The organism is Pseudoalteromonas sp. PS5 (assembly GCF_004103255.1).
GTDB lineage: Bacteria > Pseudomonadota > Gammaproteobacteria > Enterobacterales > Alteromonadaceae > Pseudoalteromonas > Pseudoalteromonas peptidolytica.
Genome location: NZ_RCSQ01000035.1, coordinates 1 through 42871, shown reverse-complemented (window position 1 = coordinate 42871; position 42871 = coordinate 1). Strand labels below are relative to the sequence as shown.

The following is a 42871-nucleotide window of genomic DNA, read 5'->3' as shown; positions in this document are numbered from 1 at the left end:
ACGCTGTTAGCGTCAGATTTATTCTTTCAAATTGTGCAAGTATTAAGTCTAATTGGCATTAGTAGTAAAAAAGACGTTTGATGAGTGAGAAACCAATTTATAGCGCTTGAAGCAAATTTTATAGTAATTCTATTTCAATATTTATGCTCGAAATGCGTAACAGCAGATAAAATATAAGAGAAGCTAGTTTGTTATTTTTTAGATGGCAATTATTTAACATCGTCCCAACTAGCACTTGTATCTGAACAATAATAGTGGATACAGCTAACCGCACTTTAAGTTTTAAAAACTAAATTCAGGGAAAATCTGAAGAATAACGAATCTACTATTCTTCAGATTTTTTATTTGTTCCAAATACTATTATTTTGAAGCAGATTACTGTTAAGTAAATATGATTAGTTAAAAGTTTTCTATCGTGTAGCCGTTGGAAAACAGAGATCAGCAGAGGCGTTTATTAAATGTTTATATGGCATTCTTCGAACAAATACCACTTTGTATGACATTACTTTTTCACTATTTCTTCTAATGTATCTTCATCTATTACTTCTGCATTTTCAACGATACGCTTACCACCCTGAATCTCAATGCGCTTGTGGTGTTTGTTAAGCGCTAAAATTTCATCACAAAATTGTGCTGAAGGGTGCATTTCATAAACATAATCGATGATTTTTCCAGACTTTTCATCTTTAACATTTGAAATGTTGTACTCAGATATAGCCCCTTTTTCAATCAAATCCTTCATTGTTGTAGTCATATCACGACGTAGGGCTTTTAGTTTATTTTCTGTAATTTCATCATCAGAATAGATAGAGCCATACTTTTCCATGATTGAAATCAAACGAAAATGATATGTTTTACCAGGAGCTGCATATCGCCAAAGGTGATAGAGACGCAACATCATCCAACGCGATAAACCGCGTTTTAACTCTTGCGCACTATTAAAGTAATAACCTTTATACTCCAGATTATCAATCATGTTGTGTACAAAAGCATTAAGACAAGCTACACATTTTATGTTTCCACCCTGTCCTTTTTTGCCACTAAAATGAAGTGAAGACAAAAAGTTCATGTTCGATTCGTAGAAAGAATCATCAATACTTGGATTCTTAGTATCTGTTGCGGTGTATTTAAAAGAAAGTTTTGAACCTTGAAGTGCTTCTAGTGACTCCTTAATTTGAGGGTACGGCATCGACTGTCCAACAGCCTTGAGTTCTTGGGCTAGTTCATTCATAGAAAAGATAACAGCATATTGAATACCGGACTTAAAATTAATCTTTACTATTTTCCCTTTTGAAGCAAGACGAATAAGTGCACGCTCAACTTTTTCTTCACGATCAGAAGGCCAGACCAAAAACTCCTCGTCATCGCCATCTTTTTTCGTACTCACAACAGCAGGCGTAATTTTTATCTCACCCTCATACAAAATCCCATCAACTTTCTCTGAAATTTTTCTAGTAACGATCGTTTTTTTTGGCGCTTCTTCTAATGGTAGTTTTTTATGACCAGAGCGAACAAAACGACCCCATAAGTCATAATGATTAAAGGTATTTGAGTAGGCTCTCAAACCATGAGCTGCATGCTCTATTGATACCCGAACATCTTTATTATCAGTGAACAATGCCAAACTTTCATTATCGATAGCACTTTCTACACCATGGATCTGTCCACGAAGTGAATCGGGCAAATTGTCAACAGAGATGTTCACCTTCCGGCTCATTGTTTTACTTCCAAATTTTCATGACGTCTAATAACAACATATTCAGCAGGAAAAGTTAATGATTAAAGTTAGTATAAAAGTGATCTGAGGTCATTTTTTTTGTTTGGATCATTTTTTTACTAACTGGTTCAATTTTCAGATCAACATTTTACTAAGCTAGCACTTAAAAGCCCATAAAAACCCTCTCAATAATCTAGTTTTTTGCTGATTTTGACCCACTACACCACGCCCCTGTGGAAAACTACAACCTAAATTAGTATAGATCTGATCTCTACTTAGAAGAGATCAGATCTATACTTACATTTTATGATCGGATCTTACCGCTACTGTGAATAACCAACTGATTTTACTTAGTAATAAATTGATCTCATTAATAAAAAAATAGCATATACCTGTGGGTAAGATGTGAATAACTATAAAAATAAAATACTAGTTAGTAAAAATCAGATCTGTTAGTTGTAAGAGATCTGATCTTAACCAAGTAATATTGTGATCTAAAAAAAACAATAAAATTTATATAAAACATATAGATACATACTAAAATTTAAACCTTAGCCTTTAATACCTATATATTTAGCCATATCTAACCTTTCTTATTTATTCTTAGATGTAAACATAAATTACAAATGTCTTTGTTTTTTTGTGTTTACAGCAAATTGAATGGACATTATAATTATTAGCATCAAATGAAGGATAATGTGTATGTCTATAAATAACAATGCGCTCTCAACGTACAGACTGTTAAAAGCAACAGCTGAAGTCGCCGAACAATCTCTTGCTGGTCGGATACAACACTATCGCGCTCATTTAAAAACCGAAGAAAAAGAACTTCGAACTTATACGCAAAAAGCAGCTGCTGATCTTTTAGGTGTCAATAACAGAACACTCAAACGACGTCATGACCAAGGTGACTTTGACAATATAAACATTAAGAAAGGTGCTAACGGCCATTATGCTTATACATTATCAAATATCTTCGCTATGGCCGAAGTATTAGGTGTAAGTGCAGACCAACGTAAAGAAAAAGACAAACTTCAAGTTATCGTGATTAATAGCTTAAAGGGTGGATGTGGAAAAACAACGAGTTTGGTAAATATTGCAGCAGCCTTAGCCACTACAAATATTAAACGCTATCGCATAGGGATCATCGATCTCGATCCTCAAGGATCTTCGTCCAGCTTTTTTCCATCAAACGATCATGAGCCGATCACAGTCGGTGATTTAATGAGAGATTGTATTGATTTAGATGAAGGTGAAACATGGGAAGATCTAGTTTCAAGTGCATTTCAGACAACCCACATACCAAATATTAGAGTACTACCATCAGGTATGGATGACTTTTACTTTGAACATGAAACTGCTACCGAATTGAAAGAAAGCTCAAGCTATGAATCAACAAGACACTATCATAAGCTCAAAGAAAAGGTTATAGAGCCTGTACAAGACGAGTTTGACATAATTCTTGTAGATACTGCACCATCACTTAATTTCATGTTCTACAATGCACTGATGGCTTCTACTTCAATGTTGATCCCTGTTCATCCAGAAGCGGTTGACTTCGATGCAAACAATAAATATCTAAAACGCCTCGGTGAAATTTATCACACTGTTGCAGCATTAGGTCACGAGGGGTGGGATTTTATGCAATTTTTGGTAACGAATTACGTAAAAGGAAACCATTCACAACGGGATATTGTTAAGGATGTGCGTAGTGCATTTGGTAGGCAAGTAATGAGTTACCCGATCAACCATAGTTCTGCTATCACCGCAAGCTCCTCGTCGTTTAATACGATATTCGATCAAAAGACTTCTGATAGCCTTGCAAGTAGAGAGTCTTTACTTAAAGCACAAGAAAATATCAAAGACGTGGTCGATGAACTTGAAATGCTTATTCGCTCAAATTGGCCTTCAACACAATCCTCGCTAGCAGAATAAAAAAGGTATCTACAAATGGCTAGAAAACGCAAAAATGACACAAGAATAGACCCTTTTGCAACCGCTGTTGAGGGTAGTAGTTTGGATGATCTATTGGATCAGGCAAAAGTAGGTGATGTGGTTACAATGCCTGCTCCAAGCGATCCTAATCGCACGATTGTATTGACCTGTGAGATCATTCCATTTTCAGATATTGAGAATAAAACAACAGTATTTGGACAAAATCGCCGCGAGCAATCTTTGTTAAGCGAAAAAGCAGTTGCTGATATTTTACCTGCAATCAAAAAAGACAAGCGTAATTTGCATCCAGCTCTATGCTGGAGGCACGATGGCAAGTTACACGTATTATCAGGGTCAAGACGCCGCAAGGCCTGTTTATTAGCTGAAGCTGATTACGTTGTTCTGAGTTCCAAAGATTTTAACGAGGAAGATGCTAAAACACTGGCGGTTTCTTCTGATCAGTATATTGCGCCTAGTTTATGGGAGTTAGGTAAAGCATATAGCGATACTAAGCATGCTTTGATCCAACAAGGTAAAAAAGGATCTTATCGAGAAATAGCAGCAATTGAGGGAGTTTCTCATACCGCTGTAGCTGACGCACTAAAGGCATTTGAAAGCATTCCAGTAGAAGTACTAAAGTATTATCCAACCGCAAACCATTTAGGCAGAGAGGCGGCAAAAAAATTGATTGCAGCGAAGCAAGAACAGCCTCAGTTTTTCGCTGAACAATTGGCAGGATTATCAAACCAAGAGTTTATGACCGATGAAATGTCAGATGAAAAAAGAGCACTACAGATAACTAAATTTTTGACAACATTTGGCAATAGCGATTCGGCTAGAGTCGAATCTATGCTCGAAAGCGATTATATTAGGATCCAGCGTAACTTAAAAAGCGGCGATGTTACCGTAAAAATTGATAATCGTGTTCTTACCGATAAACGTTTGGAACAATTACAAAAACTACTGAGTAGCTACAATTAAACGTTACCGATACCGAGTTGGACAAATTTACTTCAACTCGGTGCTTTTTATGGTCACTTGACCTCCAACCAGTCGTTTTTTACCTATTTTCTCGCATTTGGCTCTTTAGCTCATATCACTAATTTCATATACTGGCTTTTTACTTTGATTTTGACGTGCACTTAATGTCTTCGCAGTTATCTAAAGAGCAACTTTTCGCCTTATTTGAAGAAATCAAGCAGGAGCAAGCGAGTCAGTTTCCGCTATCTGAGCGATTTCTTCGTCAATATTTTAATTCCGGCTTATTAGCAAAAGCAAAGGAATATCTTAACGATGAACAGGTTTGCTTTTTGCAGCATAGCGATAACTTCGCTCAGATTGATGCGCAAGTATTGGGCAATTACGGTAATACGTTTACCCAGCATATCAAAATCAATCAGGAGCAGGGGGCTGTCTCTGTCGAAGCAAATTGCTCTTGTTCTAATAATCCTAAGTGTCGACATATCGCAGCTGTATTGCTGAAACTAAAAATCGAACACTCCGGTGGATTTGGCGAAGCTTTTTTAGTCAACGATTGGTTCAATGAATTAGCGCAGCTACAGCAAGCAGATAAAGCTGACGCTGATAATGTGTTGTTGTTTGTATTAGAGCCTCGGGCAAATGAAGTATTAGTAAGTCCTAAAGTATCACCAAACCGTCCAGATGGCCTGTATCCTCTTGGCCGTGCACTGACAGAGCAACAACTCAACAGCCAAGTTGCTCCCGCCGGATTATTAGAAAGTGATTTTCGCTTATTCAGTTGGATCCGCTCCCAAAATACGCCTGGCCACTTTGAGTTGTTTGGTGCGTGGGGCTTTAATGCTCTGACTCAGCTTATACATACACACCGCTGTTTTTATCGTAATCATCGTCAGCCATTGGTGTTGGGTCACAAGCAAACATTAGACTTTTATTGGCATCAAGAGAATGACGAATATCAGCTAAAGAGCCGTTTAGCTGGTGTTGAGCATTGGCGATTAGTTAAAACCGAGCCACCAGTTTATTTGGATACTGAAAATCTACTCATTGGTAGGATTGAATCTGAATTAACCGCATCTGAAATTGCCCACCTCCATACGATGCCACCGATCACAGGTGAAAAACTTGAGCAAGTGATGTCGCGCTTTCAAGATATTTTTACTGACGATATTATTGCACCGCCATCTGGTTTTTCTCAACTCGTAAACCCGCAATCAACAGTCGCCAAACTGATCAAATCAGAGCGTGCAAACAAAATTAGGTTTACCATTGAGCCACTAGGAAAAGGTGGGTCGAAAAAACAATTATCGCGTCTTGAACAAGTGCTTACAGGACTGGGCTTTGTACACGAAGGTGAAGACTTTTTGCTGCCCACCGAGGACGGTGTTGAAATACACTGGTTCAACAAAGAAGTTAGACCTTACCTGCAAGGTAAACGTTGGGTTGTGGATGAGCTGCCAGGCAATGGTCATGTTGTTACTCCGAAAGTGATCTTATCTCTTAAACGTGACAAACAACACCATGTTTTGGGTAAAGTGATGCTGGATGATAAACCTATTACGTTAAACTGGGATAAACATCCGGTTCACGAGCTAAACAATTTAGCCCATGAGTATCGTTATGTGGAGATCGGAGAGCAGTTTTATGCAATCAGTCGCAGCGTATTTGATGAATTGCTGACATTAAAATCTCGCTTTAGTTATTACCTATCCAGCTCTCAGTTTAAGTTCCCACTTTCGTACGCTAAAAAGCTATTTGAGCTGGCGCATATTGAAACCAAGTCAAGCGATCAAAAGCTACTTGAATATTTAGCGGAATTAGAAAAGCCGATTGAACAAAATGAAGTTATTCCGGCTAGTGAAGGACAGTGTTTTACTTTACGCGATTATCAGGCTCAGGGAGTTAATTGGCTTAAGTTCCTAAATCGTCATCAACTAGGTGGTATTCTCGCTGACGATATGGGTCTTGGTAAGACGTTACAAGTAATAGCATACTTTATTGCGCAACATAACACCCTCGTGACACAACCAAGTTTAATTGTCTGCCCTACTAGCTTAGTTGGAAATTGGAGAGATGAATTTAAGCGCTTTGCTCCTCACCTACCCTTGACGATTATTCATGGTGCTAACAGAGAGGAAGCACTAACTAACTTATCGGGTGCTCGTTTTATACTGACCACTTATCCATTGTTAAAACGAGATGTTGCTTATTACAAAGGGTTGGATTTCGACTCTATCGTGTTAGATGAAGCGCAGTATATCAAAAATGAAACTGCACAAATTTCCAAATGCGTGAAGGGACTTTCTGCGCGTTTCAAACTCTGTTTGAGTGGCACACCGGTTGAAAACAATTTACTTGAGCTAAAGTCGTTACTGGACTTTGTAATGCCGGATGTATTGGGGACCAAACAACAGTTTAAACAACACTTTCAGATCCCTATCGAGAAAGAGCAAGATCGTGCTCGTGCGAGCGAACTGAGATCTTTAATTGCACCGTTCATTCTAAGAAGAACAAAGTCAGAAGTAGTAAAAGAGCTACCTAATAAAACAGAACTTATTAAAGAGTTAGAGTTCTCAGAGTCGCAGCATAGGCTGTATCAAGGTGTGCAGCATCAAGTAGAGAGTAAATTACAGAACTTATTCCAAGAGCATGGCGTTGAAAGGAGTAAGTTGGCGTTTCTTGATGCACTGCTTAAGCTGCGTCAGATCTGCTGTCACCCTCAACTCGTGGATAAGGATTTGGCAGAGCATAGCAGTGCAAAGTTTGAATGGCTTGCACAGCACCTGCCGACACTATTAAGTGAAGGTCGTAAGATCATCATCTTTAGTCAGTTCACCAGTGTGCTTGATCTCATTGCGGAGCAGTGCCAACAACAACAGCTGAAGTATACAATGTTAACCGGTCAAACCAGACAAAGGGATAAGGCAATAGAAGCATTTACTTCAGGTAAGTGCAGCATCTTTTTAATAAGCCTTAAAGCCGGTGGGACAGGCTTGAATCTTACTCAAGCTGATACCGTGATCCACTTTGATCCTTGGTGGAATCCAGCTGTTGAAAATCAAGCTACTGATCGCGCGTATCGTATTGGCCAAGACAAGCCGGTCTTTGTTTACAAATTAATTATGGCTAATTCCATCGAAGAAAAGGTATTTAAGATGCAAAGAGACAAACAGGCGCTAGTTGACGCTTTGTTTGCAGACTCTGGAGTTAACCTGAGCCAATTTGATGAGTCACAAATGCTCGCATTGATAAAAAGTTAAAAATAAAATTGAACTAAATGAAAACCTCGTAGGTCTATGATTATGCTTATTGCGAACATGTTGGTGTAATAGGCGTATGTTGATTTCCCCCTTTGTTACTGATTGTAATAAGCCAGCTTAACTAAGCTGGCTTTTCTTTTTCTGATGAAAAAAACATCATCACACTCCATTTTTGTTCCATAATGTCGCGCTTTAATATTCATAACGGAGAAATGCCATAGACCAATTAGGATAATGCTATGCTTTGCTACGATGCGACGATTACACACTTAAACTTTATTGAGACACAATCACAAACGGATTATGATCTGTTAAATGAAGTGGCGAGTTCAGAGGATTTGTCTAGTATACTGACAATGTTGTTATTCGATGACACACTGTCGGATACTTTGAAGCGTCAAGTCCGACAGCAATTGAAAAGTTTAAAAGCAAAGAGTAAATAAACCCTATGTCTACACCTCCAAACATCTTACTCGTTGAAGACGATCAAGATATTGCAGAACAAGTATTACTATTCTTTAGAGCGTCAGGATTTAAGATGTTCCATATTGCTGATGGCGCAGAAGTGGTATCTTGGGTACGCGAAAATCAACCGGATGCGATTTTAATGGATATCATGCTACCAAACCAAGATGGTGTGGAATGTATGCGGCAAATTAGGACATTCTCCGAAGTTCCTATTGTTATGTTAACAGCAAAAGTCACAGAAGCTGATCGTTTACAAGGACTAGAGGTTGGTGCAGACGATTATGTTTGTAAACCATTTAGCGCAGCTGAATTAGTGATGAGAATGAAAGCTATCTTACGTCGTTGCGTGAACACGCATTCCTACCAAAAGCCGATAGAAGTTAACCGTGATGAATTGAGTGTAAAGTTGAGCGGTTGTACTTTGGGGCTCACTAAAGTTGAGTTTGATGTATTTGCTTTGTTGTACGATGCGCCTAATCGTGTCTTCTCAAGACAACAAATTCTTGACCATATTCAGCCAGATAATTTTGATATTTCAGATAGAGTTATTGACAGTCATATTAAAAATATTAGAAAAAAAATCAAAGAATTAGAGCATTCCCCTAAAATTGTTGAATCGGTGTATGGCGCCGGGTACCGTTATAATGGCCAACAGATCACTGAATGACTAAGTGATTGAAATTTATATCTAAGGTATTATCAAAGCAGAACAACTGATGAGATTTCAATATGCTTTGGTCAATGCTTTCAACAACGCCTGCATGGTATAGTTTGGCACTGTTTGCAGGCGGTGCAGCTACCCTCCTTCCTATTGTATGGGTGATCCGCAGTACATTAAAAAGTCAGCTGCATACTCAACAAGCAACAGAACATGCCTTGCGTGCTCAAATCGTTCAAGCTGAACAGTTAGTTCAGGAGCTCCGTGAACAGCAGCTACAAAGTCATGGCCAAGTACAGCAAATGCAAGCCCGCCTTAACGAACGTCAACGTCAAGCTACTGAGTATCAACAGCTTTGGCAGCGTGAGCTCGACGCCAAAGAAGAAATTCAAGCCCATGCTCATGGGCTTGAAATTGAAATGGCGAATTTACAAACCTTATTAGAGCAAAAGCAACACCATTTTGAGCAGCAACTAGCGCAACTTGAACAAGCCAAAGTACAGTTAAAAGAAGAGTTTCATAATCTTGCCAACCAGATCTTTGATGAAAAGACAGCGCGCTTTAGCCATCAAAGTAAAGAAAAAATCCAACAATTGCTGCAACCTGTCCAAGGGGAGTTAAAAGGCTTTAGGGATAAGATGGAGGCAATCCATAGCGAAGAGCTAAAACAGCGGGCTTCTTTGAAAACTGAATTACTCCATCTACAAGCTAATAATCGAGTGATGACAGAGCAGGCTGAACGCTTAACTACTGCGCTACAGGGACAGAAAAAAGCACAAGGTAATTGGGGCGAATTGATGCTTGAAAATGTGCTCGATAGTGCTGGTTTAAGACCCGGTTATGACTATCAGCGAGAAGTTAATTTTAATACAGATGAAGGAAAGTTTCGCCCTGATGTGGTGGTTTATCTGCCGCAATCTCGACATTTAGTCATCGATGCGAAGACATCGTTAAACGCCTATACGCGTTATATTAATGCAACAACTGACAGTGAGGCCAATCAGGCTATCGTAGCGCATAGCGAAGCTATTACAGCGCGTATCAAAGAACTTGGAAGTAAATCCTATGAGCGCCTCCCTGGTCTCAATTCTCCGGAAGTGGTTATTATGTTTATTCCGATTGAATCGGCATTTGTTGAAGCGGTAAAGCATAAACCAACCCTTTATCAAGACGCGCTACAACATAATGTTTTGGTTGCGACGCCAACGACTTTATTGACGAGTCTCAATATCGTGAAGCAACTATGGCGTTTTGAAGATCAAAGTAAGCATACGAGAGAGCTGGCACTACGAGCAGAGAAGTTTTATAACAAGTTAAATAACTTCTTGCATAGTATGGAGAATGTGGGCAAGCAACTTGATAAAGCGAAAGAAAGCTATGAAAGGGCATTTTCCCAGTTGTATATGGGCAAAGGAAACTTAATCAAACAGGCCGCTGAGTTTAAAGAGCTTGGTGTTGCGGTAGTTAAAGAGCTGCCAGCAGATCTAGAGGAAAAAGCGAAACTGGAGCTCGAGCCTAAATCCCCTTCTCTCTCTTCTAAAAGCTAGTAATGATCTAATACCAATGGGTATAAACTCCAAAAAAGGCCACATACTGGGCCTTTTGTTTTAATCGGACTAAGTTACGGGGCGCTGCACTTTGCGTAATCACTATGACGCGGTGAGCCTGAGTATAAGTGCATGTATAGCGTAAACTGATTTACATCACGCCAGATATTATTCGTCGCTGGTGGGCACAGAGATTGTTCTATGTAGCCTTTTAGCGCCTGCCCCGTTAATGCCAATTCTGAGGGAATGCGAATGAACACGTTTATATCGTCTTTACTTATTTTCATATGTGAAAATTGCCAACTGCCTACCATGTATTGCTTAGTAAAGTAGCGATTGAGGCGTTTTTCTGATTCTTCACTCAGCACTAAGTTAGCGGGAGTAGCTGTATCTTTCAAAAGTGCCCACGCACTCAGCAATGAAATTGTCATCGCGAGCAAAAAAGTCAAAATCACCATAGGCGACAGCTTGGTCTTTGGCTTACTCTGTTGTTGCTGCTGTTTAGCTCTAGACTCGACAATTTTCAGCCAGTCAGCATGTTTAAGCGTCCGTTGTGTCATCGTTTCTCTCCGTTTTCATATGCTGATATTTAAGCGTTGTAATATGGAGTAAAGATGGAGTGAATAAACATCAGACCAGTGCCAATTGAGGGTATAAGATAGATCGAAAAATTCTTTATTGTGGGTGAAAGAATAATTTTAAAATTCGCGTCTTTTCTTACGAGAGTTACTTAATTTTAGGTTGGTATCGAATAAGTAAGTGCCAACATTTTAATCGTAAATCGGATGGTATTCGTATTCAGTCTTGATTTACTCCACTATTGACTAAATTAAGTACTAGTCGGTCTTTCACTGACTCTGCGTTCAACATATTCACGGGACAAACTATGCAATTTATTAATAACAAGCTAGACAGCGCTGTTCGCAAGCCAATCTCGTTGGCTGTCGGTGCCGCGCTTCTTTCAACTATTTCAATTCACGCACAGGCAGAAAGTAATAACACTGAAGCTAAAGACAGTGTTGAAGTTATAGAGATCACAGGTACCAGAAGAAGTCTGCGCAGTGTGGCTGAAAGTACCGTTCCGGTCGATGTCATTTCGCTAGATGATATGCAAAGTACAGGTCAGCTGGAGCTAAGCCAGGTACTCACGACGCTGGTGCCAAGTTTTAACTTTCCTAATTCAACACTCGCGGATGGTACTGATCACGCGCGTCCTGCTGTGCTTCGCGGGTTAGCACCAGACCATACTTTAGTACTTGTAAATGGTAAACGCCGCCACGCAGGCGCATTATTGAATTTAAATGGTACAGTTGGTCGTGGCTCAACAGCTGTGGATTTGAATACCATTCCTGCTGCCGCAATCAAACGTGTTGAGGTCTTACGTGATGGTGCTGCTGCACAGTACGGCTCAGATGCAATTGCGGGAGTGATTAACATCGTGCTTAAAGATGCAGAAGAAGGCGGTAGTATAAGCGTTACCTATGGTGAACACGACACCCAGATGGCAGGTGTTCCTGACTTATTAGCCACCCGTACAGATGCTTCGGGCGATTTAGATTTTGTATTAGGTGATGACCGCAAACGCAATGACGGCGGCACCGCAACCATTGGTGCTAATATTGGCTTTGCGCTAGGCAATGATGGCTTTATTAATCTTTCAGCCGAATATAGAGACAAAAAACCAACGAATCGTTCGGGCTTTGATCCAAGAGAACAATATGCTCGTGACGACAACGGTCAATTGGATGCTCGAGAGTTTACTTTTGACCGCTACAATCATCGTTTTGGCAAAGCTGAAGTGGAAGACTTTGCGCTCTTTTTCAATGCTGGCTACAACTTAGATACTGATACAGAGCTTTATTCATTTGGTAGTTACTCAACACGAGAAGGTAACTCTGGTGGGTTTTATCGCCGTGCAAAAGACAGCCGTAATCTAACTGCGGTTTATCCAGACGGTTTCTTACCACAAATTGTCAGTGATGTTGATGATTACTCATTCGCTATTGGCGTAAAAGGAACCCGCGGTGATTGGGACTATGATATTAGCAGCAACTATGGCGTGAATGACTTTGGTTTGGGAGTTGTAAACAGCCTAAACACCTCAATGGGCGTAACCAGTCCAACTGAATTTAATAATGGCGCGTTGATTTATTCACAGTGGTTAGTGAATGCGGACGCGAAAACAGCATTGGATTTGGGTTTACCAGACGATGTTTTTTTCACCGTTGGTGCTGAATATCGCCGTGAAAATTACGAAATTGAAGTTGGTGACGAGGCGTCTTATCTAACGGTGCTTGATGCCGAAGGTAATCCTGTGGCCGCTGGTGGTGCGCAAGTACTGGCCGGGTTTTCACCGGCAAGTGCGGTAGATGAATCTCGCCACAATATCGCTTTATTTGCAGAGTTCGATACGTATCTAACACAAGACTGGAATATCGTCTTGGCTGGTCGTTTCGAGGATTATAGCGACTTTGGCAGCACCTTTACTAGCAAACTTGCATCGCGCTATGTGGTTTCAGACAACCTATCGTTACGTGGTGCGATAAGTACCGGTTTCAGAGCACCTTCATTAGCTCAAACATCATATAAATCAGTAGCAACCGTATTTGAAAATGGCGTACCGAGTGAAGTTGGACATTTTCCGGTTGATACGCCTGCTGCTAAAGCACTAGGTGCTCGCGAGCTAGAAGCTGAAGAGTCAGTGAATGCTACGGTGGGTTTTGTGTACACACTTGATGCGTTCTCATTCACGGTAGATGCGTATCGAATTGATATTGATGACCGCATTGTACTCTCTGAGAATCTAAATGGTCCTGAGGTTATTGATATTTTACGCCAAGCAGGCGAGCTTAACACACAAAGTGTCAGGTACTTCACAAATGCCATCGACTCTCGCACTCAAGGTGTTGATATCGTTGCGACGTACAGCTTTGACCTCTCTGACTTTGGTGATTTGAGATTAAGTGCTGCGGTCAATATTAACGATACCGAAGTAACGGATGTCAAAGCGAACCCAGCAGAGCTAGAAGCCTTAGGTGACAGCTATGAATATTTTGCTCGTCGTGAAATAGCTCGATTTGAAGATGGTACACCAAAAGATAAATGGAACTTAGCAGCAATTTGGCAGTTTGGTGATTGGCAAACAACCCTACGCGCAACACGTTATGGTGAAACAACTGATTCTTCAAGCTCGGTTACAGGTGATGAAGTATTAGATGCCAAATGGATTACAGATTTGGAAGTGGCCTATAATTTAGGTGACAACTGGAAATTCGCCGTCGGCGCGAACAACCTGTTTGACCAGTATCCTCAAGATACGGTGAGTAATATTGGTTTTACAACATTTAACCAAATCTTCCCTTACTCAGCGTTCTCGGCATACAACACTGATGGCCGTTTCGTATATGGCAATATTAGCTATCGCTTTTAAATATGATTTGAAGTAATCAATGGCCAAGCAAACGCTTGGCCTTTTTTTATTTATAATTGCTATCTACCGCATGGGGAAGGTTTATTTGGATACACAGACCACCGAACTTTCCTGACTTAAGCCTAATTGTTCCATTCATTGCCTCTACTATGCTTTTACAAATAGAAAGACCTAGCCCTGATCCCCCTGTTGCCCGGCTTCTTGAAGCTTCAACACGGTACAGGCGTTCAAATAATTTGTTTTGCTCGCGCTCCAGTACCCCAGGTGAGCTATCATCAACTTGTAAGAAGAATCCAAATTTATTAACCACAGCTTTAAAGCGCACTTTGCCAGGGACATCTGTATATAAACAGGCATTTTTGGCTAGGTTATCAATCACTCGGTCTAGCTTTGGCTTATCGATATGAATATCCATATCGTCAACGTGAATGTCAGCAATAAATTGCAACTTATTACTAGTTACTAACCTCTCAACATCATACACATAGCTTTGTATTACAGTTTTGGCATCGTAAAGCTGAGGGTGGATCACTAAAGCATTATGATCTGCTTGGGAAAGCTGGTAGACATTAGATATCAGGTCGTTAAGTTGATTTATCTTATTGTTTATTTTTGCATAAGCGATGGTGCTGTCATCTATCAGGTTATGCTCCATGGCTTCAATGTGAAGTTTCAGTACACTTAAAGGCGTACGAAGCTCATGAGAAATATCAGCCAGCATTTTGTCTTTTTGTGCAATGTTTGATTGATACATTTTGGCTTTCAAAGTTGCACTTCTATGTTTTGCTATAAAAAAGCCGATAAAGAAAGTCCCCATTAAAAAAACGGCGATAGCAGTGACTAACCACATTTGTGTAGAAAGCTTAGCATTTTTAAGGTTAATTTCTGTTATAGCCTGCTTGGCCTGAGCTTTTTCAAGTTCCTGAGATTGGATTAAGGCATCAATACTAGCTTTGTAAGTACTTACCTGTTTTTGTAAGTAGTCAGCATGGATGTTCGATTGCAGCTCTGCAGCTGAATACATAAATTGGTACGCATCCGCAAAGTTGCCGTCAAGTGCTAAGGCTTGTGCTTTTAAATGGTGATATTTTTCTTGCAGTACTTCAGCTGCTTCAATTTTTATTAATTTATCGAGTGTGGGCAGTAATGTTTTTGCTTCTTTCAGTTCAGCTCTTGCAAGTCTGACTTCAAGCTCTGTAAGAAAGGCATAAAATTGTTGTAACGTGGAACTCGTTTGTGTTGCATATTCAATCGCAGATAGTGCCTCTGTTAATGCACTGTCTAGCTCAGATTTAGTAATATAAATCAATGCCGCGGTTCGATGTGCGCGACTGAGCGACACCCGAGCATCTAATTGGCGTAAAAGTTCGATGGCCTCGTTAATTTGAAGTAGTGCCTCATCAGCTTTACCGTTTTTGAATTTTAATTCCCCTAACCGCAGTGCTGTACCAGCAACATTACGTAGCTCCTTGGATGCTTTATCTGCTATCAACGCTTGTTGAAAGAAATACTCTGCATTTTCCTTGTCCCCCAAACGCACAGAAATATCTCCAAGGTTGTAAAAATTGGCACCTTGCTTTTCATACTGGTCTGTTCCTTTAAGCAGTTCATATGCCTTTAGATGATACTGCATTGATTGTGCGAGAAGGTTCCTGTGATCAGCGACAACTCCTAAGTTATTATAGGTTTGTGCAATCAAGTTTGGCTTGTTCATTGACTGTGCTGAGTCTAATGCTTTTAAATAAAAGTCTTCAGCAAGTGCTAATTTGCTGATGCTGCGATAGTTTATGCCGATCTCTCGGTATAGCTCATATTTTCTTATCTCAGTTAGGAAAAATTGCTTTTCAATAAAGTTAAGCGTTGATATCGATTTTTCGTATAAATCTTGCTTTCTATATATCATCGCTTGAAGAAAAATAGCTTGGTAGCGTGTTTCATCATTTTCGGTATTACTCAGCTCTTTGATTTTTTCAAGCGCTTCGGTGTACTGACCGGCAATTTCTAGTGCTTGTACTTCTTTTATCGTTATATTTTCAGCATTACAACTCAGCGCAAAAAATATAAGCACTGCAAGCGTGAGATTCTTAAATAGAGTCATCTTTTAAGTTCATATCGTTTTTGTCTGTCATGCAGCATTACACAAAAAAGTGAGGTAAATATGGAAAGTGTAAAGGGGGTTTACAGTGACAATTGATGTTTATCAATCATGCGCTAATAATATGATGAACAAGACTTGGAATATTCTCAGAACAAAATTTTACTAAGTAAGTTAGTAAAAATGTGACCTGTCGTAGATTTAGTTAGTAAAATTTTGGTTTGTAAAAGTGGCTTAAGTCAAAAGTGAGTATTTTTGAGCTAGGATCTTTGATCTTCATAAAAAGATCGGGATCGTTTGTTGTTGGGTTAATAAAATCCTGATCCAAATTTGATTGTTGTTAGTAAAAACATGATCTGTCTAGCAAAGGTTAGTAAAGAGGTGATCTGAGACTGATAAGCTAGTAAAAACCTGATCTAATAATCTCAAGCTCTGAAAAGGGCCTTGCGGCCCTTACTGATTTTGGAACTAAATAAATCAAATGTTAGAACTGGTTCATGGTGTTGGCTTCACCGCCAGCTTTTAGTGCATTTTCGCCAGAGAAGTATTCTTTGTGGGTGTCACCTATATTAGAACCAGCTAAGTCTTGGTGTTTAACTGATGCTTGCTCGCGACGGATTTCTTGTCGTTGCACATCGCGTACATAGGCAAGCATACCCGCGTCACCAAAATAGCCTTCAGCCAGAATATCGGTGCTTAGCGCTGCTGTATGATAAGTTGGCAGTGTAATTAGATGGTGGAAAATCCCCGCTTCTCTTGCGGAATCCCGCTGGAAGTTTTGCACCAGTCGATCAGCTTCTGTAGCTAATTCGGTTGTGTCTAATTCTGGAGCCATCAATACCTTCGCATCTGTGCTTGGATCAGGGTATGTTGATAAGTCTTTACCTTGTTCTTGCCATTGCTGGTATACCTGCTCACGGAACTTCAATGTCCAGTTAAATGAAGGCGAGTTGTTGTACACAAGCTTTGCGTTAGGTACCTGTTCACGGACGCGGTTAACCAGCTCGGCAATTTGCTCGATATTTGGTTTTTCGGTTTCAATCCATAATAGATCTGCACCTGATTGCAAGCTAGTTACACAGTCTAGGACCACACGATCTTTTTCTGTACCTGCTTTGAATTGATATAGGCCGTTATCCAAGCGAACCGGTTTTTGTAATTCGCCACCCAGCTTAATTGCCATTTCACCTTCTTGTAAATCAGCGGCTGAGGTCACAGGCGTGGTGTCTAAGTAGCTGGTGTATTGACTCGCAAGGTCGCCAGCAGCTTTTGAGACTGGTACTTTTTGCGTCAAGCTTGCACCCAATGAGTCGGTACGGGCAACGATCACGCCATCTTCAACACCAAGCTCAAGGAATGCGTATCGAACAGCGTTAATCTTAGCTAAAAAGTCCTCATGGGGAACCGTTACTTTACCTGCTTGGTGGCCACACTGTTTTGCGTCCGATACTTGGTTTTCGATTTGAATAGCACAAGCACCTGCTTCAATCATTTGTTTAGCTAATAGGTAGGTTGCTTCTTCGTTACCAAAACCGGCATCAATATCTGCAATGATAGGCACTACATGGGTTTCGAAATTATCGATTTTGTTAAGGATCTCGGTTGTGTCTTGGCCTTTGGCTTTTGCTGCATCAAGCTCTTTGTAGAGATGGTCTAGCTCTCGCGCATCGGCTTGCTTGAGGAAGGTGTAGATCTCTTCAATCAAAGCTGGAACTGCTGTTTTTTCGTGCATACTTTGGTCTGGCAGTGGGCCAAACTCTGAGCGCAGCGCAGCAACCATCCAGCCACTTAAGTATACGTAAGAGCGTTTCGTGGTTTTGTTGTGACGCTTTACTGCCATCATCATTTGTTGCGCTGTAAAGCCGTGCCAGCAACCAAGGGATTGCGTATATTGGCTGCTATCAGCATCGTATGCTGCCATATCTTCACGCATCACCTTGGCTGTATATTTTGCGATGTCCAAACCGGTTTTGAAGCGGTTTTGTAGGTGCATACGGCTGGCATACTCAGGACTGATAGACTGCCAAGTTTTTCCTTGGCTTTGACATAGACTAGAGAAATGATCTAACTGAGTTTGATACTGAGACATAATTAGCTTCCTTCGAACGGGTACTATAAATCAAATTAAGTTCTGGTTGTTTGTTACACGAAGCCACCTGATGTGAGAGTGGTTGGCTGCGGGCTTAATTAAACACTAGGCCGATAAATTAGATTTTTTAAATTTATAGTTATTATTACGAGTATATTTTTTGTGAATGAGAAAAGGGGTTCGTTTTTCCAAAAATTGTTTTATGTTTGATCTATCCCGTTCAAAAAATGTTAATCAAGGACTCTCCATGAGCAAGTATGTCACTTATTCAGGCTTCCAAATTGCGACTCCTCTGGCGCAGTTTGTCGAGCAATCTTTACTTCCCGGCACCGGGATAGCGGTAAATCAATTTTGGCAAGGTGTTGCGGATATTTTTTCGGCACTTGGTAAGCAAAACCAAGCGTTACTAAACAAACGTGATACCCTGCAACAGCAAATTGACGATTACCACCTCTCTCACCCTGATTGGCAAGCTGCTGAATATCGGACATTTCTTGAATCAATTGGCTATTTGCAGCCAGAACCTGAAGATTTTGTCATTGAAACTAAACATGTAGAACCTGAAATTGCCAGTGCTGCAGGGCCGCAATTAGTGGTACCTGTGAGTAATGCTAGATTTGCGCTAAATGCAGCTAATGCCCGCTGGGGATCTTTGTATGATGCGCTCTATGGTACTGATGTTCTTAGCGAAGAGGATGGCGCTGAACGTACTCAAGACTATAATCCAACGCGTGGATTTAAAGTTATGGCTTATGCTAGGCAGTTTCTTGATAACGCGCTGCCGTTAGCAAAGGGCTCTCACATAGAAAGTACGAACTATGCAATTCTGGACGGAAACTTGGTGATCACGCTAAACGATAGCGCTCAAGTATCATTGCAGCAGCCTGAGCAGCTAGTGGGCTATCAGGGGGAAGCACAAAACCCAAGTGCAATATTGCTGCGTCATCATGATCTCCATATAGAGATCCAAATTGATCCACATCATCCGGTCGGGCAAGCTGACAAAGCAGGGATCAAAGATGTCGTTCTCGAATCTGCACTTACGACTATTATGGATTGTGAGGACTCTGTTGCGGCGGTGGATGCTAAAGACAAAGTCTTGGTATATCAAAATTGGTTAGGTCTGATGAAAGGGAGCTTGAGTGAGACCTTCGAAAAGTCAGAGAAATCATTGACCAGGACGCTAAATACCGACCGAAGTTACGTAGATACGCAAGGCCAGCGTATTACGCTAAAAGGTCGCGCTATGATGTTTGTGCGTAACGTTGGCCACCTAATGACAACACCAGCGGTGCTGGACGCAGAAGGAAATGAGCAGTTTGAAGGGATCTTAGATGCCATCATGACAAGCACCGCAGCACTGCATGATTTGCAGGGAAATAGCCCGTTTAAAAACTCGACGGCAGCAAGTATCAATATCGTGAAGCCAAAGATGCATGGTCCTGAAGAGGTTGCCTTCACTGATACCTTGTTTAGTCGAGTAGAAGCATTACTTTCACTGCCAAAAAATACCATCAAGATGGGCATTATGGACGAAGAGCGTCGCACTTCAGTGAATTTAAAAGCTTGTATTGCTGCTGCAAAACAGCGTGTTGTATTTATAAATACCGGCTTTTTGGATAGAACCGGTGATGAAATTCATACCTCAATGTTAGCAGGCCCAGTATTACCAAAAACATTGATTAAAGGCCAGTCCTGGATAGCTGCTTATGAAGATCAAAATGTGGATATTGGTCTTAAAACCGGTTTTAGGAAAAAGGCACAAATCGGCAAAGGCATGTGGCCAATGCCAGATAAAATGGCGCTGATGATGGAGCAAAAGCAAGGTCATCCTGAGTCTGGTGCTAATACTGCGTGGGTGCCCTCTCCTACCGCAGCAACGCTCCACGCGATGCACTATCACTATGTGGATGTGTTTGCACGCCAACTTGAGATAAAAACACGCCAGCAGGCGTCACTTGATAACTTACTTACGCCCCCGTTGATGTTAGAAAACGATTTGTCTGCTGAGGATATCCAAGCTGAATTAGACAATAACGCGCAGGGCATCTTGGGCTACGTGGTACGCTGGATAGACCAAGGCGTAGGGTGTTCAAAAGTGCCAGATATCAATCATGTTGGATTAATGGAAGATAGAGCAACACTTAGGATTTCAAGCCAGCATATTGCTAACTGGTTATATCATGGGATTTGTAGTGAAGAGCAGGTAGAAAAGACGTTTAAGCGAATGGCTGCAGTGGTTGATGGTCAAAACGAAAGTGACAGCCTCTACCAACCAATGCTCAATGAGCATCAGCCTCTGAGTGAAAACCTTGCATACAAAGCTGCATTATCTTTGGTATTTGAGGGGCGGACACAACCGAATGGCTATACAGAACCGTTATTACATGCTTACCGAAGCGCTTATAAGGAGCAGGCTAATTAACTTGAACACGGCATAATAACTCTTGCTCTAGTAATTGTTATCTTTTACTACAGTGTTAAATTTGTTTGCAATAGCTCAGTGATTGACGCACAAATTTGCCGTGCATTGAGAAATAACTTCTGATTCTAACGATTTTGAGCATGGGTATTTTAGTTGATTAACTAACTTCTAATCCTGAGCTCAGGTTTACCAATCGCCCTACTTTATTCGATGTCACATAAACCAAGGCTGGCTCATCCAGCCTTTTTTCGTGGTGGTGAAAGCCACTTATATTTTAACGTAATCTGTTAATAGCACTTACAGTGCTCTTTTAAACAGTCATCCTACTTTTATATAGCAACCCTGAGGGACTACTTTGCCAATTGAGGTAAGGCTCAGAACTACGTCGTTATCGTGCGACTATGGTTTATCTTGTTGTGGAGAATTGAAGGGTGTAAAGGGGGTTTACAGTGAAATGCCAACTACTTGTATTGTAATCTAGTGTAATCGACTGAGTTGTTAAGAAGATCCTATAATCATAAAGTTATAAGTAATCCAAAAGTTCACTATTTATGAAGAATATATTAGGCTCTGAAAATGGGATAAAGATCCAAAAATATGATGTTTTGTTTATTGGACTGAGCATTTTCTTTTTTATTGTCTGTGCGATACATGTCACTTTAATTGTGATGGGCAAAAATGTTGAACAAATGTGGATGCTATTTGGCAGTATTGCGATGATGCTACTGTTACTCTCTTCAGAAAAAAATCTGTTAAATATTTTTGCAATTGTGGTGTTTGGTACGTATGTGGCCGATGAAGAGTTTCTATTGGAAGTTGCAGCTATGTCTACTGGTGAACAGTTGGCATCGATAAGGCAAAGTCGAAATTTTGAAGTCTTAACCGTAACCGATGAGGTGCAAACTAAGGCGACACTCAGCGCAAAACTAGACGAACTAATGCAGCAAAATACTGACTCTGACAAGATTGTGGAAGTACTTGAAGCACACCGGCTACAGTTAGAAATAGAAGCTGATTTACCAGGGTTTGAACCGATTGATAAAGCCGTGATTAATATATTTTCAAACTACGGAAAGTTAGAAGAAAATCAATTCTTTTCACTGATGCAAGACAAAGGCTTTGGTGATAATGAAATCAAAGACTCATTTGAGAAATTGGGCGCCGCTGACTATTTAAAAAATAACCCTCACAACCTAGATGAGGCATTGCTGACCGAAAAAGGAGAAAAACTAAAAGCCCGTTTATAGCTCGTGTAATATACAGAGTCTTGTACCTGTCACATCCACTCTAGACAATCTTAGGGCTGCAAAAGTTTTTTTAAATTGTTTTTATTCTGGTCAACCTACAGGCTGTAGATTGACCTCTCGCTACTGCATATCCCCATTTTATGCAATTAAGCTGCGTCTAATTCATTAAGTACATACGCTATACTCTTAGGTTTGACTGGTTTTGAAGGAATCGGTGGTCTCGTGCTTGTAATATAAATAAACATAGTGAATGCAAAAAACTCAGACTAGATAAGGTGATAGCTGCGCGTGTGCATCCCAAGACAGCCTTAATATCGACATCCTTTTGCAGTGCATAGTGGCGGCTAAAAAGACAGTCATTATCCGAAGTCCTCGCTAATTTATGTGATGAAATTAGTTTAACAATCTCATTTTGTCATCTAGGCTTTAGGTAAATATGTTGTTATCACATTAAGTTAGCTTTAATACCAATTGTATTGAGTAATACCTGTTATCTTAATTAAGCTTGCTATTTTTGAGGCGAGAAAATCTGACTACTTAGTTGTTCTAAATAAGAAATTTCTAATGCCGTTAACATCAGACTTCGTTCTTCAAATTGAAAAAGTATAAAGACTAATTGGTATTAATGGGCTTTAACCTTTCAAATTGGTGAGAGAATCAGCGTAATTTGAATAAGTGTCCTTAATTAACGTTTTTCCCAAGTGATGTCGAGGTTTCATGGTTAAGCAGTACGCAATAACAATACACTTTATAAGTGTATTAATTTTAAATTGGTGGCTTATCATCACACCTGCGTATGCCAGTGAATGCAGCAAAACAGTGAACATCGGTGTTGTTGCAGATTGGCCACCGTTAACGGCTTTTGATCAGTTAGGACCTTGGGGTCTTGATGTTGATATTGCTGAAATGGTGTTTCAACATGTCTCGATATGTACTAATTATATACGCTTGCCCTCAAGCGCTCGGACGTTTGAAGAAATGACAAAAGGGGTCATTGATGTTGCTGTGATGGTCAGCTATACCAAAGATAGGGAGCGCTACGGTGATTTTACCCTTCCCTACCGTTTTGAGCGAATGCGCTTATTCTCGTTGTCTCCTGCGATGGAAATTCCCAGTCTAGAGTCGCTTGTTAAACAATCAAAAACGATTGGGTTAAGTATTGGCTCTTTTTATGGCGAAGAGCTTGCTAAGTTAAAAAATGATACCCGGTACAAAGAACAGTTCGTTGGTATTGCTAGTGCGAAGCGCAGGATAGAAATGCTGATGAAGCGCCGAGTCGACTTTGTGGTTGATGATGTGATAACTGGTAGTTATTTTATTAATGAGCAGGGGTTAGACTCTGCAAAAGCTTGGCCGTACGTGGTACACGATAATCAAGTACATTTTTTGCTCAGAAATGGCGTTTTTAGCCCAAGATTAATCAGTAAAATTAACGATGCGATAGTGCAGTTAAAACCCAAAATAGAGCTATTAGTTAGTACCTACCAATCTAGTCTCATCCTTGATACAACGACAGAACCCAATCAATTTACTCATCTGTTGCCAGTGCAGTCGCATTAACACCATTAATCTTAATGCTTGTTCAATTTGAAGGGGCAACTCTGACGCTAACTGCGTTAAAAGTTTCTTATTCAAACCTCAGCTTAACTAACTTCTTATCCTGAGTTTGGGCTACGTATTCTTCAATACTTTGGTGAATAACGTATATGGACGATGCTTATCCATATACGTTAAAAGGTTATATCACTTTTACTTTGCGGATCCTCACAATAGCTATCATTAACATCAGCGCTACCACTGCGGTGCTTAAAGGCAACTTCCATGAACCACCTTGCGCTACCATGGTCTGTGGTTCAAATTTTGGAAAGTCAGCGATATCTTGGCGACTTACCTGTTTATCAAAAAACAAAAAGTCGTAAAAATAATGGCGAATTGTTTGGTGATAATCAGCTATTTGTTGTTGGTATTTGATTTGAAAGTTGCCACTGGTTTTGGCCAGTTCATTCAACGAAAGCTGAAAAAACAGTGCAGGAGATAGCACACTGAGCTTTTGTAACTGATTTTGACGAGCTGCATTACTGCGCCTATATGCTTCCACTTGATCTTGAACGGCAATGTCACTCATGTGTTGCTGGGCATAGTACCACTTCCAATCAAATGCTTCCCCCAGTGGTGCTGTATTACTCCATTTGCTCTCTTTAGCCACAAAAGCATCTAACGTTGCTTGCTTGTCTTGATCCCAGCCATCATTGAGTGTCATACGCTGCTGTAGCGTGATTTCAAGAGGTGCATCACTGTGATACTGATTTGACAAATATAAGTGCACAGCCCCTGGTAACAATAGTGCTAATACCACCCAACTGCTGAGGTAAGTTAGGCTATTGAACACACTATTTTTACCGAAGCTCATGATAATGGCTGCCAGTGCAAACCAAAACACCATATACAGACTAGTTGCGCCAAGTACTGTCCAGAAGAAAATATCGAAAGGTAAAGACAATAATAGTGCTGCACTGATCAGTAACAGGGCAACCATGAACCAGATCACAACAAATCGTAATGCAATTTGTTTTCCCACTAATGAAAATACACTACGAGGCATGGCATTGAGTAAGCGCCAGCGCCCAGCATGTTGCTCATCAGAAATGAGTGTGACAGTGAGTATCCCTATCACCAAAGGTAAAAAGTAAACCAATACAAACCCCAAATCTAAGCCACCAGCGCGCTGTTGACTTGGATTGACGATTTCACGGTTATATATCTGACTCTGTAATGCGGTGGCGCGGATCTTCGCTGCGACCATTGAAGAGGAAGTTTCCCCCACAAATAATGCAGCCCATGGACTTAGCTGCCATTGTGTTGGTGCGCTGGCGTAATAAGCCAAAGAGCCAGGCTCAGGCAAAGCTTCACGGCTACTGACATGCTCGCGCTCCTTTTGAAATACCACTGTCGATTTATATTGGTCAATACGTATAGACTTGTATCCCAATGCACCTTGGTAGATAGCAAAAATACCAGATAGGAGAAACAGTACGAGTACTAGTTTATTAACCGTACCTGCAAACAAGCGCTTACATTCGAGTTTAAACAGCAGCATAAATTCTCCTTTGCATCTTGTTGGAATTTAAGAAAGTAAATAGCAGAACAACAACAATGAGTGGCAAGAACCAAGATAAGGAAAATACCTTGAGAGACCAACTTAAGCGTGGCGTGGCATAGGTAAATGCTTCAAATGTTTGCCAGTAGGATTTATCAACTCGTTGTGCCCTGTCGTTGTGGTGGTGGATTTCATGAGTGTGCAACTGATTGAGCTTTTGAATACGGGCATATCTGTGGGCTTCGGCTTGTTGCTCAAAGTCCAGAAAATGACGTGTATCGGTACGTGTTAATGCCATCGAAAAGTCTCGAACAAACAGGTATGGATTTAACCAGTAGAATTGACTGACAAATTGTTGCTGTGACTCAAATTTTTCTATTTGTTGCTGATAATGCTTTTTGTAGATCTCAGCATTGAGCCTTTCTCCCTCTTGCATTACTAGCCCTTTGTAATTAATTGGCAGTTCTTCTACGGTTGATACGCCATATTTTTCCAGTGTATCTGCACGAAACTTACTAAAATAGGGATCATCTGGGTTATGACTGTTTCCGACTTTCCGGTTATCTAGTTTTACAGCAAGCTCGAAATCATTGCGCTTTTGATGTGGATATTGGTGATGTGCAAACTCAGCAAGCATTCTTGGCATAAGTATTGTGAGGATAAACCATATTGATGTAAGTAATACCAATGCTTGTTTTGGTGCCTTTACCGTACTTGAAACAAGCAAGGTAATAGCTATCCAGAACAGGCAGTATACAAGGTAAAGCGCAAAGAGTAGTAGCAGTCTAATTGGGGCTTCCGATGAAAACTGAGCGCCCGTACTGGCAGCAAGACCGAGTGCGAGCACAAACACTGGCAAGATAAAAATAACAGACAAGCATAAATAACTCAGGCTTTTGCCTGCGATCAGCGCCCGAAATGGCACACCCATTGACATTAATTGCCGAAGAGTACCGCTTTTTTTCTCTCCACTAACACTTGCAAAGCCCAGTGCAATAATCAGCAACGGCCAGATCAGCAATAAAATATTGGCACTACTTAGCTCAGAAAAACGCAGTAATGTTCCTCCGTCCTGATCGGTGGCAAAATTGGCACTGTTTTGTTTATGTGCTTCTAAGAAGATACTGTCGCCTACCCAGGCATTAACACCTAGATCAAAGAAGCTAAGAGCGCTAGGTGGTCGAAATGCAAAGTGACCAAAATGCGCGACGCGATGTGGGTGCCGATCAGGTTGTGCATTCCATTGTTGCTCGACCAGCTGCTGCGCTTTGGTTTGCATATTCATGCTTTGTTGGTACTGCTGCCAACCAGTAAAAAGTGCAACAACCAGCAATAATTGGATCATCACAAATAATAACCATAAGACCGGACTTTTCCGCTTACTAGCCAACTCGTGACGACAAATTTGTATTATTTTATTATTCATAGACGGGACAATTCCTATTTAAAGACTAACTAGCTGCACGGATCGTCGCGGTTCCAGAGATAAGTTCGTGGTAAGTGGTTTCTAAACTACTTAGCGGTAGCTTTTTATTATCCAGTAGGGTCAGCAATTTTCCTTTATCCATAATGCCGATTTTATCTGCAAGCGTGTGTGCGCAATAAAAGTCATGAGTCACCATTAAAATAGCAGCTCCCTTATTTGCAAGCCTCTCGATGATGCGAATAAATTCAAGGGTTGCACTTGGATCTAGTCCTGAAGTAGGTTCATCTAATAACAGCACTTTTGCTTGGCGCATAATCGCAAACGCTATCCCTACTTTTTGTCTCATTCCTTTAGAATAGTTTTTTAAAGACTGTTTTCTTGCCTGTTGTTCAAGCCCTGTTTCATCTAACGCCGCATGAATTTGGGTTTCACTGACAGTTAGCCCAGCAAGGCTTGCCAAGTATTTGAGATTATCAATGGCATTAAACTCTTGATATAGGTTTACCTGCTCTGGTAGATACACCAACTTATCTTTGCTATTGGTATGCTGATTTACCTCCACACCATCAATCAGAGCCTGTCCACTATCGGGCTGTAAAAAGTTAAGAAAAATATTTAATGTTGTGCTTTTTCCCGCGCCGTTTGCACCCAACAAACACATGATCTCACCTTGCTCAACTTTAAAGCTCAGATCCGTGATCACCCGTTTGCCCGTAAAAGATTTTGTTAATTGTTTGGCTTCTAACACAAAAAACTCCCTGATGTGATTAAAACCACATGTGCAAAGTGATGCCTTGGGGGTAGGAATACAGAGCGCATGTGGTCAAATTGTAGAATGATATGTTTGGTTATAACATATCATCTTTTATCTAAATAGGAACAGTTTTTATTTGCTGCGTTAACATATTGGTACCAGAAAGCTAGCCGTGCCCGCAAAAGCACCACCCTCTACACGGATCTGTGCATTTTTATAGTAAACAAGGTCGTTTGATAATTGTTTTTTGCAGTGTTTAGGAAAAAAACCCTCAAATTTGACGGCTTCAGTGGTATTGATGGTGCGTTTGAACTTAATGTCTAGATCTCTTAGGTAGACCTCTCCTACTTTTTCGGTTAGTTGGTTATCCCAACACCCATAAATAATACCGAGCTGAGAGATCCAAATCATGGCGCTTTGTGCGCTGAAATGAAAACGACCATCTCCTGGCATTTGAAAGTGCTCAACATTAACGCGTCCCTCAATATATCCAGGTTCCAACGACACGGAACTAAAAGACATGCGCTCTTCACGCCAGCCATTTTCAAGATAGTCTGACATATAGGCTCGTTGCTGCGCTTGAGTAAGTTGAATCATGGTTAACCCTTACTTTGATGTAGATGGATTGGTTGTTTGAATGTGGTTGTTAACTTGGTGTGCAGACATAAACATAGTGTTAAGTAAAGCCGTGCCGACACCGATTATGATCAGGCTATACCAAGCGAGATAGTCGTGATGAGCCGTGTAATCAAAGGCTGCCCCTACTACACTGCTACCAATGATTAACCCTGCACCTGCAAATAAATAGAAAAATCCGTAATGTGTTGCGACCGACTTATCTTGTGCAAGTAAAGATATTTGACTCATGATAAATGGGAAACTCACCATTGTGCCGAGTGTAAATACAGTCGCTAATAGACTAAGTGGTAAGTAATACAATATGCCCGATTGATAAGGCCAATCTACAAGCAAGGTGGCAAATGATAATCCCATTAGTGCAATACCTATACTGATCCATTGACTCGGCGACAACCAGCGTTCACATAAACGGGTGACCGGGAACTGAAAGCAGATTGAGATCAGCGCGCATAATGTTAATACCCAAGCGACTTCTTTTGTTGTACCTGACTGACTTACAATGTGAAGTGGGATCGCAAACGAAATCTGATTTATTAACATAAAATAGCCAGACATGATCAGTGAGAACAGAATAAACGGGCGATTACTCAACACACCTTGGATCATTGCCCGTACACCCGTGCTATCTGCGTTAGGTTGTGCGGTTTCTTGGTGTTTGGTTGTGGATTTATCGTTTAGTAATACAGTAAAAATGAGCGCAAAGAGTGCAAAAGGCAGTGCTGACACTATACACAAGGTATCAAAGCTAATACTTATCAACATCAGACCACAGACTGGACCGAGTAACTCTCCCCCATTTCTGGCAACACCAACCAGCGCAAACATTTGCGCGCGACTCAGCTCGGTTTGCTTTGAAAAGTAAGACTGTGCAGCAGGAGTGAATAACGCCCCTGCAAACCCGGTTAAAAAGGCAGCTAAGAAAAGCAGTTCAACAATATGAGAAAACAAAAACAGACAAAAACCGAGTGCTCGTAGGAGACACCCGACGACAATAAGCTTTTTCACTCCAAATAAATCAGCCAATAATCCGCCAACTAAAAATAGCCCTTGTTGGCAAAACGAGCGTACACCTAAGACCAAGCCAACCAGTGTCGCGCTTAGTAATAGATCTTGTTTTAGGTAGCCTGCTAAAAATGGAATTAGCATGTAAAAGCCAAGGTTGAATATAAAGGCTGCAAACAGCATCCAGCGGTATTCACTGCTAAGTTTGAGGTAGGTGTTAAACATAGAGATCATAGCTAAATCGGTTTTTGTGCAATCAAAATAGAATGGAAATTGTCAGCATAGGTTTGAATTTTTAGTTTCAGTTGAAACGGTGCTAACCCTGATTCATCAACACTTGGATATAACAATGTCCGTAAATTGAATGCTGTTCTTACCACGAGTTGTGCGCCGGGGCGCATTTGCTCAAATAAATGAGTGATGATGCTGTTTTTAATTTGCTCATCACCGACCAAAGCGGCGAGCCAGATCACATCGTATTTCGCCAAATTCTGTTGTTGACAAATATCATTGTGAATGAAATTCATTTCGTTGCCACTGGCAAGAGCATCACAAACCTGTTTGCCTAACAATAAGTCATCTTGTTGAATATCTAGGTTATCAACCTGTAAGCCCGCCTGATGTAGTGCCAGCGAAGTAAGTGGCAACGCGCCTGAGCCCACCATTAGTACATGCTCTATGGGCTGCTCTGCTAAAGATTTGACGGCGTTTATCTCAAGCCCTGTCGCACGCTGATAGTGATTAAAATAAGGATACTCTTCAATCAGGAGTTGTTGAGCTGCGGCACTAGCCACAAGGCGTTGTGCCCAGTGCTGTTCATATAAACTGGATGCCATACTAAACAGATGTTGGATTTGGGGCTTCACTGCTTTTATTTTGGCTTGTGCTAACACTTGTGTGGCAAATTCACTGCCATGTTCGTTCGATAACAACCCCAAAAATTGGTCAAACGTAGCCATTGTTTGCGCATTTATCGTCAACGATTCCATACTGTGAATATGCTCATACATTGCCACAATTTGTGAAGCATGGTCTTCAACGTGATTCATTAAAGTCATAAGTAAGTCACTACTATACTGTTCCTGTTTTATGTTATAACATAACTCACTGGTTATTTATGTGTAAACAAAATTATTTAAAAATTTTTAGCTAAGTGAGAGGCTTAGTTAATTTACAAACAAATAATTTACTATTTTCACAAGACGTTATGTTGAGAATTTTTGATGAAAGAAAATAAAAATAAGTCTCTTTATCATCAGTTTAGGGGGAGAGTATCTGCCCTAATACTCGTATTGTTGGTGGGGGTCACAGCTTGCTTTGCATTGTTTGGGGTGACAAAAGTACCTGCCAATACGCACACATCGCAAGCGGTTTTTCCTTTGGTATCAAGTGTACCCATAGCTGTTACTGATCATCAAGTAAGCTTGTCACTATCGGGAATATTAAAGCCCGCAGAGCAAACAGATGTTGCATTTGAAGTTTCAGGAAAGGTTGTATGGCTGCATGAGGCGTTTGTTGTTGGGGGAATAGTTAAAAAAGGGGAAGTGCTGGCGCGACTAGACCCGTTTGATTATCAGACCCAACTTTTAAACAAGCAGGCTGAATTGGCATTGGCACAATCACACTTATCTGAACAGTTAGCACTGGCAAAGGTTGCAAAAAAAGAGTGGGAAAATAACCCTCATGTTACAGAGCTTGCGCTGAGAGAGCCTCAAGTATCCAGTGCTAGAGCACATCTTAAAGCGGCTGAAGCTGGACTTGCTCAGGCACAAAAGAATCTAGCTAGAACAAAGTATTACGCACCCTATGATGCGTTAGTCACACGTCGTGATACTGGACTTGGGCAGGTGATTAACATCGGTCAGCAGCTCGGTATTGTGGTTAATCTGAGCTATGGAGAGCTGCACGTACCTATCGCTCAATTTGATTTGCCATTTTTGCCACCTTTGCCTGTATCTGAAGTGACAATTACAGCTGATGATATACAGCGTGTAGGCACACTAACACGCCATACAGGGTTATTAAGTGAGCGCACGAGAATGGCTTACTTTGTAATAAAAGTAGAAGATCCTTATGCCTTACACAGCACGTTACCCGCGATACACTTTGGTCAGTTCTTACAGGCACAAGTGCCTGGTAATATACTGAAAAATGTATTGAAAATTCCGCAGGAGTGGATAAAAAACGAAATGCTCTGGTTAGTGAGTCCAACGCAACAGCTAGTACAGTTTCCTGTTAATGTGCTACGCAGGGAGCACAATAGTGTATTGATAAGCGCACCACCGTATACCGACCACCAGCTGGTTACTCACTTACCTGACTATCCTCAAGCCGACATGCAAGTTCGCACTAATACGGTGCATACGCAATTGGCTGTTAAAGGAGATGAATAATGGGTTCGCAAGGTAAACTCATTAGCTATTTTGTTCACCACCCTGTCGCGGCTAATTTGTTAATGCTGTTTATTGTTTGTATGGGGCTATTGAGCTATCAAGGGATCCAACGACAAACCTTTCCGGTATCTGAAAATAATAAAATCGTCGTTACAGCCACGTTATTGGGTGCACCTGCTAACGAAATTGAAGAAAACATACTGGTCAAAATAGAGCAAGCACTACAGTCACAGGTTGGTATTAAGCGTCTCACTAGTTTTGCTTCAGCTTCCAGAGCAAAGATAGAAATTGAATTAGAAAATGACCAAGATTTGGCGTATCGCCTAGACGAAATCAAGATGAAATTAGATGCTATCGCGACATTTCCTACCGCTATGGAACCGTTGCAGATTGTTGAAAGTGCTCAGCGTCAACGGGCATTAAGTGTTGTGTTATCTGGAGCTGATGACCCACTTGAGCTGAAAAAGCTCGGAAACGAGTTTAAACAGGAGCTGCTGCAACTAGAGGGAATATCACATGTAGAGGTATCAGCACTCCCTGATTATGAGGTAGCCATTGAGCTGACTCCACTCAAACTACAAAAATACGCGCTGAGCCTATCTGAGGTCGTACAGGCAATTCAAATGAATGCAGATAACTTATCAGCGGGTCAAATAAAAACGGCTAGAGGTAATATTTACCTGCGACTAGCACAGCGTGGTTATCAGGGTAATGATCTGAAAAACATACCCATTATTACAGGACCGTTGGGGGAAATTGTTCGACTTGGCGATATTGCAATTATCAAAGATGGTTTTCAAGAAACGTTAGATGCGGGGCGTTTTAATGGCCAACAAGCAGTTTACATCATGGTGCTTGGCGAAAAGGCGCAATCGCTCACCGATGTTGTTGCGCAAGTAAAAGCTTACATTGACTTCAAACGACAAGCTTTGCCTGAACATCTTCAAGTGTACGAGTTTGTTGATGTCACAGTGTACCTTGATGGTCGACTATCCATGATGCTGAATAATCTTGCGCAAGGTGCCCTTTTGGTATTTATTGTTTTGGCCGTGTTTTTACGCACCAAACTGGCTGTGTGGGTGATGTTAGGTCTACCTGTTGCGATGCTTGGCGCATTTTGGTTAATGCCGATATTTGGTATCACTATGAATTTAGTTTCATTATTTGCGTTTATCATGGTGCTGGGCATAGTGGTGGATGATGCTATTGTGATTGGAGAGAGTATCTGTGAGCAGACTGAATTAAACGGCCATTCTCCAGCACAAGTGGTACAAGGTGCAAAAAAAGTGGCAATGCCAGCTACTTTCGGCGTGCTCACGACAGTCGCTATTTTTATGCCGTTTATGTTCAGTAGTGGGCCGAATTCCGGACAGTTTATTGCTATCGCAGGGGTTTGTATTTTGTGCTTATTATTTAGCTTGATCGAATCTAAGCTGATCTTGCCCGCTCATCTAGCCTCAGTTCAACTCGCGCCAAAACCAAAGACGCATTGGCGTCAACGCTTTAATGACCGTTTTTATTCCCTATTGCACCACTATTATGCGCCCCTTCTGAGACGCTGTATTCACTATCGTTATGCTGTGATAGTAGGTTTTGTTTGCCTGTTAGTATTTTCTATTTGCTTATTAGCCAGTGGTTTACTGCGCTTTACTGCGGTACCAAAAGTACCACACGATTACCCTTCAATTAATATTCAGATGGATCACGCTGTATCTGAGGCGCAAACGCTTGCTGCGGTTGAACAAATTGAAGCTCTCATCGTGCAAGTTGAGCAGGATATTCAAGCCGAGACGGGCAAACCTATGATGGACGCAATGTATACCCGTATTGACCACCTAAAAGAGGCTGAGGTAGTAGTACCTCTAGTAGCCGAAGCGTTACGTCCCTTTGATACGTTTGAGCTGGCAAAGCGCTGGCGAGCGCAATTACCAGATATACCAGGGGTGAAAAAGCTGACAATAGAGTCTGACGTAATTGATATTGCTGAGAAAAGTGATATTGAATACCGTTTATATGCCCCTGACGCAAGCACATTGTATGCTGCCAGTCGTGACTTTGTTGATAGGCTTAATGGGACCGCTGGTGTTTATGGGGTTTACTCATCATTAGATAGTGCGCAGCTTGAATATCAAATCCAGCTAAAGCCACTAGCATATCAGTTACAGCTCAGTGCAAAAGAGGTGACACGACAAGTTGCTGCTCATTTTTATGGTATTGAGGTGCAGCGAGTAATGCGTGAAGGCCAAGAAGTTGTATTTAAAGTACGCGGAACAAAGGCCCAGCGTCATCAATTGAGCGCCCTTGCCTATACACTGATTACTTTAGATAACGGCGAACAGGTCTTTTTTGGCGATATTGCCAAAACAGTAGCGGTGCCTGGCTTATCAGACATCACTCGGGAGCAAGGTTATCAAGTCGCCACAATCAGCGCAGACGTTGATGAGCAGCATAATACAATTGGTAAGGTGGTCGAACAGATTGAATCACAACTTTTACCAGCACTCAGTCAAGCACACAGTGGGCTTACCACTCAGCCTGGAATAGCGCTTGAAGATCAGCGCCAAGAGCAAAGTGAGGTACTGACGTTTGGGCTGATTGGATTGTTGGTGGTTTACTGTTTATTGGCACTCCCTCTTAAAAGTTACCTTCAGCCAATCATCGTGATGTCTGTGATCCCCTTTGCCGCTGTGGGCGCATTGTGGGGGCATTACTTCCTTGGCTATAGCTTGAGTATGATGTCGGTCTTTGGCATCGTTGCCGCTGCTGGGGTGGTGATCAATGACTCTTTAGTCATGACCGATGTTGTGAACACGCAGAGATCCGCAGGTCAAATTACTAAAACAGCGGTGATCCAGGCTGGGATTGGTCGCTTTCGTGCCATTTTACTTACTTCATTGACAACCTTTCTGGGACTCGTCCCCATTATGTTTGAATCAAGCTTACAAGCTCAATTTGTGATCCCAACAGCGATTTCTTTGAGCTTTTCAGTATTATTTGCGACGGTTGTTACTTTAATAATGGTGCCGTGCCTGTACATGATGTTAGAAGATATTAAGCAGGTATTTCTCTATAGGCTTAAAAAGTCTGTCAATAGGGTAGCTTAAGGACTCCAAGCTCTGTTTTTAGCTCATAAAAAAGCCCAAAATGTATTTGGGCTTGAGACTTAAAGGTCAGGCATGTGCCTTGTTGAAGTAAAAAGAGTGTGTCCAGTCAAAGGAGAGCGTGGACACACAAAATGACGCTGATTAGAACTGATAAGACGTCGATAGCAGCACCTTACGAGGCTCACCAGGCTGTACCCACATCTGTGAATATGAATTGGTAAAATGCTCACGGTCAAAGGCGTTATGTACCTGCGCTTTCACAGACCATCTGTCACTGATTGCATACTCTGCAAATAAATTGACTGTAACATAAGAAGGAAGGTAAAAATCGCTACCACGCTGGCCTAATCGCTCATCGACATATTGCGCACCAACACCTGCAGACAAAGTGTTACCATATACGGTGTATTGCTGTCGTAATTGTATGCTCGCCGCATTTTCTGGAATATTAAGTAGATCATCACCTTTTCTGATGGCTACACCTAATCCTGTATCTATAGAATCTTTACTGACCTGCGCATCTAGATAGGTATACGAAAATTGAATTTGGGCATCAGCAGGCAATTGACCGATGATATCCAACTCAACCCCTTCACTGGTGGCTTCACCAATCGCCGCGCTATATCCAGGGTTTTGTACGTCCGCCACAATGATGTTGCTTTGTTCACTATCAAAGTATGTCAGTGTAATGTCGACATTGTTGTCTAATAATGACCACTTACTACCAACCTCTATTGATTCGCTTTGGTTTGGATCAAAGCCGTTTCCTAGATGATCAGTGCCAAAATTTAAGCGGTACCCTTCACCGTATGTTGAGTAGAGCGACCAGTTATCATTGAGCTGATACACCACGCCCATTTGTGGGCTAAAGTGCTGTTCAGATTGATCTGCACTTTTCATGCTTATCTTGTCATCGGTGGTCTGTTTTAGCCAGTCGAAGCGACCACCAATGCGAATTTGCAGTGCCTCAGTCAGAGCGATTTGATCTTGAATATAGATACCTGTCGCCCATTGATTTTGCTGGCGAATAATGACTGGGCTTGGGGTTGGTGAAGGATATTGACCATACACTGGTTGATGGATGTTAATCGCATACAACTGTGCATCGGTTGGGTTAGTACTTAAAGCGGGAGCTCGAGCAACGCGATAATCACGGTCGAATTCAAAACGGTCATAATCTACACCAGCAATGATATGATGCTTAATTGACCCTGTCACTAAATCTCCAGCGAGTTCGAAGCGTGCAACATATTGATCGGTATCGTAAGCACGTTGGCGATGTTGGCGTGTCAGCGTTTGAAAATCACGATACAGTTTTTGTCTTGACGGTGAAATATCGGCATCGCTCGATAGACTATCTAATTCTGTTTGTCTAAAAGCCAGTGCAGAGCTCAGTTGCCAGTCATTATTTAAATCATATAGCCATTGCAGTTGATGACCGTGCACCATTGTTGTGGTGGGGCCATCTCCTGGCTCACCAAGAAAGCGCTCGATTGGCATAAAATCAAAGTTGCCATTGGGTGCTATGATCCCGCGGTCAAACGGGATCTCTTGCTCTGCATACTCAAAATCGTACTGCCAGCTTGAGTCTGAGCTTTGATCAAACACAAACGATGCCATCATCCCGTGTTTTTGGGTTTCGATGGTATCACGAAAGCTGTCCTCTTCTTCGTAGAAACCAATGAAGCGACCTGCGACTGAATCAGAAAATACAGTATTTATGTCACCTTCTATTCTACGGTGAGCCCTGCTGCCTGCGGTGAGCTCTATTTCACTAGATGATTGGAAAGTTGGCTTTTTGGTAACAAGGTTAATTGAACCTCCTGGCTCACCACGACCAAATAAAGCCGCTTTTGGTCCTTTTAATACCTCAACTCGCTCGATACCAGACACATCTCTTGGCCCTGAGAATCCTCGTCCAGCATTAAAGCCATTGACTAAATAACCACTTGGGACGTTTTCATCACCAAAAAAGCCTCGGATAGCAAAGCTGTCCCAAAGGCCACCAAGGCTATTTTGGCGACTTACAGAGGCTGACATGTCCAGTACCTGTGTTAAATCTGTGATACCCGTTTGTGCCATCAACTCAGCGTCAAACTCGAATATAGCCTCGGGAGACATTAGATGGGTAAAATCACCACGATAGGCTTGGCGTTCACCTGTAACTTCAATGGTTTCGATGCCATTATCGGCAGATACTGAGAATGCTGCCAGTAAAGACACGGCAATCACACTTAAACGGCAGGTAGAGTGAAAGGGAGTCATTATCAATCCTTCATTATGATATAATATAACGCTTATTTGTGGTGACTGTACCATGAATGAGGTCAAGTGTTAAGCAGTAATCAATGTCGCGTATTCGTGATATAAGTATTGTGTCATTGTTGCTAAAAATAGTAATAAATGCGGGAATTTTATACAGTAAAGCGCATCACTCTTCACGAAGAGAATTAGTTGTTAAAGCGATAGGTTATCGCAAATACCTGCAAAATATCAGATTTTTAAATTTTTTTTGAGATTTTTTGTAATCCTTCAAAACCCCTTAGCTATCATGGGATTAACCTAGGTACAAACGTCAAAAAATTGGCTTTTTACAAAAAGTCAACCTTGAAGTCTCATCATGATCACCCTAAGCTTTATTTTAATTGAACGGTCAATTAATAAAAGCTATGCCAAAAGTCGGAATGGAACCTGTTCGTCGTCAGCAGCTAATTGACGCCACGCTAGAGTCAGTTGCCGAGTTAGGATTACAAGCAACCACAATTAATAGTATCAGCAAAAGAGCGGGGCTCTCTTCGGGGATAATCAGCCACTATTTTGGTGGTAAACAAGGCTTAATTGAAGCAACCGTACGCTACTTATTAAACAGTCTAAAATATAGTTTGTTAGATAAAACCTATGGCGGTTGTAGTGCTGAACAGCGATTGATGTACATCGTGGAAGCTAACTTTGCCATGGTGCAGCAGCAGTCCAACACGACGCGTACTTGGTTAAGCTTTTGGGCCCAATCTATGCACGATGATGAGTTACACCGACTACAGCACGTCAACAGTCGCCGATTGCAAAGTAACTTAGCAGTGTCATTGGCTGCTTTTATGCCAAGAGCTGAGGCAAAAGAAGCGGCAGAACTTGCCGCAGGCATGATTGACGGGCTATGGCTTAGAGCCGTATTAAGTAAAGCCGACCATCACGCGTTTCATCACAGCGAAACGCTCGCAAAACGCTACATTCAATCACTTATTAAGCAGTTTGGAGGATAATGTGACAGTCCCTGTATATCAAAATTTTATTCATGGCCAATTTTTGGCGAACCACTCAGGCGAAAAGTTTGCAGTAAAAAATCCAGCAACGGATGAAGTGATCTACGAAGTAGAAGTTGCTGATAGCCATATTCAGCAAGCTGCAATTGACAGTGCCAAAGCAGGTTTTGCCCTTTGGTCGGCAATGACGCCAATTGAGCGCAGCCGCATCTTACATAAGGCTGTGTCGTTATTACGTGAGCGTAATGATGAACTTGCCAAAATTGAAGTGTTGGATACAGGTAAGCCTTGGCAAGAGGCAGAATGTGTAGACATTCAAACTGGCGCTGACGTGATTGAATATTTTGCAGGGTTGGCACCCGCTCAGACTGGAAGCCAGCAACCTGTCGGCGGTGATTTTTTCTATACTCGTAAAGAACCATTAGGTATCTGTGCAGGCATCGGTGCGTGGAACTATCCGCTGCAAATTGCATGCTGGAAATCAGGCCCTGCGCTGGCAGCTGGTAATGCACTGATCTTTAAACCGTCTGAAGAAACGCCGCTTGGCGCGGTAAAGTTGGCTGAAATATTTATCGAAGCAGGTGTCCCTGCGGGCGTATTCAATGTAGTGCAAGGTGCCGCTGAAGTGGGTCAATGGCTCACAACACACCCTGATATTGAAAAAGTCTCTTTTACCGGTGAAGTTGGCACGGGTAAAAAAGTCATGCAAAGCGCATCGAGCAACTTAAAAGAAGTGACCATGGAGCTTGGTGGTAAATCTCCTCTTATCATCTTTGAAGATGCGGATATCTCTCAAGCAATAAGTGCGGCAATGTTGGGCAACTTCTACACTCAAGGTGAAGTGTGTACTAACTGCACGCGCGTATTTGTACATCGCCGTGTATATGATGCCTTCTTGGCAGAGCTAAAACAGCGCACTGAGCAAAATATCATTGCCGGTGATCCACTCGATCCAAACGTTAACCTTGGTGCGTTAATCTCAAAACAACACCAAACCTTGGTGATGGACTATATCGCAAAAGGTAAAGCCGAAGGGGCAACTGTACTGACAGGCGGTGAAGCCATCAGTCCTGCATCTGCACCAAACGGCTACTTTGTTGCGCCGACGATATTTATCGACTGTCATGATGAGATGACTATTGTGAAAGAAGAAATCTTTGGTCCAGTGATGTCTGTATTGGTATTCGATGACGAGGAAGAAGTCATTCAGCGTGCGAACAACACCCACTTAGGTCTGGCTGCGGGTGTATTTAGTAAAGATATTAAACGTGCACACCGTGTGATCCACCAGCTAGAGGCTGGTATTTGTTGGATCAATAGCTATGGTAACTCGCCTGCTGAAATGCCAGTTGGTGGCTATAAGCAGTCTGGGATCGGTCGTGAAAATGGCGTAGAAACACTAGACCAATATACCCAGACAAAATCTGTGTATGTAGGTATGAGTGATATTGAAAGCCCATTTTAATCGAGGAGTACTATGACTGATTTTGATTATATTATCGTAGGTGCGGGTTCTGCCGGTTGTGTGCTTGCAAACCGATTGTCAGAAAACCCCGCGCACAAAGTATTGTTACTCGAAACGGGTGGTAGTGATAAGAGCATTTTTATTCAGATGCCAACCGCGCTATCTATTCCAATGAATACCGATAAATATGCTTGGCAGTTCCATACAGAGCCTGAACCGCATTTAGACAACCGCGTTATGCATTGCCCTCGCGGCAAGGTGCTTGGCGGCTCATCGTCAATCAATGGCATGGTGTATGTGCGTGGTCACGCAAAAGATTTTGATGAGTGGCAAGACCACGGTGCACAAGACTGGGATTATCAGGCTTGCTTACCTTATTTCAAGCGCGCTGAGTCTTGGTATTTAGGTGGCGATCAGTACCGTGGTGAACAAGGTCCGCTTGGCACCAATAATGGTAATGAAATGGCAAATCCGCTCTATCGCGCGTTTATCAGTGCAGGAGAGCAAGCCGGCTATGCCTTTACCAAAGACTACAATGCTAAGCAACAAGAAGGTTTTGGCCCAATGCACATGACCGTCAAAGACGGTAAACGCTGCTCATCAAGCAGAGCCTATTTGGACCCTATCAAGCATCGTAGCAATCTGACGATTGTAACGGGAGCACTGGTACAAAAAGTATTGCTAGAGGACAAAGTTGCAACGGGTGTCGAATATAGCGTGAAGGGCAGCCTGAAAACCGCGAATGCGGCGAAGGAAGTGATCTTGAGCGCAGGTTCAATTGGCTCACCACATTTACTACAACTATCTGGCATTGGTGATAAAGACGCGTTGACTGCCGCAGGCGTTGAAGTGAAACATCACTTACCAGGTGTGGGTAAAAACCTACAAGATCACCTAGAATTCTATTTTCAATATAAATGTAAGCAGCCGATCACCTTAAATGGTAAGTTGGGACTGATTTCTAAAGGCTTAATTGGTGCCAGGTGGTTGCTTGATAAGTCAGGTCTAGGTGCAACTAACCACTTTGAATCTTGTGCCTTTATTCGTTCGAAAGCGGGCGTTGAGTGGCCGGATCTTCAGTACCACTTTTTACCTGCTGCTATTCGCTATGATGGAAAAAGTGCATTTGATGGTCATGGTTTTCAAGTTCATGTTGGCCACAATAAACCAAAGAGCCGTGGTGAAGTCACGATTAAATCGGCGGATCCAAGGGTTGCACCGAAAATACAGTTTAACTATTTAGCTGAGCAAGAGGATATCGAAGGCTTTAGAGCTTGTGTTAGGTTGACTCGTGAAATCATTGAGCAAAGTGCATTTGATGATTTTAGACAAAGCGAGATCCAACCTGGTGAGCATATCCAAACCGATGAAGAGATTGATGCCTTTGTGCGTCAAGCGGTAGAAAGTGCCTACCACCCTTCTTGTTCATGCAAAATGGGAGAAGATGAAATGGCCGTTGTAGACTCGCAAACTCGCGTTCACGGTGTACAGGGTTTACGCGTTGTCGACTCTTCTATTTTCCCAACAATTCCCAACGGTAACCTCAATGCGCCAACCATTATGGTCGCGGAAAAGGCTGCGGATATGATCCTTGGTAATCCGCCATTAGCCCTTGAGGAAGCAGAGGTTGTCATGACACAGAACTGGCAACAAGTTCAACGTAGTTCGGAGATGTAGTTTCGCCACTCGTATGGGAAAGTTCGTGCCCCATATGAGGCCTGCAGTGGCATACAGTGCAAGTAGTTTGCACTGTATTAATGCGGGAATAACGTACATAAAAACAACGGAGAAAAAAATGAGTTACTTCTATCTATTTTGGGAGGGTGACAATGACAGTATGGCTTAGTGCAGGCATCATTTTCACCCTATTAGCAGTCGCCTTTATCTTATTAAAATGGGGAAATGTTCAGTGCGTTGGTGTTACACCAGTTAAAACGTTCACTTTTATTGCTATTTTATTTACTTCTGGCCTCGATGTTGGCCTGATCATGTTTCCGCTTACGGAGTTTGCGGGTTACGCAGACATAAAAGCAAGCCCAGAGTACGCATTTACAAATCCTCTAGCCATAGAGTTTGGCTTTTGGGGGTTTTTAATCTGGGGGTTCTACTTTCTTACGTGTTTTTATTTCTGCGTAATAGAGCCCAAAGTGAAGTTCTTTGAAATTCCTTGGGTTAAATTCATTAATAACATCGTTATTATTGGAACTTGCGCGTTTACCGCTTTCTTATTGTTGTCTAATCTACCTTGGTATTTACCTAGCTTAGGTGATGGCGAGTCAATTATTCCGAGTTTCTATTTAATCGTGTTTGCAGCGATCGCCTTTGCCGTTTACTCAAGCACCAGCCTTAAATACGTGCGCTTTCTAAGCATCACGACGACCTGGGTATTTATTGGCCTAATCGCCTTTATGTGGGCATCAGCGTTTGTTTTTGGTGACAGTGCAATGTCGAGTTATACCAATAATCTGGCGCTCATCGGTGGATACTTTGCCAATATTGATCAGTTCATATTACCACTTAATGATTATCATGAATTTTATCTATTTTGGTGGTTTGCTTGGAGTATCATGATAGGGCAATTTACATCGCGTTTTGTTGGCGGCTTGAAGACGTATCAAGTGTTGGCGGCGATGCTTATATTCCCTTCTATCCCTATCGCAGCATGGTTTAGTGTGCTTTATCACTATCATGAGGCTGGGATCCCAACTGCTGGCATTAAGAACTTTGCAATGGTGTTTGTGGGTATCGTGTTTGTGATCAACTCACTTGACTCGCTGATCCGTTTATATACTGATAATTTGAATTTAACAGTTAGTCGCCTTGGTAAAAGGAACTATATTTTACTTAACATAGTTGCACTATCGCTGCTTACCTTGTTATTTAAACTAAACTTTTTGCAGATCCAATGGGTTGGTGCGCTGGTCATTGGCTTGTTCTTCTCGTGTTTTGCGTACATTGCTTATAGCAAATTCAAAACCGTGAGCAAGATTGATAGCTCACCAAAAGACAACCTTATCGACTTTAGAAAAATTGAATCTGTAAATTAGGGATACAACGATATGACAACTTTAAAGAAAACGCTTTGTGCAATACCACTTGTATTTGCATCCAATTGTGCACTGGCTGATTGGTCAGCAACACTAACAGGTGTGTCTGATTATACTTTTAACGGTGTGAGTCAAACTCAGAACGACCCTGCGCTACAAGGCAGCATTGATAAAGCGTTTGCCAACGGTGTATATGCTGGAAGCTGGGCGTCTAATGTCGATTTTGGTGGTGACACTGATGTAGAGTGGGATTTTTATGTTGGTCGCTTCGTCGAGTTGAACCAAAGCTGGAGTGTTGATTATGGCATTGCCTATTACTCATATCATGGTGGTGATGATTCGAGTGACGGTAACTATCCTGAGATTTACACAAAATTTGGTTACAGCAGTGAGTTTGGCCAAACAGAATTTAACTTTTGGTATAGCTGGGATTACTTTGGTACTGAGGCGGGTCATACTATTGCGATGGTGGCGCATACTTTTGAAATTGCACCAGGCCATGCGTTAAGAGCTAGCTTTGATGTGTCCAACTCCCTTGATGGAGATAAGTATAGTTGGGATGGCACTGGTAAGTCATACAACCATTATCGATTAGCTTATCAAACGGCATTGCAAGGTTTTAACATTGAAGTAGCAGCAGAGAATACCAGTCTAGACTGGGATACCGCTGACGAGCGTATCGTTTTGTCCTTATCAAGGACCTTCGATTTATAAGGCTTTGTAAGCGTCACTTGATGATGACCGAAATACCAGCCTAATTTAGGCTGGTATTTTTTTGGCTATCGACACGGTTTTCTCGCCTCAAAATAGACCACTTAATTAACCCCAGCTCGGG

General features: G+C 41.6%; 28 protein-coding genes. 17 read left to right on the top strand and 11 right to left on the bottom strand.

Annotated elements, in window-relative coordinates:
* Window positions 1–502: 502 nt before the first annotated feature.
* A complete protein-coding gene (locus D9603_RS04640; RefSeq protein ID WP_125251284.1) occupies window positions 503–1717 on the bottom strand; it encodes a replication protein A in 1215 nt (404 codons plus the stop codon).
* Window positions 1718–2419: 702 nt separating this feature from the next.
* On the opposite strand from D9603_RS04640, the gene D9603_RS04635 reads away from it, so the two are divergent.
* From D9603_RS04635 to rmuC, 6 genes are all read left to right on the top strand, one after another.
* Window positions 2420–3652, top strand: coding sequence for an AAA family ATPase (locus D9603_RS04635; RefSeq protein ID WP_128730449.1), 1233 nt, complete (start codon window positions 2420–2422; stop codon window positions 3650–3652).
* 15 nt (window positions 3653–3667) lie between these two features.
* Entirely contained in the window at window positions 3668–4633 is a 966-nt protein-coding gene (locus tag D9603_RS04630) for a ParB N-terminal domain-containing protein (protein WP_128730448.1), read from the top strand.
* 164 nt (window positions 4634–4797) lie between these two features.
* Window positions 4798–7890 (top strand): DEAD/DEAH box helicase, encoded by a 3093-nt coding sequence (locus tag D9603_RS04625; protein WP_128730447.1) that lies wholly within the window; start codon window positions 4798–4800, stop codon window positions 7888–7890.
* 239 nt (window positions 7891–8129) lie between these two features.
* Window positions 8130–8333: a hypothetical protein gene (locus tag D9603_RS04620; protein ID WP_125251280.1), complete on the top strand. Its 204-nt coding sequence runs from the start codon at window positions 8130–8132 to the stop codon at window positions 8331–8333.
* A gap of 5 nt (window positions 8334–8338) precedes the next feature.
* Entirely contained in the window at window positions 8339–9025 is a 687-nt protein-coding gene (locus D9603_RS04615) for a response regulator (RefSeq protein ID WP_125251279.1), read from the top strand.
* Between the two features lie 62 nt (window positions 9026–9087).
* The gene (gene rmuC / locus D9603_RS04610) at window positions 9088–10563 is read left to right on the top strand and encodes a DNA recombination protein RmuC (RefSeq protein ID WP_128730446.1); all 1476 of its coding nucleotides are present in this window, start codon (window positions 9088–9090) and stop codon (window positions 10561–10563) included.
* Window positions 10564–10637: 74 nt separating this feature from the next.
* Here rmuC and D9603_RS04605 read toward each other — a convergent pair whose 3' ends face one another.
* Complete coding sequence (locus D9603_RS04605; RefSeq protein WP_128730445.1) at window positions 10638–11123, bottom strand: hypothetical protein; 486 nt, start codon at window positions 11121–11123, stop codon at window positions 10638–10640.
* 326 nt (window positions 11124–11449) lie between these two features.
* On the opposite strand from D9603_RS04605, the gene D9603_RS04600 reads away from it, so the two are divergent.
* Entirely contained in the window at window positions 11450–13993 is a 2544-nt protein-coding gene (locus D9603_RS04600) for a TonB-dependent receptor (RefSeq protein ID WP_128730444.1), read from the top strand.
* Between the two features lie 46 nt (window positions 13994–14039).
* Here D9603_RS04600 and D9603_RS04595 read toward each other — a convergent pair whose 3' ends face one another.
* Together D9603_RS04595 and D9603_RS04590 are read right to left on the bottom strand one after the other, a co-directional pair.
* Window positions 14040–16091, bottom strand: coding sequence for an ATP-binding protein (locus tag D9603_RS04595; RefSeq protein WP_128730443.1), 2052 nt, complete (start codon window positions 16089–16091; stop codon window positions 14040–14042).
* Between the two features lie 481 nt (window positions 16092–16572).
* On the bottom strand, window positions 16573–18177 hold the full coding sequence (locus tag D9603_RS04590; protein WP_128730442.1) for an isocitrate lyase: 1605 nt from the start codon (window positions 18175–18177) through the stop codon (window positions 16573–16575).
* A gap of 247 nt (window positions 18178–18424) precedes the next feature.
* On the opposite strand from D9603_RS04590, the gene D9603_RS04585 reads away from it, so the two are divergent.
* From D9603_RS04585 to D9603_RS04575, 3 genes are all read left to right on the top strand, one after another.
* On the top strand, window positions 18425–20602 hold the full coding sequence (locus D9603_RS04585) for a malate synthase G (protein WP_128730441.1): 2178 nt from the start codon (window positions 18425–18427) through the stop codon (window positions 20600–20602).
* A 551-nt stretch (window positions 20603–21153) separates the two neighbouring features.
* A complete protein-coding gene (locus D9603_RS04580; RefSeq protein WP_125251272.1) occupies window positions 21154–21849 on the top strand; it encodes a hypothetical protein in 696 nt (231 codons plus the stop codon).
* Between the two features lie 717 nt (window positions 21850–22566).
* Window positions 22567–23409: a transporter substrate-binding domain-containing protein gene (locus D9603_RS04575; RefSeq protein ID WP_125251271.1), complete on the top strand. Its 843-nt coding sequence runs from the start codon at window positions 22567–22569 to the stop codon at window positions 23407–23409.
* 178 nt (window positions 23410–23587) lie between these two features.
* On the opposite strand, the gene D9603_RS04570 is transcribed toward D9603_RS04575, so the two are convergent.
* The 6 genes from D9603_RS04570 to D9603_RS04545 form a co-directional block, all read right to left on the bottom strand.
* The gene (locus D9603_RS04570; RefSeq protein WP_128730440.1) at window positions 23588–24946 is read right to left on the bottom strand and encodes a DUF3526 domain-containing protein; all 1359 of its coding nucleotides are present in this window, start codon (window positions 24944–24946) and stop codon (window positions 23588–23590) included.
* Window positions 24933–26372 (bottom strand): DUF3526 domain-containing protein, encoded by a 1440-nt coding sequence (locus D9603_RS04565; protein ID WP_128730439.1) that lies wholly within the window; start codon window positions 26370–26372, stop codon window positions 24933–24935. The genes D9603_RS04570 and D9603_RS04565 overlap by 14 nt, the downstream gene beginning before the upstream one ends.
* Before the next feature lie 25 nt (window positions 26373–26397).
* Window positions 26398–27120, bottom strand: coding sequence for an ABC transporter ATP-binding protein (locus tag D9603_RS04560; protein WP_125251268.1), 723 nt, complete (start codon window positions 27118–27120; stop codon window positions 26398–26400).
* 150 nt (window positions 27121–27270) lie between these two features.
* Window positions 27271–27723 carry a hypothetical protein gene (locus tag D9603_RS04555; protein ID WP_125251267.1) on the bottom strand — a complete coding sequence of 151 codons (453 nt, stop codon included), beginning with the start codon at window positions 27721–27723 and terminating at the stop codon, window positions 27271–27273.
* A gap of 9 nt (window positions 27724–27732) precedes the next feature.
* On the bottom strand, window positions 27733–28992 hold the full coding sequence (locus D9603_RS04550; protein ID WP_241651580.1) for an MFS transporter: 1260 nt from the start codon (window positions 28990–28992) through the stop codon (window positions 27733–27735).
* A gap of 11 nt (window positions 28993–29003) precedes the next feature.
* The gene (locus D9603_RS04545; protein ID WP_128730437.1) at window positions 29004–29825 is read right to left on the bottom strand and encodes a nicotianamine synthase family protein; all 822 of its coding nucleotides are present in this window, start codon (window positions 29823–29825) and stop codon (window positions 29004–29006) included.
* 165 nt (window positions 29826–29990) lie between these two features.
* On the opposite strand from D9603_RS04545, the gene D9603_RS04540 reads away from it, so the two are divergent.
* Both D9603_RS04540 and D9603_RS04535 read left to right on the top strand, forming a co-directional pair.
* Window positions 29991–31160 carry an efflux RND transporter periplasmic adaptor subunit gene (locus D9603_RS04540; protein WP_128730436.1) on the top strand — a complete coding sequence of 390 codons (1170 nt, stop codon included), beginning with the start codon at window positions 29991–29993 and terminating at the stop codon, window positions 31158–31160.
* Complete coding sequence (locus tag D9603_RS04535) at window positions 31160–34264, top strand: efflux RND transporter permease subunit (RefSeq protein WP_128730435.1); 3105 nt, start codon at window positions 31160–31162, stop codon at window positions 34262–34264. Before D9603_RS04540 ends, D9603_RS04535 begins: the two co-directional genes overlap by 1 nt.
* A 141-nt stretch (window positions 34265–34405) precedes the next feature.
* Here D9603_RS04535 and D9603_RS04530 read toward each other — a convergent pair whose 3' ends face one another.
* Window positions 34406–36529 (bottom strand): TonB-dependent siderophore receptor, encoded by a 2124-nt coding sequence (locus D9603_RS04530; protein WP_128730434.1) that lies wholly within the window; start codon window positions 36527–36529, stop codon window positions 34406–34408.
* A 404-nt stretch (window positions 36530–36933) separates the two neighbouring features.
* Here D9603_RS04530 and betI point away from each other — a divergent pair, with 404 nt between their 5' ends.
* The 5 genes from betI (at window position 36934) to D9603_RS04505 (ending at window position 42750) form a co-directional block, all read left to right on the top strand.
* Window positions 36934–37524, top strand: coding sequence for a transcriptional regulator BetI (gene betI / locus D9603_RS04525; protein ID WP_125251262.1), 591 nt, complete (start codon window positions 36934–36936; stop codon window positions 37522–37524).
* Window position 37525: 1 nt separating this feature from the next.
* A complete protein-coding gene (gene betB / locus D9603_RS04520) occupies window positions 37526–38989 on the top strand; it encodes a betaine-aldehyde dehydrogenase (RefSeq protein ID WP_128730432.1) in 1464 nt (487 codons plus the stop codon).
* 12 nt (window positions 38990–39001) lie between these two features.
* Window positions 39002–40666, top strand: coding sequence for a choline dehydrogenase (betA, locus tag D9603_RS04515; protein WP_128730430.1), 1665 nt, complete (start codon window positions 39002–39004; stop codon window positions 40664–40666).
* Window positions 40667–40818: 152 nt separating this feature from the next.
* Complete coding sequence (locus D9603_RS04510; protein WP_128730428.1) at window positions 40819–42036, top strand: BCCT family transporter; 1218 nt, start codon at window positions 40819–40821, stop codon at window positions 42034–42036.
* Between the two features lie 12 nt (window positions 42037–42048).
* The gene (locus D9603_RS04505; RefSeq protein WP_128730426.1) at window positions 42049–42750 is read left to right on the top strand and encodes a TorF family putative porin; all 702 of its coding nucleotides are present in this window, start codon (window positions 42049–42051) and stop codon (window positions 42748–42750) included.
* Window positions 42751–42871 lie beyond the last annotated feature (121 nt).

Bases quoted from the DNA above. Each gene is read 5' to 3' on its own strand.
- D9603_RS04570 (WP_128730440.1), bottom strand. From the start codon at position 24,946: ATGCTGCTGTTTAAACTCGAATGTAAGCGCTTGTTTGCAGGTACGGTT.
- D9603_RS04535 (WP_128730435.1), top strand. From the start codon at position 31,160: ATGGGTTCGCAAGGTAAACTCATTAGCTATTTTGTTCACCACCCTGTC.
- D9603_RS04625 (WP_128730447.1), top strand. From the start codon at position 4,798: ATGTCTTCGCAGTTATCTAAAGAGCAACTTTTCGCCTTATTTGAAGAA.
- D9603_RS04530 (WP_128730434.1), bottom strand. From the start codon at position 36,529: ATGACTCCCTTTCACTCTACCTGCCGTTTAAGTGTGATTGCCGTGTCT.
- D9603_RS04595 (WP_128730443.1), bottom strand. From the start codon at position 16,091: ATGACTCTATTTAAGAATCTCACGCTTGCAGTGCTTATATTTTTTGCG.
- D9603_RS04510 (WP_128730428.1), top strand. From the start codon at position 40,819: ATGACAGTATGGCTTAGTGCAGGCATCATTTTCACCCTATTAGCAGTC.
- D9603_RS04605 (WP_128730445.1), bottom strand. From the start codon at position 11,123: ATGACACAACGGACGCTTAAACATGCTGACTGGCTGAAAATTGTCGAG.
- D9603_RS04585 (WP_128730441.1), top strand. From the start codon at position 18,425: ATGAGCAAGTATGTCACTTATTCAGGCTTCCAAATTGCGACTCCTCTG.
- D9603_RS04640 (WP_125251284.1), bottom strand. From the start codon at position 1,717: ATGAGCCGGAAGGTGAACATCTCTGTTGACAATTTGCCCGATTCACTT.
- D9603_RS04575 (WP_125251271.1), top strand. From the start codon at position 22,567: ATGGTTAAGCAGTACGCAATAACAATACACTTTATAAGTGTATTAATT.
- D9603_RS04620 (WP_125251280.1), top strand. From the start codon at position 8,130: ATGCTTTGCTACGATGCGACGATTACACACTTAAACTTTATTGAGACA.
- rmuC (WP_128730446.1), top strand. From the start codon at position 9,088: ATGCTTTGGTCAATGCTTTCAACAACGCCTGCATGGTATAGTTTGGCA.
- D9603_RS04590 (WP_128730442.1), bottom strand. From the start codon at position 18,177: ATGTCTCAGTATCAAACTCAGTTAGATCATTTCTCTAGTCTATGTCAA.
- D9603_RS04505 (WP_128730426.1), top strand. From the start codon at position 42,049: ATGACAACTTTAAAGAAAACGCTTTGTGCAATACCACTTGTATTTGCA.
- D9603_RS04565 (WP_128730439.1), bottom strand. From the start codon at position 26,372: ATGAATAATAAAATAATACAAATTTGTCGTCACGAGTTGGCTAGTAAG.
- betA (WP_128730430.1), top strand. From the start codon at position 39,002: ATGACTGATTTTGATTATATTATCGTAGGTGCGGGTTCTGCCGGTTGT.
- D9603_RS04545 (WP_128730437.1), bottom strand. From the start codon at position 29,825: ATGACTTTAATGAATCACGTTGAAGACCATGCTTCACAAATTGTGGCA.
- D9603_RS04600 (WP_128730444.1), top strand. From the start codon at position 11,450: ATGCAATTTATTAATAACAAGCTAGACAGCGCTGTTCGCAAGCCAATC.
- D9603_RS04550 (WP_241651580.1), bottom strand. From the start codon at position 28,992: ATGTTTAACACCTACCTCAAACTTAGCAGTGAATACCGCTGGATGCTG.
- D9603_RS04540 (WP_128730436.1), top strand. From the start codon at position 29,991: ATGAAAGAAAATAAAAATAAGTCTCTTTATCATCAGTTTAGGGGGAGA.
- D9603_RS04635 (WP_128730449.1), top strand. From the start codon at position 2,420: ATGTCTATAAATAACAATGCGCTCTCAACGTACAGACTGTTAAAAGCA.
- betI (WP_125251262.1), top strand. From the start codon at position 36,934: ATGCCAAAAGTCGGAATGGAACCTGTTCGTCGTCAGCAGCTAATTGAC.
- D9603_RS04630 (WP_128730448.1), top strand. From the start codon at position 3,668: ATGGCTAGAAAACGCAAAAATGACACAAGAATAGACCCTTTTGCAACC.
- D9603_RS04555 (WP_125251267.1), bottom strand. From the start codon at position 27,723: ATGATTCAACTTACTCAAGCGCAGCAACGAGCCTATATGTCAGACTAT.
- D9603_RS04580 (WP_125251272.1), top strand. From the start codon at position 21,154: ATGAAGAATATATTAGGCTCTGAAAATGGGATAAAGATCCAAAAATAT.
- D9603_RS04615 (WP_125251279.1), top strand. From the start codon at position 8,339: ATGTCTACACCTCCAAACATCTTACTCGTTGAAGACGATCAAGATATT.